The sequence below is a fragment of the Isoptericola jiangsuensis genome, from assembly GCF_048320105.1.
GTDB lineage: Bacteria > Actinomycetota > Actinomycetes > Actinomycetales > Cellulomonadaceae > Isoptericola > Isoptericola jiangsuensis_A.
The window spans coordinates 2895137-2950156 of record NZ_CP182942.1 but is presented as its reverse complement, the minus strand read 5'-3'; the positions used below and the strand labels follow the sequence as shown (position 1 = coordinate 2950156).

Below are 55020 nucleotides of genomic sequence, written 5' to 3'. Positions count from 1 at the left end.
GGCGCGAGGGCGACCCCGTCGCCAACCGGCAGTTCCGCGACGTCGGCACGTTCGACCTCGAGGCCGGCGGTCGCCTCCCGGACGTCCGCGTCGCCTACGAGACGTTCGGCGAGCTCGCGCCCGACGGGTCCAACGCCGTCCTCGTCCTGCACGCCCTCACCGGCGACGCCCACGTGCACGGGTCCGCCGGCCCCGGCCAGTCCACGGCCGGCTGGTGGGAGTCCATGATCGGACCCGGCGCCCCGCTCGACACGGACCGCTACTTCGTCGTCGCGCCCAACGTGCTCGGCGGCTGCCAGGGCACCACCGGGCCGGCGTCGACCGCGCCCGACGGCCGCCCCTGGGGCGGCAGGTTCCCCCGGATCACCACGCGCGACCAGGTCGCCGTCGAGATCGAGCTGGCCCGCCAGCTCGGCATCACCTCGTGGGAGGCGGTGGTCGGGGCGTCCATGGGCGGCATGCGCGTGCTGGAGTGGGCCGTGCTGGGACCGGAGGCCGGCATCGAGGTCCGCTCGATCGCGGCCATCGCCACCTGCGCCCAGTCCTCCGGCGACCAGATCGCCTGGGCCCACCCCCAGCTCGGCGCGATCCGCTCCGACTCGCGGTGGAACGGCGGCGACTACTACGACGCGCCCGACGGCGAGGGCCCGCACGCAGGCCTGGCCATCGCCCGGCAGATCGCCCACACCACCTACCGCACCGCCCTCGAGCTCGACGAACGGTTCGGCAGGCTCCCGCAGGGCGGCGAGGACCCCCTGGTCGACGGGCGCTTCGCCGTGCAGTCCTACCTGGACCACCACGGCGACAAGCTCGCCCGCCGGTTCGACGCCAACTCCTACGTGCGGCTCACCGAGACGATGATGACGCACGACCTCGGACGCGACCGGGGCGGCGTCGAGGCCGCACTGCGCCAGATCACCGCCCGCGCCCTCGTCGTGGCCGTGGACTCCGACCGCCTGTTCCCGCCCGCGCAGTCCGAGCGGCTCGCCGCCGGGCTGCCCGGCGCCGACGGCGTGCGGACGATCCGCTCCGACTTCGGCCACGACGGGTTCCTCGTCGAGCACGAGCAGCTCGGGCCGCTCGTGCGCGAGTTCCTCGCCGAGCCGGTCCAGCGCCCCGCGAGATAGCACGAGGCAGCACCGGCCTGCACCGGCCTGCGACGCACCACGGGCCCGCGGAGCACCACGAGCGAGCGTCGGTGGCGCCGCCTAGCGTGGTGCCCGGCGTCGACGACGGCGCCCGCGACGCTGCGCCTCGGAGGTCACCATGGCCAAGCTCAACCCGTACATCAGCTTCCGGTCCGACGCCCGCCCCGCCCTGGAGTTCTACCGGTCCGTGCTGGGTGGCTCGCTCGACATCACGACGTTCGGCTCCGTGCCCGGCATGACCGACGACCCGGCCGACGCCGAGCTCGTCATGCACGGCCAGCTCGACACCGACGGCGGCCTCACGCTCATGGCCGCCGACACCCCGTCGTCCATGACGTACGTGGCCCCCACCTCCGGCATGACCGTCGCCATCACGGGCGACGGCGACGACCTGGACCACGTGCGCGGCATGATCGCGGGGCTGTCCGACGGCGCGGCGGACGTCCTGCCGTTCGAGCGGGCGCCGTGGGGCGACTACTACGGCCAGCTCACCGACCGCTTCGGCGTCACCTGGATGTTCAACGTCGGCGCGCAGTGACGCCAGGGCTCAACCGGCCGAGGTGACCAGGATCCTCTCGCGTCGCCCTCGAGGGCGCGCAGGTCCTGCTCGGCGCCCGCCGCGCCGACCGCGGAGCGGAACCGGGCCTCGGCGGCGGCCAGGGCCTGCGTGCGCCGGCCCGGGTTCCGGGTACCGGTCGGTGGCGTCGTCTACGTTGGGAGCATGCTCGCCGCCACCGTCGCCCGCTTCAGCCCTGACGCTCCCCTCGACGGCCTGGAGGTGACGGACCGGCCCGAACCGGAGCAGCGGGAGCACTGGACCACCGTCGAGGTGCGGGCGGCCGCGCTGAACCACCACGACCTGTGGTCGCTGCGGGGCGTGGGCCTGAGCGCCGAACAGCTCCCCATGATCCTCGGCACCGACGCCGCGGGCGTCGCCCCGGACGGGACCGAGGTCGTGGTGCACGGGGTGATCGGCGCGGACGGTCACGGCGTCGGACCTCGCGAGCGCCGCTCGCTGCTGTCCGAGCGCTACCCCGGCACCCTGGCGGAGAAGGTGGCCGTCCCCACCGCGAACCTCGTGCCCAAGCCGGCCGGCCTGTCGTTCGCCGAGGCCGCCTGCCTGCCCACCGCCTGGCTCACCGCCTATCGGATGCTGTTCGGCGCCGCCGCCCTGCGACCGGGCGACCTCGTGCTGGTGCAGGGTGTGGGCGGCGGGGTGGCCACCGCGGCGATCGTGCTCGGCGCGGCGGCCGGGCTGGAGGTCACGGCGACGTCGCGTGACGCCGCCAAGCGGGACCGGGCCCTGGAGCTCGGGGCCGTGCACGCCCTCGAACCGGGCGGGCGGCTGCCGGCGGGCCGGGTCGACGCGGTGGTCGAGTCCGTCGGCCAGGCGACGTGGGCGCACTCGGTGCGGTCGGTGCGGCCCGGCGGGACGATCGTGGTGTGCGGGGCGACGAGCGGCGACGCTCCCGCGGCGGAGCTGACCCGGGTGTTCTTCAACGAGATCCGCGTGCAGGGGGTGACGATGGGGTCACGTGACGACCTGGCCGCGCTGCTGCGGTTCTGCGAGCGGACCGGCGTACGACCCGTCGTGGACTCCGAGGTCGCGCTGGACGACGTCGCCACCGGTCTGGGCCGGCTCGCGGCCGGCGAGCAGACGGGCAAGATCGTCGTCGTGCCGTGACGCTCCGGACGACGTCGGCTCAGGCGAACCGGGCGCGGTAGGCCTCCAGCAGCGAGATGCCGTCGGGCTCGATCCGCCACACGTTCCAGCCGTCGTCCGTCTCCATCCCGCACGCCACGGTCGCGGCGCGGTCGGGATGCTGGAAGCGTGACCCGTCGGGGAGCACGATGAACCCCTCCGGGGTGAGCACCGCCTCGAAGTGCTGGCGGCGACGCGGCCGGGACCAGACGAGCCGGGCGGGCGCGGCGAGCATGCTCGCCAGGGCGATCAGGTCGCCGTCCACCTCCTCGACGGGTGCCGCCACGCCCGGGGCGGGCTCGAAGTAGTCGCGCTCGGGGGGCGGGGTGTACGACGGCGCCTCCAGCGGCGGGACGGAGAGGCGCGGCAGGTCGTCGGAGGCGCTGGTCCAGCGGTCCGGCGTCGACGGCTCCCACTCGCGCTCGTCCATGGCGGACAGCGGGACGCGCGAGTCCAGCGGGTCGATCCCCGGGGCCGGCGGGTCCCAGGGCGCGGGCTCGCGCGGTGCCGGTTCACGCGGGAGGTCACGGCGCTCGGCGTCACGGCGTGCGGCACGTCCACCGGCGACGGGGAACGACGACGCCGCGACCCGCGCGAAGTCCTCCCCCAGTCCCGGGGTGTCGGCGCTGGCGGGCGACGTCGTGCGGCGGGCGAGCTCCGCGAGATCGAGGTCCTGGGCGGACGCCGCCGAGGCCGCCGTGAACGCGGCGAGCTCCGGGGAGACCTCCGACGGCTCGGACGCGCGGAACCGGTCCGCCCGGGTGCGACGCCGCGGCGGGTCCGCCTGCTGCCGGCCCGGCGCCTGCGGAGCGTCGTCGCGGGGAGCCTCCCGGTGCCCGCCGGACCGTGACGTCGACGGGGACGTGGGCCCGTCCGGCGGCGGCGGGACGGGGGCGTGCCTGCTCGGCGCGGCGAAGGGCGCGGGGGCCGGGCCGGACGACGTCGGGGCTGCCGGCGGCGGGGGCGGCGGGAGGTCGGGGGCGTGCGGGGCGGAGCCCACCTGCGGGATCGACAGGCTCGGCGTCCCCGCCTGCGCGCGGCGCTCGGCGCGGCTGCGCCGCTGGGGGGCCTGCCCGGGCGCCTCGTCCTCACGACCTCGCCCGGGTCCCGCACCGGGTGCCGCAGGAGCCGAGCCCACGGCGGGTGCCGCCGTCCGACGGGCGCGCTGGCTCGTCGTGGGCTCGTCCGCCGGCTGCTCGGCAGGTTCGGGGGCGTTCGTGGCGGCCGACCGGGCGAACGCCGGGCGCGGCACGATCGGCTGCGCGGACGTGCCCGGGACGTCGGCGCGGGTCGCGCCGCGTGGGGGTGCCGCGGCGGCGGGGCTCCGGTCGGTGAGCGCGATCCCGACCTTGACGCCGTCGGCGAACGTGCCGTCCTCCGCCGCGCCGCCGGACGCCGACGACGCCGAGGCGGGGGCGACGCCGGACAGCTGCGGCGACGTGGCCCCCGACGCCGGGTGGATGACGAGCGGCGAGACGTCGACGAACCGGCGCCCGTCCTGGCTGTGCATCACGCCCATCTTGAGGACCTCGACGGGCATGGTGGGCTGGCGCAGGAAGTCCACGGCGTTGAGGATCTCCTCGCCGGCCTCCTGGCAGATGACGATGAGGCGGGCGCTCGACCGGCCCGGCTGGGAGCGGGTGATGGGCACGGAGTCGTAGAACGCGGCGACGTCGCGCTGGAACGCGTTCGGCCCCCCGTGGTAGCGCGAGGCGATCTCCCCGCGGGTGAGGCGCCCGGCCCATCCGGCGTGGTCGAGGGCCTTGGTCAGCGCCCCGCGGTCGAGCTCGGCGACGAGCTCGACGACGACGGGCGAGCCCGTGGCGTCCAGCGCGAGCAGGTGCGGCTCGTCGGGCCCGACGCCCTGCGCCACGGGGAAGATCTGCTCACCGAGCAGGCCGTCGATGTGGGAGTCGACGACCCGGTGCGCCGTGGTGCCGAGGCTCGGCTCGACCGCCCCGGCCGACCGCCCCGTCTGCACGAGGAGCGGCCTGCTGGCGTCGACCTCGAACAGTGGCATGACGATGACTCCCCGGGTTCCTCACGTCCCGCACGGCCGTGATCGCCATAGCCTACGGCGGCCCCTCCGGTGATCTGCAACACGCCTGGTAGGTGAGGCGGCTCACGTCACAGAACGGTCAGGAAACCTATTCGGACCCAACCGGACATATCCCTCGGATCAGGCGTGACCGACCTCGTCGGCGTCCCGGGCGAGGGCGTCCTCGACGCGCCGGACCTTCGCGTCGAGCTGTCCGGTGCGGCCCGGACGGATGTCCGCCTTGAGGACGAGGGACACCCGGTGCCCGCCCGCGCCGACGGCCTCGGTGGCGCGCTGGACGACGGGCATCACCTCGTCCCACTCCCCCTCGATCTCGGTGAACATCGAGGTGGTCCGGTTCGGCAGGCCCGACTCCCGGACGATGCGGACGGCCTCGGCGACGGAGTCCGTGACGGACTCGCCCGCGCCGAGCGGAGCGACGGAGAACGCGAAGACGGCCATCGCCCCATCCTGCACCCTCCGGCGTCCCGCGGCACCGGCGGCGCTTAGGCTCGTCGGGTGAGCATCTCGGTGACGGTCCTGGCCGGCGGGGTCGGCGGAGCGCGACTCGCGCACGGTCTCGCGCGGGCCCTGCCCGGTGGCGACCTGACGTGCGTGGTGAACGTCGGCGACGACACCGAGCGGCACGGCCTGCACGTCTCCCCCGACCTCGACACCGTCATGTACACGCTCGCCGGGCTCGACGACGAGGAGCGCGGCTGGGGCGTGACGGGCGAGTCGTACGCGGTGCTCGACCAGCTCGCGCGGCTCGGCGAGGACACCTGGTTCACGCTCGGCGACCGCGACCTCGCCACGCACGTCGTGCGCACCGCCCGGTTGCGGCAGGGGCGGCCGCTGAGCGAGGTCACCGCGGGGCTGGCGGCGTCGCTCGGCGTGGACGCCCGGCTGCTGCCCGTCACCGACGACCCGGTGCGCACGCTGGTCGGGACGCCGTCCGGCACGCTCGCGTTCCAGGAGTACTTCGTGCGCCGTCGGCACGCGGACGCGGTGCTCGACCTGCGGTTCGACGGCGTCGAGGCGGCGCGCCCGGCCCCCGGGGTGCTCGACGCCGTGCGGGACGCCGACCTGCTGGTCGTCGCGCCGTCGAACCCGTTCCTGTCCGTCGAGCCGGTGCTGGCCGTGCCCGGCGTGCGCGAGGCGGTCCTGGGCTCCGGTGCGCGCCGCGTCGCGGTGAGCCCGATCGTGGGCGGCCGGGCGGTCAAGGGTCCGGCCGCGCAGATCCTGGAGTCCCTGGGGCACGACGTGTCGGCGCTGGGTGTCGCCCGGCTCTATGCGGACCTGGTGGACGTCATGGTGATCGACGACGCGGACGCCGCGCTGACCGCGTCGATCACGGACCTGGGTCTCGACGTCGTCGTCACCGACACGATCATGGTGGGCGCGGACGGCCGGGAGCGGCTCGCGCGCGACCTCGTCGGGCTCGTCGCTCGGTGAGCCGCCCTGCTGCGGTGACCGCCGTCGTGCCGCTGCGCGACGGCGTGACCGGCAAGTCGCGGCTGGCGGCGGCGCTGGACCCGGCGGCCCGACGGCGGCTCGTCGTCGAGCTGGCCCGCCGCGTGGTGACGGTGCTCACGGCCGCCGACCGGGTGGACCGTGTGGTGGTCGTGACGGCCGACCCGGCGTTCGCCCGGGAGGTGCTGGCTCAGGTGCCGACCCAGGCCACCACCCCCGCGTTCGGCACCGTGGTGATCGCCGAGCCGCCGGGCCGGCCGGGGCTGAACGCCGCGCTGGAGCACGCGCGCGAGCACGTGCGTGCGACGTCCGCCACGCCCGCCGGGCCCGGGCGCCTGCTCGTGGCGCACGCCGACCTGCCGCTGCTCACCGGGGCGGACGTGGGCGCGGTGCTCGCACCCGCCGCCGACGTGGTGGTCGCGACCGACCGGCACGGCGTCGGCACGAACCTGCTCGCGCTGCCGACCGACGCGGCGTTCACCTTCCGGTTCGGCGAGGAGTCCCGGGCCGCCCACACGGCGCAGGCCCGGGACCGCGACCTGTCGTGCGCCGTCGTCGACCGCACGGGCACCGCCCTGGACCTGGACACCCTCAGGGACTGGGACGAGCTGCCGCCGGACGAGGCGGCGCGGCTGCGCGCCGTCGTCGGAGCCGGTCCGGCCTGACGGCCCGACCACGCCGCCGCCTGCCGGCCGGCCGACGACGCGCTCCCGCGCGCCGGCCGAGGAGGACGCCGCCGAGCACGAGTGCCGCCCCGACCGCCTGGCGCACGCCGAACGTCTCGTCGGCGAGCACGGTGCCGAGCAGGACGCCTGTGACGGGGTTGAGCAGGCCGACGAGCCCGACGGTGCCCGCCGGGAGGTGCCGCAGTCCGCTGAACCAGGCGAGGAAGGCCAGGGCGGTCGCGATCACGGCGACGTAGGCGAAGCCGCCGACGGCGACGGGGTCGACGGGTGGCGGCCCGCCCTCGACCATCACCGCGACGGGCAGCAGGAGCAGGCCGCCCGCGGTGAGCTGCCAGGCGGTGACGGCGACCATCGGCTCGGCGGGCGCCCACCGCTTGGTGAGGACGAACCCGACGGACGACATGAGCATGGCGGCGCCGGAGGCGAGCACCCCGGCGACGGGGACGCCGGCCCCGGCGTCGGCCACGAGGACCACGACGCCGACCATGCCGACGACGGCCCCGACTGCGCCCCGCCCCGTGGGGCGCTCGCCGAGCAGCGGCCAGGCGAGCAGGAGCAGCACGAGGGCGGACGCCGCCATGACGGTCGACGCGACCGAGGACGGCAGGAGGGTCGCGGCCACGTACACCAGGACGAAGAACGCCCCGACGTTCAGCGTGCCGAGGACGAGTGACCGCCACCACCAGTCGCCGCGCGGGAGCCGGCGGGCGACGGCCAGGAGCAGGAGCCCGGCGGGCAGGGCGCGCAGCACGGCTCCCCACAGGGGCTGGTCGGGCGGCAGGAGCTGCCGCGTGACGACGTAGGTCGATCCCCAGGCGATCGGGGCGACGGCGGTGAGGGCCACCCACTTCCAGTTCGCTTCCACGGAAGCCATTAATCCCTTCCATGGAAGATATATTCCGGGGATGAGCGAGACCCTCGACCGCGTGGCCCGCATCCAGGACGCCTGGCGGAGGGAACGACCCGACGTCGACGTCGCCCCGCAGGGGATCATCGGCCGCCTGCACCGGCTCGCCGCGCACCTCGACGACGAGCTGGACACGGTCTACGGCCGCCACGGCCTCGGCTTCGGCGAGTTCGACGTCCTGGCCACCCTGCGACGCGCCGGCGCGCCCTACGAACGAGCCCCCGGCGAGATCGCGCAGCACACGATGGTCACCACCGGCGCCGTCACCAAGCGCCTCGACCGGCTCGTGGCCGCGGGGCTCGTCGAGCGACGCCCCGCCGAGGGCGACGGCCGGCGGCGCGTCGTCGCGCTCACGCGCGAGGGTCTGCGCGTCATCGACGCCGCGTTCACCGAGCACATGACCAACGAACGACGGCTCGTCGACCAGCTCGCCCCCGCCGACCAGGCCGCACTCGAACGGATCCTGCGCCGCTGGCTCGCCGCCTACGAGTGAGCCGTCACCACGCCCCGCGGTGCACGACGTCGTCCATCGCCTTGCGCCGACGTCGCGCGGGCGAGCCGGCCGCACCACCGGGGACAGGATGCCCGACGGCGACCACGCCCGTCGGCGCCCACTCGGACGGCACGCCGAACGCCTCCCGGAACGCGCCCACCTGACCGCCCGCGATCCCGAAGAAGCACGCCCCGAGGCCCTCGTCGACGGCGGTCTGCAGCATCAGCAGGGACGCCATCCCGGCGTCGACGTGCCAGTAGGGCACGGGCCAGCGGGCCTCGTCGCGGTCCGTCCACCCCTTGTCGGGCTCGGCGTACCGGCCCACGTACGCGTCCCGCGAGGCCAGCGCGACGACGAGCAGCGGGGCGGTGCGCATGCCGTCCAGCCACGCGGACATGTCGCGCGTCGACGACGCCGGGGTGGCGGCCGTCCAGAACCGGTCCCGGTCCGCGGCGTCCTCGAGCACCAGGAACGACCATCCCTGCGTGAACCCGGCGCTCGGCGCCCGCACCGCGTGGGCGAGCAGCCGGTCCACCACCTCGGGCGCGACCGGGTCCGGGCCGAACCGTCGCACCATCCGCCGCCGTCGGACCACCTCACCGAAATCCATGGGCCCAGCATGCCGAACCCGCCCGCCGCGCGACGACCCGGCGGGCGGCCCGGCGGGCGAGCGCAGCGGGCGAGCGCAGCGGGCGAGCACAGCGACGCTCAGAGGACGAGCTCGGGCTGCAGCCGGGTCACCGACCACGTCCGCTGCCGCCGTGCGGCCAGCGTCGTGGCGCCGAGGGCGACCACCAGCACGCCCGCCAGCACGCCGGCGGCGGCCGCGGCGGTCGTCAGGCTGCCGCCGTACAGGAGCTGACGCAGACCCTCCACGGCGTACGTCATCGGCAGGAACTGGTGCAGCGCCCGCAGCGGCTCGGGGATGGTCTGCCAGGGGAAGGTGCCGCCCGCCGTGACGAGCTGGACCAGCATGAGCACCAGCCCCAGGAACTGCCCCGCCGCGCCCAACCACACGTTCAGCGCCTGCAGCACCGCCACGAACGTGCCGGACACCAGCACCAGGAACGCCGCCGTCGCGAGCCCGTGCTCCGGGGTGATGTCGAGGGCGAACGTCGTCACGCCGAGCATCACCGCCATCTGGACGGCGCCGAGCACGGCCGGGACCAGCCAGCCGCCGAGCGCCGCGGCGAGCCCCGACCGGCCGGCGGCCAGCGCCCGCGAGGACAGCGGGCGCACCAGCAGGAACAGCACGTACGCGCCGATCCACGTGGCCAGCGACAGGAAGAACGGCGCGAGACCGCCCCCGTAGGTGCCGGCCGACGCGAACGCCTCGTCGCGCACCTCGACCGGGTTGCCGAGGGTGTCGGCCGTCGCCGTGCGGGTGTCGTCGTCGACGTCGGGCACCTGCCCGAGGCCTTCGGCCAGACCGTCGCGCAGCTCGGTCGTGCCGTCGGTGAGGTCACCGGCACCGTCGGCGAGCCGGCCCGTCCCGTCCGCGAGGTCGCCGGCACCGGACGCCACCTGGGCGGTGCCGTCCGCGAGCTGCGAGACCCCGTCGAGCAGGGCGGGGGTGGAACCGGCGAGCTCGGCCGTGCCGTCGGCGAGCGCCCCGGCGCCGTCGGCCGCGGAGGCGATGCCGTCCGTGAGGTCGGGCGTGGCGGCGGCGAGCTCCGCCGCGCCGTCGGCCACCTGCTGCGCCCCGTCGGCGAGCGTGTCGAGCTGGTCCGCGGCGTCCTGGACCTGCCCGACGGCGTCGGTCACGGTGTCGCGCTCGTCGTCGAGCGCGGGGGTGACGCGGTCGGTCACGTCGGCGGCCAGCGCGTCCGCCTGGTCCTGGGTGAGGGTGCCGTCGGCGACCAGCGCGTCGAGGCCGTCGGCGAGCGCCGCGTCGACGTCGTCGCGGGCGCCGTCGAGCGCGGGCAGCACCTGCGCGGCGGCGTCGGCGGCCTGGCGCCCGGTGGCGGCCACCTCGGCGTTGCCGTCGGCGACCTGCTGCGCACCGTCGGCGAGCTCGCGGGTGGACGACGGCAGGGACGACGTGGCGTCCTGCAGGTCGCCGAGCCCGTCGTCGAGCTGCTGGGCGCCGTCGTCGAGCCGCGTCGTGGCGTCGGCGAGCGGTGCCGCCCGGGTGTCCAGGACGGCGGCGCCGTCGGCGGCCCGGGTCGCGCCGTCGGCGAGGTCGTGGGCGCCGTCGTCCGCGTCGCGGGCGCCGTCCGCGAGGTCCTGGGACCCGTCGAGGAGCTGTTCGGCGCCGTCCACCGCGTCGGCGAGGTTGGTGTGGATCGACGCGAAGCCGCGCAGGAACTCGTCGGCCGCCTCGGTGCCGACCTCCTGGGCCACGGCGTCGCGCACCTGCCCGACGATCTGGTCGGCGATGGTGCCCGCCAGGTAGTTGTTCGCGTCGTTGGTGAGGAGCGTCAGGGACGCCTGCCGGGGTTCGAGCTCGCCGGAGGAGACCAGGTCGGCGGAGAAGGTGGGGCCGATGACGAGGGCGGCGTCGAACCGGCCGGAGCGCACGCCGGTCTCGGCGTCGCGCTGGGTGGTCTCCACCCAGCCGAAGCCGCCGTCGTCGAGCAGGTCGGCGGCGACGTCCTCGCCGAAGGTCCGCTCGGTGGTCTCCCCCGTCACGGAGTCGGTGGTCGTGGCGCCCTCGTCCAGCACGACGAGCGCCGCGGGGACCTCCTCGAGGTTGCCGTACGGGTCGTGGTTGGCGAACAGGTACAGCCCGGCGTACAGGGTGGGGATGAGGGCCATCGCCAGGATCGCCAGCCGGGGCATGGTGCCCGCTGCCAGCCGGCGCCCTTCGGAGGCGGCGAGGCGCAGGGGCGTGAGCAGCGCGGTCACGAGGTCTCCTCGGGGGCGAAGGCGGCGCGTCGCACGACGCGCGGCGGCTCGTGGCGGGAGTCGCCGACGGCGGGCGCCAGGTCGACGCCGAGGTCTCGTGCGGACGAGCGGGTGCAGCCGACCAGGACGCCGCGTCCGGCGGCGGCGAGGCTGCGGGCGAGGTCCCACCAGGCGACGGGGTCGCCGCCGTGCCGGTCGGGCAGGGTGAGCACGACGAGGCGGACGGCGGGGTCGGCGGTGGCGAGCCCGGCGAGGATGGCGGTGCGCACGGCGCCGGGGAGCTGGTCGACGCGCCGGTCGCGGTCGCCCCCGAGCGCGCGCTCGTCGAGGAAGCGCTGGACGTCGCGGGGGCGGGAGCGCTGCCCGGCGAGGGCGAGCCCTTCGGCGACGACGTCGGCGAGGGTGAGGGCGTCGTCGGGCTCGTTGACGCCGGGGACGTCGACGACGGCGCTGGCCGCGCGCAGGTCGGCGGGCGTGGCGTCGACACCGTCGAGCAGGACGTGCCCGGCGGAGGGTGCGAGCCGTCCGGTGGCGACGAGCGCGAGGGCGGTGTGCCCGTGCCCCGGCTCGGCGGCGGCGAGCACGGCCTCGTGCGTCGACCAGCCGAGGTTCATCGTGGCGAGCAGCGGCTCGCGACGTCCGTCGACCGTCACGCCGTCCAGCACGACCCGCATCGACCCTCCCTTGTTGACCTGAAGTCAACAACGCTACGCCTCCTGTTGACCGGCGGTCAACAACAGCGGTAGAACAGGACCATGACCTCGCGCACACGGCAGGACCCGGACGACCGCCGGCGCCAGCTCCTCGCCGTCGCCCGCGACCAGGCCGAGGCCCACGGGCTCGACACCCTCACCCCCGCGCGCGTCGCCGACGCCGCCGGCGCCTCCAAGGCCCTCGTCTTCCACTACTTCGGCTCCACCGCGAGGCTCCGCCACGCCGTCGCGCTCGACGCCGTCGAGCACCTCGACGCCGCCCTCGAACCCGACGACCGGCCCCTCGCCGGACGCCCCGCCTACGTCATGTCGCGGTTCCTGGACTCCGTGACCGCCCACCGGCACGTCTGGGAGGGCATCTGGCGCGGCACCCTCGCCGACGACCCCGCCACCGACGCCGCCCTCCAGGGGGTCCGACGCCGGCTGCTGGCCCGCATGGTCGCCACCGCCGACACCCTCGGGTTCACCCCGAGCGCCCGGCTCCGGCTGCTCGCCGACGGCTGGGTCGCGCTCGTCGAGAACCTCACCGCCGCGTGGCTCGCCGGGAGCGACGTCGAGCGCGAGGAGCTCGAACGCCTCCTGGTGGCCAGCCTCGTCGTGCTCGTCCCGGAGCTGCCCGAGCCGGCCCGGTCCGCCGTCGTCGACCTCACGCGGAGGATGTCGACCGCCCCCTGACCCCCGGCCCGTCAGAGACGCTCGGCCAGGACCTCCGCGAGCGCCCGGCCCTCGACACCCTCGAGCTGGACGGCCTGGGTGCGGCAGGAGAACCCGTCCGCGATGAACTCGTCACCCTCCCCGCAGGCGCGCAACGCCGGCAGCAGGGCGTTCTCCGCGACCGCCACCGAGGTCTCGTAGTGGCCCTTCTGCATCCCGAAGTTGCCCGCCAGCCCGCAGCACCCGGCCAGCTCGGTGACCGTGGCGCCCGCCTCGGCGAGCAGGGCACGATCGGCCGCGAAGCCCATGACGGAGTGCTGGTGGCAGTGCGGCTGCACGACGGCGGTCACGTCGCTGAGGTCGGGCACCTGCCAGCCCGCCTCGGGGCCCGGCGCGGTGGCGGGGTCGGTGAGCAGCTCGGCCAGGGTCTTCGTGGCACCGGCCACGGCGGCGGCACGCGGGTCGTCCGGGAACAGGTCGAGCAGGTCGGACCGCAGCACCGCCGTGCAGGACGGCTCCAGGCCGAGGATGGGGATGCCGTTGACGGCGTACGGCCCCAGCACGCCCAGCAGGTCCGTGAGGCGACGGCGCGCACCGTCGAGCTGACCCGTGGAGATCCACGTCAGCCCGCAGCACGCCTGACGGTCGGGGACGACGACCTCGTAGCCCGCCGCGTCGAGGACCTTGATCGCGGCCTGCGGCACCGACGGCGCGAGGGAGTCGCTGAACGAGTCCGTCCACAGCACGACCTTCGGGCGACCCGTCCCGGCCGGCACGCCCGGCTGCTGGCGGTGCGTCATCCCCGGCACGCCCTGGGTCGCGTACCCCAGCTTCCACCAGCGACGGAACGGCATCTCGGCGAACTGCGGCATCTGGCGGCGGGTGTCCATGCCGCCGCCCCACAGCACGGCGCGCCGGACCCAGTCCACGGACAGCAGCCGGTTGAGGGTGCGCGGCGCGAACCCGGCGAGCCGCGCCCACCGGGGCAGCCAGCCGAGTGCGTAGTGGTCCATCGGGCGCAGCCTGCCCTGGTAGGTGCGGTGCAGGGCCTCGGACTTGTACTGCGCCATGTCGACACCGGCCGGGCAGTCGGACGAGCACGCCTTGCAGCTCAGGCACAGGTCCAGCGACTCGCGCACCTCGGGCGCGGTCAGCCCGCCCACGAGCGTGCCGTTCACCGCCTCCTGCAGCACGCGCGCCCGGCCCCGGGTGACGTCCTTCTCGTCCTTGGTGGCCTGGTACGACGGGCACATGAAGCCGCCGGCGGCGTGGTTGTCCGCCCGGCACTTGCCCACGCCGACGCAGCGGTGCACCGCCGTGGTGAGGTCGTGGTGGTCGTGGGAGAAGCTGAAGCCGGCGTACCCGGCCTTCTTCGCGACGCCCCTCAGGGTGCCGGAACCCAGCAGCCCGCGCTCCCCGACCGGAGCCCTGGACGACAGGGCGGCCGCTGCCGGACGCCGCAGGTCCGCGTCCACCGCGGCGGGGCGCACCACCACGCCGGGGTTGAGCACGTCCTGCGGGTCGAACAGGGCCTTGACCTGCTCCATCAGCGCGATCGCCTCGGGCGAGTACATGACGGGCAGCAGCTCGGAGCGGGCGCGGCCGTCACCGTGCTCCCCGGACAGCGAGCCGCCGTACTTCGCGACCAGCACGGCCGCCTCGGTCATGAAGGTGCGCAGCACCGAGCCCGACGCCTCCAGCGGGATGTCGATGCGCAGGTGCACGCACCCGTCGCCGAAGTGCCCGTAAGGCAGACCGTCGACGCCGTAGCGCGCCATCAGGTCGTCCAGGTCGCGCAGGTAGGCGCCCAGCTTCTCGGGCGGCACCGCGGAGTCCTCCCAGCCCGGCCAGGCCTGCTCGCCCGACGGCGTGCGCCCGGCCAGCCCGGCGCCGTCGGCCCGGATCTGCCACATCTTCGTGGCCTCGGGTCCTGCGGGGTAGATGGCCGCACCGAGGGCCGACGCCGCCTCGACGATCATCTCGGCGACCTCGCGCGCCTCGCCCGGCGAGGTGCCGCCGACCTCGATCATCAGCCAGCCCGCCCCCTCGGGCAGGGCGGGCACCGAGTCGGCACCCTTGGCGCGCCGCACGACGTCGACGAGCCGGGCGTCCAGCCCTTCGATGGCCAGCACGTCGTGCTTGAGCAGCACCGGCACGTCGTCCGCGGCGGACGGCATGTCGGGGTAGCCCAGCACCACGAGCGTCGGCGCCTTCGGCACCGGCACGAGCTCGAGCGTCGCGGACAGCACCGTGACGAGGGTGCCCTCGGTGCCGACGAGCATCTTGGCCAGGTCCGAACCGTTCTCCGGCAGCAGGTGCTCCAGGGAGTACCCGGACACCTGCCGTCCGAACCGCCCGAACTCCGTGCGGATCAGCGCGAGGTTGGCGCGCACGAGCTCGGCGAGACCGGGCACCGCCGCGAACGTCGCGTCGCCCCGACCGGCGGTGAAGCGGCGACCATGGCCGTCCACCACGTCCAGCGCCACGACGTTGTCCGCCGTGCGCCCGTAGGCCACCGCGTGCGGGCCGCACGCGTTGTTGCCGACCATGCCGCCGAGCGTGGCGCGGTTCTGGGTGGACGGGTCCGGCCCGAACCGGAGCCCGTGCGGCGCGGCCTCGCGCTGCAGGGACGACATCACCACGCCCGGGTCGACGACGGCGGTGCGTGCCTGCGCGTCGAGCTCGTGGACGGTGTGCAGGTGCTGCGAGAGGTCCAGCACCACCCCGGGGCCCACCGAGTTGCCCGCCACCGAGGTCCCGGCGCCGCGCGCCGTGACCGGCACCTTGAGCTCGCGCAGCACGTCGAGGGCGGCGACGACGTCGTCCGTCGTGGTGGGGAACGCGACGACGTCGGGCACCACGCGGTAGTTCGAGGCGTCGGTGGAGTACTCGGCCCGACGGCGGGTGGTGGTGTCGACCGTGCCCGCCATCACCGTGCGCAGCGCCTGGGCGACCGCCTCGCGCGCCTCGGCGGCGGCATGGCGCGCCTCCTGCTCCGCCTCGCGCTGGGCGGCGACCGCCGCGGCCTGCGCGTCCTGCGGGCCGGGGGCGTCCGGGGCCGCGGCGGGCGTCGAGGTGGCGGGGGTCGAGGTGGAGGTCGGCTGGGCAGGCACGGGCCGATTCTGCCACTGCCCGCCCGACCGCCGTGGGAGGGTCCGCCCCGCGCCCGGCGAGCGTCTCCGGGCGTCCGGCATCGAGCGATGATCACGGACGTCCGGAGACGCTCGCGCACGCGTCGTCGTGCGCACCGCGAGGTGCGCCGATAGCGTCGGGGCATGCGCGTCGTCGTCGTAGGAGCCACCGGGAACGTCGGGACCTCGATCCTGCGGGCGCTCGTCGCGGAACCTGCCGTGACCTCGATCGTGGGGGTCGCCCGCCGGGTGCCGCGCGCCGACGGCTCCAGCACCGTGACCCCGCCGTTCGACGCGGCGGAGTGGGTGCGGGTGGACCTCGCCGACACGGAGTCCCGCGACGCCCGGCTCGACGACGCCCTGGCCGGCGCGGACGCCGTCGTCCACCTCGTCTGGGCGATCCAGCCGGCGCGCGAGCCGGACGTGCTGCACGCGCTCAACGTCGGCGGAGCACGCGCCGTGACCGACGCCGTCGTGCGCAACCACGTGCCGCACCTGATCTTCATGTCGGCGTCGGGCGTCTACTCCCCCGGCCCGGCCGACGGTCACGCGATCGACGAGTCCTGGCCCACCGACGGCGTGCCGGGTTCCCCCTACGCCCAGGACAAGGCCGAGGTCGAGGCGATGCTCGACGCCGTGGAGGCTCAGCAGGGGTGGCTCACCGTCACCCGCCTGCGGCCGGCGATCATGCTGCAGCGCGAGGCCGGCGCCGAGATCGGCCGCTACTTCCTGGGGCCGCTCGGCAAGATCGGCCTCAAGGTCGCCGCCGGACCCGCGGGGCACGCCGTCGGCGGTCTGGTGCGCGGCTGGCAGGGCGAGGCCGAGCCGGAGCAGCAGCCGCTCTTCCCGCTGGTGCCGTTCCCCGAGGGGGTGCGCCTGCAGGTGCTGCACCCGGACGACACGGCCGCGGCCGTGCGGACCGTCGTCGTCGGACGCCACGGCGGAGCCTTCAACCTGGCGCCCGACGGCGCGCTCTCCGGTCAGGACCTGGCCGACCTGCTCGCGGACGGGCGGCGCGTCCCGGTGCCGCTGTCGCTGGCCCGGTGCGGGCTGAGGATCGGTTCCGCGGTGCGCGCCGTCCCGATCGACCCCGGCTGGCTGGAGATGGCCGCCGCGGACGTCGTCATGGACTCCTCCCGGGCGCGCACCGTGCTGCGCTGGGAACCGTCACGCAGTCAGGGCGAGGTCCTGCGCGAGGTCCTCGGCGGCGTCCTGGACGGCGCCACCGGCGACACCCCGGCCCTGGCGAAGAAGGCGAAGTAGCTCCCCCGGGACCCTTCTGTCAGTACACGATTCCGTGTACTGTCGGCCCATGGAGACGGTGACCCTCACCCACAACGCCGCGCTCGCTCGGCTCGGGCACGCCCTGTCGGACGCGACGCGCACACGGATCATGCTGACGCTGCGCGAGGCCCCCGCCCACCCCGCGGACCTCGCCGACGCGCTCGGCGTGTCCCGGCAGGTGATGTCCAACCAGCTCGCCTGCCTGCGCGGCTGCGGACTCGTCGAGGCCGTCCCGGACGGACGGCGCACCTGGTACCGGCTGGCGGACGCCCACCTCGCCCCCGCCCTCGACGAGCTGCTGCGCCTGGTCGTGGCCGTCGACCCGACGTGCTGCTCGCCCGAGGGGTGCACCTGCTCATGACCGCGATCTCCCTCGCCCCCCGCCCCCCGACGCCTGCCCGGCGCGCGGTCCTCGAACGCCGCGTGCGATGGATCGTGGCCGCCACGATCGCCTACAACGTGATCGAGGCCGTCGTCGCGATCACCGCCGGACGCATCGCCTCCTCCGCAGCACTGGTGGGGTTCGGGCTCGACTCCGTCGTCGAGGTGCTGTCCGCCGCCGCGGTCGCCTGGCAGTTCGCCGCCCCGGACCCCCACCGGCGGGAACGGGTGACCCTGCGCGTCATCGCGGGCTCGTTCTTCGCGCTCGCCGCGTTCGTCTCCGTCGACGCCGTCCGCACCCTGCTCGGCGCCGCCGAGCCCGACCACTCCACCGTCGGCATCGTCCTCGCCGCCGTCAGCCTCGCGGTCATGCCGTTCCTGTCCTGGTTCGAACGCCGGACCGGGCGGGAGCTGGGATCCGCGTCCGCCGTCGCCGACTCCCGGCAGACCCTGCTGTGCACCTACCTGTCCGCGGTGCTGCTCGTCGGGCTCGTCCTGAGCTCCACGCTCGGATGGTGGTGGGCCGACCCGCTCGCCGCGCTCGCCATCGCCGGCTTCGCGGTCAAGGAGGGCGTGGAGGCCTGGCGCGGGGACGCCTGCTGCACGCCGGTCGGGGCGCTCCTCACCACCGACACCGACACCGACACCGACACCGGGACCGCCACCGGCGGCGCCTGCACCGACGACGCGTGCGCCGACGAGGGGTGCGCCGACGAGGGGCGCGAGGGCGATCGCAAGGACGAGCGCGAAGGCGAGCGCAGGGGCGACGGACGCGAGGACGACTGCTGCGGGCCACATTGATCTATGTAAATATAGACACATGTCGATACAGAAGATCCAGGAAGTCGTCGTCGTGGGTTCTGGGCCTGCCGGGTACACGGCGGCGATCTATGCGGCGCGGGCGGGTCTGTCGCCCGTGGTGATCGCGGGGTCGGTGACCGCGGGCGGGGCGTTGATGAACACCACCGAGGTGGAGAACTTCCCCGGGTTCCCCACCGGGGTGCAGGGCCCGGACCTCATGGACTCCCTGCGTGAGCAGGCCGAGAAGTTCGGTGCGCGCGTGCTGTGGGACGACGCGGAGTCGCTGGACCTGCGCGGTGAGGTCAAGACGATCGTCACCGGTGGTGGGGAGACGTTCCGGGCGCGGGCCGTGGTCCTGGCGACCGGGTCGGCCTACCGCGAGCTCGGCATCGACGACGAGAAGCGCCTGTCCGGGCGCGGGGTGTCCTGGTGCGCCACGTGCGACGGGTTCTTCTTCCGCGACCAGCACGTGGTCGTGGTCGGCGGGGGCGACTCCGCGATGGAGGAGGCGACCTTCCTGACCCGGTTCGCCTCGAAGGTGACCGTGGTGCACCGCCGCGACGCCCTGCGCGCCTCCAAGATCATGGCCGACCGCGCCCACCACGACCCCAAGATCTCCTTCGCGTGGAACAGCGAGATCATCGGCATCGACGGCCAGGACAAGGTCACCGGCGTGCGCCTGCGCGACACCACCACGGCCACCGAGTCCACCCTGGACGCCACCGGCCTGTTCGTCGCGATCGGTCACGACCCCCGCAGCGAGCTCCTCGCCGGGCAGATCGACCTCGACGACGACGGCTACGTCCTGGTCCAGGGCCGCACCACCCGCACCAACCTCGACGGCGTCTTCGCCTGCGGCGACCTCGTCGACCACACCTACCGCCAGGCCATCACCGCCGCCGGATCCGGCTGCGCCGCCGCACTCGACGCCCAGTCCTACCTCACCGGGCTGGCCGACGCCGCGGGCGAGGAGGCCCTGGCCGGCACCCCCACGACCCCCGACCCCGAGGGTCTGCCCGCGGCGCTCGAGCAGGTCCCCTGACCCTGCGGACGGCCTCGGGGACGCCGTGCGCACCGCCGTCGTGCGCACCGCCGCCGTGCGCACCGCCGTCGAGCGCACCGCCGTCGAGCGCACCGCCGTCGAGCTGAGCACCGCCCGACGCACGTGGCGGCCCGCCCCGGGAACGGGACGGGCCGCCACGGCAGGCTCGGCGCCGCAGGGGCGCCGGCGTCCGAGGGCGCTCAGCCCTCCCAGGTGACGTCGAGGGTGATCTCACCGACGCCGGTCAGCGCCTTGGAGATCGGGCAGCCGGCCTTCGCGGCGTCCGCGGCGGCCTTGAACGCCGCCTCGTCGACTCCGGAGGCGAAGCCGCGCACGGTCAGCGCGATCGTCGTGATCTCGGGCGCGCCGTCGGCGTCCGCGCCGAGCGTCACCTCGGCGGAGACCTCGACCTGCTCCGGCGTGCCGCCGGCCTGGCCGAGCTCGTTGGAGAACGCCATCGCGAAGCACGACGAGTGCGCCGCCGCCACGAGCTCCTCGGGGCTGGTCACCCCCTGGGCGTCGTCGGCGGCCCGGCGCGGGAAGGACACGTCGAACGTGCCGGCGCCGGAGCTGGTGAGCTCGAGCTGGCCGGAGCCCTCCTGCAGGGTGCCGTTCCAGGCGGTGCGTGCGGTACGAGTGGGCATGACGAACTCCTTCGCGGGTACGGCAGGGACTCTCCGACCGTACCCCGCGACGGCCGCACGGCACGGTCAGGGCCCCGTCATGTCGAGCGCGTCCTGCGCGACGGCGACCACCGTCCACACGTTGCCCTCGGCGTCACCGAGCTCGTACGCCGGCAGCAGCAGCGTGGCCTGTCCCTCGCGGTACTCCTGCGCCAGCCCCAGCCGGGCGTCGGTGATCGTCACGTCCGAGACGTCCCAGGGCAGGTCCGCCCCGGCCGACGGCGGCGCGGGAGCCTCGTCCGGTTCCGTGCGCTCGTCGCCGGGCGCCATGAGCCGGGCCTCCGCCGCCGGACCGTACGTGACCGGCCACGCGTTCTGCCCGAACCGCACGTCGGCGAGACGCTCGACCGCCTCGGCAGGGCTGATCACGGGATACGTGCCGAGCTCGACCGTGGTCGCGAGGAACCCGTCCAGCCAGGCGACGCCGTCCTCGGAGACCGTGGCGCTCCACGCCGCCCCCGTGCGGCGCCCGTCGACGACCTCCGACGCGCTCACCCAGCGCGACCCCTCGCCCTCCTCGGCGGGCTCGAACTCGAACCGGCCCGGGTCCACCCCGAGGCTCTCCATCGTGGCGCTCAGGGCCTCGACGGCGGCACGCCCGGACACCTGCCCCTCCGGCGGGGCGCACGCGGGTGCCGGCTCGACGGCGTCCGAGGCCGCCCCGGTCGCACCGCCCTCCGTGGTCGTCGCCGTGGCGGCCTCCTCGCACCGCCACGGGTCGGCCCCGGGGTCGTTGTAGCTGAAGGACGCGGAGGGGTCGACGGACAGCCAGAGGCTCGGACCGTCACCGTCCTGCGGACCGACGGCCCAGGAGCCGTGCTCCCACCGCGGCTCGCCGTCGACGCCGAGCGCGGCGGCCACCTCGGACGCGTTCGCCTCGGTCGCCGCCGACGTCGCGTCGTAGGCGTACGCGGTGGCCTCCGCGCCGCTCGTGGCCAGGCCCTGCTGGTCGAACGTCGCCCGGCCGTCGAACCAGCCCGGGTAGGCCATGCCGGTCGCCGCCCGGCTCTCGGTCACCGCACCGCCCGCCGCGTCGGTGGTGGCCGGCGGACCGTCGGCCGCGGCACCACGGCCGCCGCCCTCGGCCCCGCCCTGCCCGCCGCCGAGCGTGATCGGCGGCAACGCGTCCTGCCCTGACCACTCGCCTCCCGCCGTCGCGGACCCCACGGCGTACCCGCCGCCGCCGACGACCACGGCGCCGGCCACGACGGCCGCCACCAGCAGCGGTACCCGACGGCGGCGGCGCACCGCCAGGTCGTCCGCCGTCGTGCCCGGTGCCGCCCCCTGCACGGCACCGGCGCCAGGCTCTCCGGCACCGTCCGCCGTGCCGGGAGCGTCGATCATCGCGTCCACCTTCGCCCGCAGCACACCCTCGCGCGTCTCGGTCCCGTCCGCGGGGTCGGCGCCCGTCAGCCGGTCGAAGGCCTCGTCCCGTGCGTCCATCTCGCCGTCCTCCTCAGGCCTCGTCGTCGGCGGCTCGTGCCGCCCGGTGTGCTGCCGGGGCGCCCTCCGGCGCCCGGTCCACGTCGTCGGGCACCCGCCCCGCCTGCGCCCACGCCGTCCGCAGACGCGCCCTCGCGCGGGACAGCGCGGCGTCGGCGCCACCACGGGTGACGCCGAGGACCGCGGCGAGGTCGTCACCACCCAGGCCGTCCCAGGCGACCAGCAGGAGGATCCGCCGGTCCCGGACGGACAACCGTGCGAGCACCGCACGCACCCGGTCGTCGCCGAGGGCGAGATCGGCGGGGTCCACGTCATCGGGCTCGTCGGGCACCACGGCCACCGGCAGCGCACGGACCTTGCGCCGGTGGTTCGCGAGCACGAACCCCGCGGTGCGGTACAGCCACGGCAGCTCACCGCCCACCGGCACGTCGTCACGACGGCGCCAGGCGGTGGCCAGCACCTCGGCCGCGAGGTCCTCGGCGTCGTCCCGCGACGACGCGAGACGACGCACGAAGTAGCGGTGCACGGCCGCGGCGTGCGCGGTGAACAGCGCGTCGAACCAGGCGCCGTCGTGCGGCGGTGCCTCCGTCGTCGTGGTCAACGGTCCTCCTGCGGTCGCGGTCGACGTCGATCGCGGGCGCGGGTGCGCCCTCACCCCTCCTGTGTCGCGGGTGCGTCCACCCTTGCACCACCTGCACACGACGACGGCCCACCTCAGCAACGGTTTCACCCGCCCCCGTGTCCCGGAGCACCACGTCCGCGACGTACTGTGCCGACATGCCCCTCGCGCCGCAGGACGCCTCGGCCCCTACCGGCACCGCGGACGCGAGCCCTGCCGCGACCAGGAGGCGCCGGACCGTGCGCTGGATCCTGCTGGGCGTCGTCGCGGTCGCCGTCGTGGTCGCCGTGTGCGCCGGCCTGCTGGTCAGGGACGCCTTCGCGGCGCGCGACGCCCTCGAGCGCGCCGCCGCCGAGATCCCCGCCGTGCAGGAGTCGCTCCGCGAGAGCCTGGACGACCCCGCCCAGGACTCTCCGCTGCTGGCGGACGACCCGGCGCTCGCCTCACTCCAGAAGAGCACCGCGGAGGCCCGTGCCGCGACCGACGGGCCGCTGTGGTGGCTCGCCGCACGCCTGCCCGTCGTCGGCCAGTCCGTCGGCGCGGCGACCACCATGTCGCGGGTCATCGACGAGGTCGCCGACGTCGTGGTGCCGGCTCTGGCCATGACGGCGGACGCCGCACGCCTGACCACACGTGCCGACGACGGCACCATCGACCTCGCGGCGATCGCGGAGGTCGCACCGGAGGTCTCCGCCGCCCGGGACGTCCTCGCCGGCTCACGGACCTCGCTGTCGCAGATCGACCCGACGGCCATCCAGCCGGTGTTCGTCGAACCCGTCATCACGCTGGACGCGCAGCTCGCCTCCCTGGACGGCCTGCTCGCCAGCGCCGAGCGCGCCACGTCCCTGCTGCCCCCGATGCTCGGGGCCGACGCACCCCGGCGCTACCTCCTGCTCGGGCTGACCAACGCCGAGCTGCGCACCGGTGGCGGCATCACGGGTTCGCTCATGGAGCTCGAGGTCGACGGCGGTCGCGTCGGGGTGGGCACGCAGGCGTCCAGCGGGGACGTCGGGCCGTTCGCCCCCGGCACGATCGCCCTGGACCCCCAGGACGAGGCGGCGTACACGGACCGGCTGGGACGGTTCGTCCAGGACGTCACCCTCACGCCCGACTTCCCGACGACGGCAGGGGTCGCGGTCCAGATGTGGCAGGAGTCCCACGGTGTCGAGGTCGACGGCGTGCTCGCCACGGACCCGGTGGCGCTGTCCTACCTGCTCGCTGCGACCGGGCCGGTGACGGTCGACCTGCCGCCACGTCTCGCCGCGCTGGTCGGCACCGACGAGCTGGAGGTGCAGGCGGAGACGGTCGTGGACCTGCTGCTGCGACGCGCGTACGACGTGCTGGACGCGCAGCAGTCGGACCGGTTCTTCGCGCTCGTGGCAGCCACGGTGTTCGAGGCGTTGTCGACGTCGGACGTCACGCCGGCCGACCTGCTGCCGGCGTTGGAGCGGGCGGCGGCGGAGCACCGCCTCGGCGTGTGGTCGGCGACCCCGGCGGAGCAGGACCTCCTGGACAGCACGCTGCTCGCGGGGACCTTCGGCGACGACCGGGCCGCGGACGCGGTCGGGGTGTTCCTCGACGACGCCGTGGTGGGCAAGCTGAGCGCCTACCTCGACACCGCGGTCGAGCTGCAGGGCTCGGTGTGCACCGGTGAGGGCAGGACGGACACCGTGGCGCTGAGCCTGACGAACACGCTCGACGACGCGGCGGCGGCCGATCTGCCCACGTACGTCGCGGGACCGGTGGACGCCCCCGACCGCGGCCGGATGACCTACGTGGTCAGCGCGTACGGGCCGCGCGACGGGGCGACCCCGCGCCTGTCCCAGGACGGCGCGGCGACGGGCGGCGACACGACCGGCGTGCACGGGCGTCAGCGCGTGGCGGTCACGGTGGTCCTGGATCCCGGTGAGTCGACGGTGCTGCAGGTCGAGGTGCCCGCGTCGGCGGCTGCCGCCCGCGGCACCGGGTCCGCCCGCCCGGCCACCGTCGAGGTGTGGTCGACGCCCACGTCCACCTCCGCGGGGCTGCACGTCCTCGACGTCCCGTTCTGCGGGTGAAAGCACTCCATCCCGCGCTTTTCACCCGCACGATCCTGACACGGCGGGCCTCTGTCTCACTAGCGTTGGTTGACGGACGGCGCCACGACGTGAGGGGAATGTCATGAACCGAGGAACCCGTGCGCAAGCACGCGTGCTGGCCGTGCTCGGCCTGGGTGCCGCACTGGCCCTCGGGGGCGTGACGACGGCCTCGGCCGACCTCGTCGAGCCGAGCCCGAGCCCCAGCACCAGCGCCGACTCCGACGAGGTGGGCTACGAGCCCGAGCCGGCCCTGACGGTCGACGTCCTGGAGCCGATCTGCGACGGCGACGTCCCGTACCTGCAGTACGCGGTCTCCGCGGAGGGCCTCGACGAGCCCGCCGACGACGTGACGATCACCTGGGTCAACCCGTCCGGCGCGAACGTGGTCCAGTCCGGCCTGCCCCTGTCGGGCCGGGTGCTGTGGCCGGGCGCCGAGGTCGACGGCGCGGGCAACGCGGTGGACTGGCCGGGCTGGCGTCTCGAGGGCGGCGAGTGGGTCCCCGGCGACGAGTGGGACTGGGTGCGCCCGAGCGTCGCCCTGGAGTTCGAGGTCAACCCGACGGCCACGGCGTCCGTCGGCTACCCGGAGTCGTCGCCCGCCTGTGCCACGCCTCCCGGCTCCCCCGAGCCGACGATCGACGTCGACGTCCTGACCCCGACGTGCATCGCCGGCGTGTCCTACCTCGAGTACGCGGTCTCGGTGACGGGCACGCCGAACGACACCGTGACCCTCACCTGGGACAACCCGGGCGGTGACGACGTCGTGCAGGCCGACCTGCCCCTGACGGGCCGGGTCCTGTGGCCCGGGGCCTACCCGGAGCGGTTCGTCGACCTGTCGGCGGACGACGGCTGGGAGCTCGTCAACAACATGTGGCAGAACACCCGTGACTTCGGGTGGGCGGTGGGCACCGTGAACGTGACGTTCGCCGTCAACCCCGAGGTCACCGTGCCCGTCACGTACCCGGCAGAGACCGAGAACTGCCTGGACGAACCGCCCGTGGTCCCGGTGGGCTCCGACGGGGGCAACCCGCCGACCTCCGCCACCCCGCCGTCGACCCTGCCGGTCACGGGACCGCAGGTCGCCGGGCTCGCCGCTCTCGCCGCGGGGCTGCTCGTCGCGGGCTTCGTGGCCGTGCGGGTCTCGCGCCGCCGCCGCACCGACCAGCACTCCTGACCGGACGACGACGCCCCGGTGACGCTTCGCGCGTCACCGGGGCGTCGTCGTTCCCTCAGGACTCCGGCGGGCCGCCAGGTCTCCCGGCGGCCTCTCAGGTCTCCAGCAGCAGGGTGATCGGTCCGTCGTTCACCAGCTCGACGGCCATGTCGGCGCCGAACACACCGGTGGACACCTCCAGGCCCCGGGCACGCAGGTCGGCGACCACCGCGTCCACCAGCGGCTCGGCGACGGGACCGGGCGCGGCCGCCTGCCAGGTCGGACGGCGTCCCTTGCGGGCGTCGCCGTAGAGCGTGAACTGGCTGACCACCAGCACGGGCGCGCCCTCGTCGACCGCGGAGCGCTCGCCGCGCAGGATGCGCAGGTCGGCGATCTTGCGCGCGATGGTCGCGGCGTCGTCGGGGCCGTCGTCGTGCGTCACCCCGACGAGCGCGACGAGACCGGGCCCGTCGAACGACCCGACGACCTCGCCGTCGACCGTGACGCTCGCCCGCGTCGCCCGCTGCACCACCGCTCTCATCGTTCCTCCTCGTCACCGGGCCACGAGCCCGGACCGAACACGGCCTGCACGCCACCGACCGGGCGTCCACCACCCAGCACGGGCACCTCGGCGAGCCGGTCCAGCGCGCCCGCGTCGACACCCGGCACCTGCAGCGCCCCCGCCAGGCGGACCGCCTCGGCGAGGACGGCGGGCCGCGGCCGGGAGGCGCCGTCGAGCACCTTGAACGCCAGGGCCGCACCGCCCGGCAGCGCGGCGGCGTAGACGCCGTCCGCCCCGTCCTTCGCGATCGCCCCGGGCACGGCGCGCATGACCTGCGTGGCGTCGCGGTGCTCGCCCGCCACCAGCTCGGGGTGCGACGTCATCGCGGCGACGACGCGCGCCTCGGGCGATCCCGCCGGCGCCGTGACCAGGTGCGCGAACGCCCGCGCGAGCCCCGTCAGGGTGGTGGAGAACAGGGGTGCGCCGCAGCCGTCCACGGTGGCGTGCCGGGCGGCGTGCGGTCCGGCGACGTCGGCGACGACGGCCCGCACCGCCTCCTGCAGCGGATGGGTGGGATCGAGGTAGCCGTCCGTGGGCCAGCCCGCGGCCAGGCAGGTGGTGAGCATCGCGGCGTGCTTGCCCGAGCAGTTCTGCGTCATGCTCGCCGGGCCGTGCCCGGCCCGCTGCCACGCCAGCACCGCGGCCGGGTCGAGCGGCAGGTCCGGGGTGTTGGCGAGCGCCGAGGTGCCGAGCCCGGCGGCGGCGAGGATCTCGCGCACGACGGCGAGGTGCTCGTCGGTGCCGTCGTGGCTGGCGGTGGCCAGCGCCAGGTGCGCGGGCGGCAGGTCGAGGCCCGCCCGCAGCATGGCGAGCGCCTGCAGCGGCTTGAGGGACGACCGGGGCCAGATCACGGCCTCCGGGTCGCCGACGGCGACGACGACGTCACCGGCGGCGTCGAGGACGACCAGGTGGCCCAGGTGCACGGACTCGACGAGGCCGCCCCGGACCACCTGCGCCAGGGGCTCGGCGCCGACGGCGACCGTGGGCTCGGCCGGAAGGCCCACGGGCCCGCTCACCAGCCGCTCGGACGCTGCGGGCGCCCGCGGCCGTTGCTGTAGGGCTGCAGGCGCGGGCGCACGTCCACGAGGTAGACGATCGCGGCGACCACGGCGATGAGGTTGAGGAAGCCTCGTGAGGTGAGCATCATCGGCGGCAGGCCGAGGAACCCGAGGGCCAGGGCGACGCCGAGGATCAGCAGCCAGATGGGCTTGGTGAGCTTGCCCTCGGCCTTGTAGCCCTGGGCCGGCCGGCGCGCGGCGTCGAAGAACGCGTACGCCTGCACGACGAAGACGACGACCGCGAGGGCGATGAGGACGTAGAGCTGAAGGTTCCCGAGCACGCGCCCAGGCTACGGCAGGACGCGCAGCCCGTGGGAGCGCGCGGCCGTCGCGACCCGCTCGTCCCAGGCCGCCACGATGCCCGCGCCCCGCGCCACCGCGAGGGCGCTCGCGACGTGGACGGCGTCGGCGCCCCGCAGCGGGTGGGGGCCGGCCGTCAGCTCCGCGGCGTCGGCGGCGAGCCGGTCGGTCACCTCGACCCGGTGCAGCGCCGGCCAGAGGGTGTCCCACTGCTCGACGGCGCGCCGGTGCGTCGTGGTGTCCAGGACGCCGGCGCGCCGTCCGGCGGCCAGGGTGGCGCGCAGCTCGACGTCGGCCAGGCGGGAGGTGATGACGACGTAGGCCCGGTTCCACAGCGCGGACGCCAGGTCGGAGCCGGACTCGGGGACGCACAGCTTCACCAGGGCGCTGGCGTCGAAGTGGACGAGAGCCACGACCGTTCCCCGTTCAGCGACGGATCCGGCGCACGAGCCCGGACAGGCCCGACGCCGGCCGTGCCGCACCGTTGCCGGCGGCGGGCTGCGCCGCCGGGAGCAGGTGCTCCGGCCGGGAGACCTGGGCCGGGGTGACGAGACCGTCGCGGACGAGGTCGGTGACCAGGTCCGCGCTCTCGACGCCGGTCAGCCGGGCGACCGGGATCCCCCGGTCCGTGACGACGACCTCCTCGCCCGCGCGTGCCCTCTCGATCCACGACTTCAGCTCGGCACGCAGGGTGCTGACGGGGACGTCCATGAGCGACGACGCTACCGCAGACGTCCCGCTCCGAACAGAGGGCCGCACCGACGTCCGGCGAGCGCCGTCAGGGCCCCCGTGGCAGGCTGCCGACCAGGCGATCCACCATCGGCCCGACGTCCCTGCGGGGGACGACCAGGGAGGACGATCTCGTGTCGGCGCAGACCACCGAACCCGGAGCACTGCCCCAGCGGAAGGTCTGGGCCATCTTCGGCGGCCTCATGCTCGGCATGCTGCTGGCGGCCCTCGACCAGACGATCGTCGCCACGGCTCTGCCGACCATCGTCAGCGACCTGGGCGGCGCCGACCACCTCTCCTGGGTGGTGACGTCCTACATGCTGGCGTCGACCGCCACCACGGTGCTGTGGGGCAAGCTCGGCGACCTCATGGGCCGCAAGATGCTGTTCCTCATCTGCATCGGGATCTTCCTCGCCGGGTCGATGCTCTGCGGCACGTCCTCCACGATGGGGCAGCTCATCGCGTGGCGGGCCGTGCAGGGCGTCGGCGGTGGCGGGCTGATGGTGCTCAGCCAGGCCATCGTCGGCGACGTCGTCTCCCCGCGGGAGCGGGGCAAGTACCAGGGCGTCTTCGGCGCGGTGTTCGGCGTCTCGTCGGTGGCGGGCCCGCTGCTCGGCGGCTGGTTCGTGGACAACCTGTCCTGGCAGTGGGTGTTCTACATCAACCTGCCGATCGGCGTCGTGGCGTTCCTGGTCGTGGCGTCCGTGCTGCCGACCATCACCTCGGACAGGCGTCCCAGCATCGACTACGCGGGGATCGGGCTGCTCGCCCTGATCTCCACGGCGATCGTGCTGGTCACCTCGCTGGGAGGCACGACGTGGGGCTGGAGCTCGGTCGAGGTGTACACGATGATCGCCCTCGCCGTCGTCGGCGTCGTGGCGTTCGTCGTCGTCGAGCGGCACGCCGCCGAGCCCGTCCTTCCCCTGCACCTGTTCCGCAACCGCGTCTTCTCCGTGGCCGCCGTCGTCGGGTTCGTGGTCGGCTTCGCGATGTTCGGGGCGATCACCTACCTGCCGCTCTACCTGCAGACCGTCAAGGGCTCCACCCCGACGCAGTCGGGCCTGGAGATGACGCCCATGATGGTCGGCATGCTGATCACGTCGATCGGCTCCGGGCAGCTCATCAGCCGCACCGGCCGGTACAAGGTCTTCCCCATCCTCGGCACGGCGGTCACCACGACCGGGCTGTACCTGCTGTCCCTCATGGGGCGTGACACCAGCACCGTGCAGGCCGGTCTGAGCATGTTCGTGCTCGGCATGGGCCTCGGCATGGTCACCCAGGTGCTGGTGATCGCCGTGCAGAACGCCGTCGCCTACAAGGACCTGGGCACGGCGACGTCGGGCACGACGTACTTCCGCACCATCGGTTCGTCGGTCGGCGTCGCCGTCTTCGGCACGGTCTTCGCCAACGGGCTCGCGACGAACCTGTCGACCGGCGTGCCGGCCGACGCGCAGGGCGCGTGCGGGCCCCAGGCGCTGGAGGTGTCGGTGTCCGGCCTCGCGCAGTGCCCGCCCGACGTGCAGGACTGGTTCCTCGACGGCTACGCCGCGACGCTGCAGACGGTGTTCCTGTGGGCGGTGCCGGTCGGCGTCCTGGCGTTCGCGCTGTCGTGGCTGCTGCCGCAGGTAGAGCTGCGCACGGCCACCCGGGACGCGGAGCCCACGTCCGCCGCCGGCCAGGCCGCGGGCGACGCGTTCGCGCTGCCGTCGAGCCGCACGTCGTTGGAGGAGCTGCGCCTCATCCTCTGGCGGCGGGTGGGCGCGGCCGACCCGATGGCGGTCTACCGCATCACGGCGGCGGACGCCGACCTGGAGCCGGGCGAGGCCTGGATGGTCACCCGCGTCGCCCTCAAGGGATCGCGGCAGGTGCCGGTCATGGCGGAGCACTCCGGGGTCTCGCCCGACCGGGTCCGGGAGGTGGCCACCGGTCTCGCGGCCCGCGGCCTGGTGGAGGTCGCCGGCGACACCGTGCGCGCCACGGACCAGACGGGCGCGGCGGCGGAGATCCTGCGCGAGGCCGAGCGTCGGCGCATCCAGGTGGTCCTGCGGGAGTGGCCCGGTGACGAGCCGGAGATCGCGGACCTGGCCGCCGAGGTCGAGCAGTACCTGCTGGCGGACGCCGCCCGGGACTGACGGCTACAGCTCGGGCAGCGCCTCGCGGGCGGGGAGCGGTTCGACGCCGGAGGTCTCCAGCAGGTCGACCAGCGGGGAGCGCAGCAGGACCGCGAGGGAACCGACGCGCAGGTCCCCGTGCCCGAGCACGTGCGGGTCGGCCTGGGCGGCGACGTCGAGCAGCCGTGCCTGCGACTCGGTCCCGGCGCCGCCGCGGGCCAGGTCGTCGGCCAGCAGCCGGACCCCTTCGCCGAAGCTCTCGACGAGCGCGGCGAGGGCGTCGACGTCGGGCCAGGTGCCGTCCGCTGCGACGACGGTCGGGGCGCGGCGGGCGAGCAGACGCACGCTGCGCATCGCCCGGTCGACGAGCACGGCCTGGTCGGCGAGGCGCAGGATGTCGACGTGCTGGCCCCGGTTGACGCTGACGCGCGACACCTCGGCGGACTTGCGGGCGCTCTGGCCCCAGTCGGCGAGCACCGGCTCCGACGCCCGGCCGCGCACGAGCGCGGCGGCGAGCTCGTCGACGTCCTGGTCGCGCAGGCCGTGAGCCACGGACTCGAGCGTGTCGGCGAGCTCCGTCGTCGCCTCCGCGGCGAGCGCGCGCAACCGCCGTCGGGGGTCGTCCGGGGTCAGGAGGGTCACGGCGAGCGCCACGAGGCCGCCGACGAGGGCGTCGGTCCACCGCCCGATCGCCCCCTCGGCCGCGACCGCGGCGGGCAGCCCGACGACGACGATGGCCTGGACCCCCGCCTGGGTGACGAGCAGCGGTCCGCGGTCGATGAAGCGGCCGAGCAGGGCGGACACCAGCAGGACGACGGTGAGCTGCCACCAGCCGGACCCGATGAGGTGGACGACGACGTCGCCCATCCACACGCCGACGGCCACCCCGATCGCGACCTCGGCGACGCGACGGAGCTCCCGGTCGAAGGAGAACCCGAGGCACACCCAGGCCGCGACGGCGGCGAAGAACGGCTGGTCGTGGCCGAGCCCGTAGTGGGCGACGGCGTAGGCGGCGCCGGCGGCGGCCGACGCCTGGACGATCGGCCAGAACCCCGTCCGTACCCGGGACATGCCCTGGCGGAGGCGGATCCGGCGGGTCAGCGACCGGACGGCGGCACCGGCGAGGCGCCGGGGACCGTGGCCTGCTGCGCCGGGGTCGTCGGCAGGGGGTGTCCCAGGACGGCTCACCCGACGATCACAGCAGGCTCGGGGCTCCGTCGCTACCGCGGGGGGTCAGGCCGCGCATGGTGTCGCCGCGTCCTTCGGGCCGGTCGCTCGAGACGCCCTCGCCGGGCACGACCACCTCCTGGGCGGCGGCGACGGCGAGCTCCTGGGCGTCCGCTCCCTGGCCGATGGTGCCGACGACGGCGAGCTCGGCGTCCTCGGGCACGTTGCGCTTGACGACGGCGAGCGCCACGGGACCGAGCTCGTGGTGGCGGGCCACGGTGGTGACGGTGCCGACGACCTTGCCGTCGGGGCCGCCGAGGCGGACCTCGGAGCCGGCCTCGGGGACGACGTGCTGGGACCCGTCGAGGTGCAGCATGACGAGCCGGCGCGGGGGCCGGCCGAGGTTGTGCACGCGCGCGACGGTCTCCTGGCCGCGGTAGCAGCCCTTGTGGAGGTGGACGGCGGTGCGCAGCCAGTCGAGCTCGTGGGGCACGGTGCGCTCGTCGACCTCGCGGGCGAGCCGGGGACGCCAGGCCTCGACGCGCAGCGCCTCGGTGGCCCACGTGCCGGCGAGCCGCCAGCCGGCGGCCTCCCGCTCGGCGACGGCGTCGGTGAGGCGGGCACGGTCGACGAGGACGAGGCGCCAGTCGCGGTCCGCCCCGGGGTGCTCGGCGGGCGGCGGGCCGTAGCGGGTGCCGCCGGGTGCGACCGTCGGCCAGGTGTCGACCCAGGTGACGGGTTCGTCGGGGGTGCCCTCGGCGGCGACGGGTTCACCGATCGCGGCGTAGCCGGCGGTCACGTCCTCGATCTCGACGCGCATCATGAACCGCATCTTGGTGAGCCAGGCGACGAGGTCGTCGACGTGGTCGGGCTCCGTGACCAGCCAGGTCGAGGTGCCGTCGTCGACGACGCCGAGCGCGTGCTCGACGCGCCCCTGCGGGGACAGCACGAACAGCTCGGTGGAGGTGCGCGGCGGCAGTGCCGCGACGTCCTGGGAGGTGATCGAGTGCAGCCAGGTGAGGCGGTCGGGCCCGGTCAGCCGCACCACGGCGAGGTGGGACTGGTCGACGACGGCGCCGCCGCGCACCAGGGCCCGCTGCTCGGCGACGGGGTCGCCGTAGTGCCAGGCGATGCCGGCGTCGGCACCGGTGGCGGCCACGGCGCCGGTGCGGTCCAGCAGGGGGCTGCGGTACGTCATCGGCGGTCCAGCTCCCCGGAGGCGTAGGAGCCCATGGGGTGGCCGAACGCGGCGAGCTCCTCGACCCAGAGCAGGCGGCCCTCCACGTTGCCGTAGAGGCGCTTGGCGGCGGTGACCTCGACGGCGGTGGAGGTGCGGGCCACGAAGTCGGTGGCGAGGTCCACGCGGCCGTCGCCGGCGACGCCGAGGAACAGGGACATCCGTCCGGAGGCGTCCGCGACGAGCACCTCGAGGGGGTGCTGCTGCTCGCCGAGGCCCTCGGGTCGTTCCGAGGCCACGCGCCAGTAGCCGGTCTCGGTGGACCAGACGGCGTCGTCGACGCGCAGCGTGGAGGTGAAGCTCAGGTAGGGGCCGCCGTCGTGGTCGAACACGAGGTCCTGGGTGAAGGAGGTCTCGGCGATGCCCTCGTACTTGATCACGCCGGTCCCCGACCACTGCCCGACGAGCCAGGCGAGCGGGTACACCTCGGGCGCGAGGCCGTCGGGGAAGGCGAAGGTCATCAGCGCTGGCCCTGGAACAGCTTGTAGACGACGTAGCCGGCGAACCACGTGATCGTCAGGACGGCGGCGACCAGCAGACCGGTGAAGAAGAGCTCGAGAGCATGGATCGACATGGTCCGATGGTACCCATCGTGCCGCCGCTAGGGTCGGACCTATGACCGAGACCACACCCGCCCGCTCGCTCGTCGTCAAGTCCACGTCCGGCACCGACCGCCCGGAGGCGGCGAACCAGGCGCTGACCGTGGCTGCGGCCGCCGTCGCGGCGGGCGTCGAGGTGTCGCTGTGGCTCACGGGCGAGGCCGCGTGGTTCGGCGTCCCGGACCGTGCGGACGAGCTCGTGCTGGAGCACGCGGCGCCCGCCGCGGACCTGGTGGAGGCCGTGCTGGCCGCCGGCACGGTGACGGTGTGCTCGCAGTGCGCGGCGCGGCGCGGGATCGGGCCCGACGACGTGCTGGCGGGCGTGCGGATCGCCGGCGCGGCGCTGTTCGTCGAGGAGAGCCTCCGCCCGGGGGCGCAGGCGCTCGTCTACTGACGCTGCGCGCCGGACGCACCGGACACGTCTGACACGCCGGACACGCCGGGCCGACGCGCCGCTGTGGGCAAGACCACACAAGTGCCCGGAGCGCGGTGAGCACGCTGCCCGTTGCCCGGGGCGACCCGACGCCGGCACCCCGCGGGCGCCGCAGCGGGCGGCGGGTGGGAACATATCGTTTTGCATGGAAGTTCCTCGTGCCGTAGCGGCGCGGTCAGACCGCGCCCCCGGCCGTTCCCGCTGCTCCCGCCCCTGCCCGGAGCCTCCTGGAGGATCAGATGACCGACGCCCCGACCCGCACCTGGAACGATCTCGTGATCCCCGCGCCCGGCAGCTACGAGCTCGACCAGTCGCACAAGCGGATCGGCTTCCTGGCCATGCACATGATGGTCAGCCCCGTGCGCGGCGAGTTCGGCACCGGGTCCGCCACCGTCCACGTCGCCGAGGACCCGCTGGACTCCTGGGTGACGGCGACCATCGCGACGGACTCGATCACCACGCACCACGAGGACCGCGACACCCACCTGCGCAGCGCGGACTTCCTCGACGTCGAGAACCACCCGACGATCGAGTTCCGCTCCACCGGCATCGACTGGCAGCCCCGGCCGGACCCGATCTTCTCCTGGGCCGCGCTCAAGGGCCGCAACCCCGGCCGTGCGGACACCGTCGGCCACGCCCCCGCCACCAGCACCAGGTTCGTGCTGCACGGCAACCTCACGATCCGCGGGATCACCCGGCCCATCGCCCTGGACGCCGAGTTCGGCGGAGCCGGCGCCGACCCCTTCGGTCAGGACATCTTCGGGTTCAGCGCCACCGCGGAGTTCGAGCGCGAGGCCTTCGGGCTGCTCTGGAACGTCGCCCTGGAGGCAGGCGGCGTGCTGGTGGCGAAGAAGGTACGGATCGAGCTCGCCGGCGAGGCCATCCGGACCGCGGCCGCCTGACCGGGCTCAGGCGCTGACCGTGCGCAGGCACTGACCGTGCTCAGAGCACCAGGCGGCCGACGACGAACACGAGCATCCCGGTGACCGTGACCGGCAGCGCCACCGCGGCGACGGCCGCGAGCCGCCCGGCGAGAGCAGGCTGACGATCGAGCAGGAAGCGCAGCGCCCCGGCGACCACCCCCGCCACGGCGCCGACGAGCAGCCCGACGACCGGTTCGACGCCGGGCAGGGCCGTCGCGGTGCCGGCACCCGCCGCGGCACCCAGCGCGGCCGCCAGCAGCGAGCCCGCCCACCCGCCGGCCACGGGGAGCGCGGAGACGGCCGACGCGACCGCCAGGGCGACCGCGCTCGTGACCACGAGGTCCGCCCCGCCGTCGGTGCGCACCGCCGCGACCCAGCCCGTCGACGCCACCGCGGCCACGATGCCGGCGGTCGTCCCGCTCACCGACTCCACCAGGCGGGGCCGTCCACCACGGCGCAGCATCTGAGCGACGAACGCCAGCACGAGGGACAGCGCGATCACCACGGGCAGGTTGCGCAGCACCGGCTCGTCCGGCGTGGCCCAGGCGACGGCCACCCCGCCGAACCCCGCCACCAGCAGGACCACCGCCGTCGCGCCCGCGGCGGGCAGCCGCAGCAGCCGCGCCCACCCCACCGCGAGCAGCACCGTGAGCAGGCACGCCGCCCCGGCGACCCACAGCGGTCCGAGGTAGGCCGCCACCGCCAGGAGGGCGGCGAGCACGGCGGTCGTCACGGCGCGGGAGGTCACGGTCACGCGGTCGAGTCTCCCATGATGGTCCGTTGTGACCATCCCGGCAGGGCACGGTACCTTTGCCACCACCGGCAACGGGAGGAGTGCACGTGGCCGAGCTGTTGATCCTGACCCCCGCGACAGGCGGATCGGTCGAGGTGCTGCCCGCGCTCGGGCTGCTCACGCACAAGGTGCGTGTCCTTCCCATGGAACCGTCCGCACTGGTGGACGCCCCCGACTCGGACGTGGTGCTCCTCGACGCGCGACGCGACCTGGTCGCCGCGCGCACCACGTGCCGCCTGCTGCACGCCACCGGGCTGACGGTGCCGCTGGTCCTGGTGCTCACCGAGGGCGGCCTGACGGTCGTCAACCACGAGTGGGGCGCCGACGACCTGCTGCTCGAGACCGCCTCCCCCGCCGAGGTCGAGGCCCGGCTGCGCCTCGTCGTCGAACGCTCCGCGCACGGACCCGCCGAGGACTCCCCGCAGGAGATCTCCGCGGGCGAGCTCGCCATCGACGCCGGCGGGTACACGGCCCGGCTGCGAGGGCGTCCCATCGACCTCACCTACAAGGAGTTCGAGCTCCTCAAGTACCTGGTGCAGCACCCCGGCCGGGTCTTCACCCGCGCCCAGCTCCTCCAGGAGGTCTGGGGCTACGACTACTACGGCGGCACGCGCACCGTCGACGTGCACGTGCGGCGCCTGCGGGCGAAGCTCGGGCCGGAGCACGAGCAGCTCATCGGCACGGTCCGCAACGTCGGCTACCGCTTCGACCCGCCGAAGGAGCCCCGCGGAGAGGACCCCTCCGGGTCCGGGACGGGCTCCAAGGGCTCCGCCCAGATGTCCTCCGGGAGCTGAACGGGTAGGTTGCGGCCGTGACCGCCATGTCCGACGCCACCGACTACAGCAGTGCCCTGGTCGACGGTCCGTGGCGCCACGAGTTCGTCCCCGCCAACGGATCCCGGTTCCACGTCGCGACCGCCGGGCCGGTCCGCACCAACGGCGACCGCCGCCCCCTGGTGCTGTTCCTGCACGACTTCCCCCAGTTCTGGTGGGCCTGGCGCCACCAGCTCGCCGCCCTCGCCGAGGCGGGCGTCCGGGTGGCCGCCATGGACCTGCGCGGCGTCGCGGCCAGCGACAAGCCCCCCTCGGGCTACGACGTCCTGACCCGCACCCGTGACGTGGCCGGCGTCGTCCGATCCCTCGGGCACGAGCAGGCCGTCGTGGTGGGGTCCGGCACGGGCGGGCTGCTCGCCTGGGCCATGGGGGCGCTGCAGCCCGCGGTCACCGCGGGCGTCGCCGCCCTGGGCGCACCGCACCCGCTGCGGCTGCACGTCCCCGGGCGCCGGCTCACGACCCCCGCCGGACGCCGACTCCTCGCGTACTCCCAGCTCCCGTCGATCCCCGAACGTCGCCTCTCCCGCGGCGACGGCGTCGACGTCGTCCTGGCGGCGGGTGCCGCACGCCCCCTGCCCACGGACGTCGTCGAGCGCTACCGCGACGTGCTGCGCATCCCGTTCGCCGCGCACGCCTCCGTCGAGGCGGTCCGCTGGCTGGCCCGGGCCTCGCTGCGGCCCGACGGGCGCCGCTACCTCGCGGCGCTCCGGAACCCGGTCGAGGTGCCCGTCCTGCAGGTGCACGGCACCATGGACGGCCTGCTGCGGCTGGAGGGCGTGGAGGTCGACGGCGCCGCCCTGGCGCGCCGCTTCCGCTTCGAGGTGGTCGAGGACGCCGGGCACCTCCTGGCCGAGGAGGCTCCCGAGCAGGTCACCGAGCTCCTCGCCGACTGGCTGGGCCGCTCCCTCGACATCGGCTGAGCGCCGTCCGCGAGCCGGACACCCTCCCGGTGGGCGTCAGCCGCGCGGACCGGGCCGCAGCAGCTTCGCGGCGGCGACCGGATCCTGCTCGCCCGTCCCGCTCGACGGGCACCAGCGCGCCACCGGGCACACGCCGCAGGCCGGTCGTCGTGCGTGACAGACCCGCCGACCGTGCCACACCAGGTGATGGCTGAGCATCGTCCAGTCCTTCGCGTCGTACAGCGCCCCGACGGCGTGCTCGACCTTCACCGGGTCCTCCTCGGTCGTGAGGCCCAGCCGCCGGGACAACCGGCCGAAGTGGGTGTCCACCGTGATCCCCGGGACCCCGAACGCGTTGCCCAGCACCACGTTCGCCGTCTTGCGCCCGACGCCGGGCAGGGTCACCAGGTCCTCCAGACGGGCCGGCACCTCGCCGTCGAACCTCTCCAGGAGCGCCTGCGCCAGACCGATCGTCGCGCGGGTCTTCGCGCGGAAGAAGCCCAGCGGACGCAGGACCTCCTCCATCTCGCCGGGGTCGGCGCCGGCGAGCGCGGCGGCGTCCGGCCAGCGCGCGAACAGCGTCGGCGTCGTGGCGTTCACCCGCACGTCGGTGGTCTGCGCGGACAGCACCGTCGCCACGAGCAGCTCCAGCGGCGTGGAGAAGTCCAGCTCCGCGCGGGCGTCCGGGTACGTCTCGGCCAGCACCCGGTCGATCCGCCGTGCGCGACGCTTCAGCGCGAGGGGCGACTCCCCCGTCGGGGTAGGCTGCGAGGGCTTCTGGGAGGACACCTCTGCAGCGTATCCGCGGCCGACGACGTCGGCCCGAGGCGGGTCGCGGGGAACCGCGAGCGGTGGTCGTTCGTTCATCCGTACGCCGACCGAGACCCCATGTCCGGGCACAGTTCCGTGCTGTGAGGCAGACTGAGACCCAGAACACATGTCGACATGACGGACCCTGACCTGGTCGGGCGGGTCCATGAAGAGAACGTGAGGAATGCTGTGGACGACACCGTCGTGCTCGCCGCCCCCCTCTTCGCGGACATGGACACCGAAGAGTCCAAGGCGCTCTTCGAGTCCATGGTTGCCGTGGAGCTGAGCCGCGGGGACGTGCTGTTCCGTGAGGGAGAGCCGGGAGACCGCCTCTACGTGATCGCGCAGGGGAAGATCAAGCTCGGACGCCGCTCCAGCGACGGCCGGGAGAACCTCCTGTCGATCCTCGGACCGGGCGAGATGTTCGGCGAGCTGTCGCTGTTCGACCCGGGCCCGCGGACCGCGACCGCCTCGTCCGTCTCGGACGCCGTCGTCTACGAGCTGCGCCACCAGGCGCTCGTGCAGTGGATCAACGCGCACCCGCGGGTGGCCCTGACGCTGCTCGGCGCGCTGGCCCGCCGGCTGCGCCGCACCAACGAGACCCTCGCCGACCTCGTCTTCTCCGACGTTCCCGGCCGTGTCGCCAAGGCGCTGCTCGACCTGTCGACCCGGTTCGGCGAGACCAACGACGAGGGTGTGCGGGTCGCGCACGACCTCACCCAGGAGGAGCTCGCCCAGCTCGTCGGCGCGTCGCGGGAGACGGTGAACAAGGCGCTGGCCGACTTCGCGACCCGTGGCTGGGTGCGCCGTGAGGGCCGGGCCGTCGTGCTGCTGGACCTCGACCGCCTGGAGCGCCGCGCCCGCTGAGCGCCCTGCTCCGCCTCGGACGGCGGGGCGAGATGCTGCCGTGCGCGCGCGGTCGCTGACGGGCGCCTCGCGCCCGGCGCCCGACGACCGCTCGGCAGCACCTCGCCCCGCCGTTCCTGGTGCTGCTTGCCTGGGCTGCTCAGGCGGGGAGCTCGGCCGGCAGCTCTGCGAGGATCTCGACCTCGACGGGGGCGTCGAGCGGCAGGACCGCGACGCCGACGGCGGACCGGGCGTGGGTGCCCGCGTCGCCGAAGATCTCCCCGAGCACCGTGCTCGCCCCGTTGAGGACGCTCGGCTGGCCGGTGAAGGACGGATCGCTGGCGACGAAGCCGGTCACCTTGACGATGCGGACGCCGTCGAGCGTCCCCGCGACGCTGCGCACCGCGGCCAGGGCGTTGAGCGCGCAGGTGCGCGCCAGGCCGGCCGCGACCTCCGCGTCGACGAGCCCGTCCCCCTCGCCCACCTTGCCGGTGACCGGCAGGGCGCCGTCGACGAACGGGAGCTGACCGGCGGTGTGCACGTACCGGCCCGACCGCACGGCCGGCTGGTACGCCGCGACCGGTGCGGCGACGTCGGGCAGGGTGATGCCGAGCTCCACGAGCCGGGCGTCGATGCTCACGGCGCTCATGCCCGTCACTCGCCGGCGGGCCGCTTGAGGTAGGCCACGAGGCCCGTGCCGTCCGGGCCGGGGACGACCTGCACGAGCTCCCAGCCGTCGGCGCCCCACTGGTCCAGGATCGCCTTCGTGTTGTGGATGAGCAGGGGGATCGTCGCGTATTCCCACGTGGTGGTAGCCATGGCGCGATCGTAGCCCGACGACGCCGCACGCGACGTCCACCATCGGCCGGTGACCACCAATCCACAGGACCTGCACACGTGGTCCGCATGGTTCCGGTCGACCGGCGGGGCCCACCAACTACCCTGTAGACCATGGCGACCCCTGACTCCCGCCGCATCACGCGCACCGTTCCTGCCACGCAGATGGTGGCGCTGCTGCTCGCCTTCGTCCTGGCCGCGACGGCAGGTGGCGTGCTCGCCGCCGGCTTCGTCATCCCGGCGGTCGCCGGCGCCAACGCCGCCGCCGACTCCACCGTCGCGATCTACGACGAGGTGCCGGACGAGCTCGAGCCGCGCCCGCTGTCTCAGCAGTCGCGGATCTACGCGAGCAACGGGCGCCTGCTCGCCACGTTCTACTACCAGAACCGCATCGTGAAGCCGCTCGACGAGATCTCCGACTACATGGAGCAGGCCGTCATCGCGATCGAGGACGAGCGCTTCTACGAGCACAACGGGATCGACGCCCGCGGCATCACCCGTGCCGCGCTCAACAACCTCAGCGGCGAGGACACCCAGGGCGCCTCGACCCTCACGCAGCAGTACGTGAAGAACATGCTCATCGAGTCGGCCCTGCAGGACGACGACCCGTTCGCGGTCATCGACGCCCACGAGGACTCGCTCAACCGCAAGCTGCGCGAGGCGAAGATGGCGGTCGCCATCGAGAAGAAGATGTCGAAGGACGAGATCCTCCAGGGCTACCTCAACGTGGCGCAGTTCGGCTCCGCCAGCATCTACGGCGTCGAGGCCGCGGCCCGCTACTACTTCGGCACCTCGGCCGCGGAGCTCACCCCGGTGCAGGCGGCCACGATCGCCGGTGTCACGAAGGCGCCCAGCACCTTCGACCCGACCCGCAACCCCGAGGAGGCGGAGAAGCGCCGCAACCTCGTGCTGACGAACATGTGGAACCAGGGCTACCTCTCCACCGAGGAGCGCGACGAGGCCCAGGCCACCCCGCTGGAGGACACCCTGGACGTCACCCCCGTCTCGGCCGGGTGCCAGTCGGCGAACCAGGCGGCGTTCTTCTGCGACTACGTCATCAAGGAGGTGCTGCTGGACCCTGCCTACGGTGAGACCCGGGGCGACCGGCAGAACCTGCTCTACCGCGGTGGTCTGGACATCCACACCACTCTCGACTGGTCGATGCAGAAGGACGCCTACAAGGCGATCGTCGACGCCGTGCCGGAGGACGACGAGAGCAACCTGGAGGCGTCGATCGTGTCCGTCGAGCCGGGCACCGGTGAGATCAAGGCGATGGCGCAGAACGTCCCCTACTCCGGCACCAAGGCTGCCGACGACGCCAGCCGCGCCACGACCGTCAACTACAACGCGGACTACATCCACGGCGCGTCAGGAGGGTTCCAGCCCGGCTCGAACTTCAAGCCGGTCGTCCTGGCCGAGTGGCTGCGCAGCGGGCACACCCTCAACGAGCAGGTGAGCGCGAACCACAACTCGTACGTCGTGGGGAACTTCAACACGCCGTGCGTGGGGAGCCTCGGCACCGAGACCTGGGAGCCCCGGAACGCCGAGGGCAACGAGGGCGGCATGATGAGCGTCCTCGAGGCGACCTACCTGTCGGTGAACACCGCGTACGCGTCCATGGGGTCCAAGATCAACCTCTGCGACCTGCGCACCACGGCCTTCGACATGGGCTTCCGCCCGACCAGCCAGTCGGGAGTGGGGCCGCTGAACACCGGCTCGGTCTCGAAGAACAACATCGACATCCAGGCTCCGATGGTCCTCGGCACGCAGGAGACCTCGCCCCTGAACCTCGCCGCCATGTACGCGACCATCGCCTCGGGCGGCACCTACTGCACGCCCGTGGCGATCACCGCGGTGACCGGTCCCGCCGGTGACGAGTACGACGTCCCCGCCTCGGACTGTGACAAGAACGCGCTGCCCAGCAACATCGCGAACACGATGATCTACGCCATGGAGAACGTCTTCACGCGCGGTACGGCCTACCAGCTCGGCGGGCTCGACGACGGCCGGCCGGTCGCCGGCAAGACGGGCACCTCGCAGGTCGCCGCGCAGACCTGGTTCTCCGGGTTCGTCCCGCAGCTCGCGACGACGACCTGGGTCGGATCGGTCGAGAACCCCAACGAGAACCACATCAACGGCTTCTACCTCAAGGGCTCGTACATCGACCCCCTGTACGGATCCACCGTCGCGGCACCCGCGTGGAAGACCTTCATGGACCAGGCCGTGGACGGCATGCCCGTGAAGGACTTCGGCGCCCCGGACCCCTCGCTCATCGGGTCCGCGCCGGTCACGTCGCAGCCGTCGGGCGACAGCGGCGGCGGGGACGACGCCGACAGCGACGACAGCGACAGCGACAGCGACAGCGACAGCGACGACGACGGTCCCGGCAACGGGAACGGTGGCGGCAACGGCAACGGCCGTGGCGACGACGGGGACGACGACTGAGCGCGCTGAAGGTCCTGGGGGGACTGACCGCGGTCGGTGCCGCCGGCCTCGCCTACGCCCACCTGGAGACCAAGCTCTTCACGCTCCGGCGCGTCAGCGTCCCGGTCCTCGCGGCCGGTGAGCGCGACGTGCGGGTGCTGCACGTCTCCGACCTGCACCTGACGCCGGGCCAGCACCGCAAGATCGAGTGGGTGCGCTCGCTCGCCGCGCTGGAACCGGACCTGGTGATCGACACGGGGGACAACTTCGCGCACCCCGACTCGCTGGATCCGCTGCTGCACGCCCTCGAACCCCTGCTGGAGCGGCCCGGCGCCTTCGTCATGGGGTCGAACGACTACTACTCCCCCACGTTCAAGAACCCGGCGAGGTACCTGCTGCCCGACGCCCGCGGTCCGGTGCGTCGTACCCCTGACCTCCCGGCGGACGAGCTCGCGAAGGCGCTGAGCGCTGCCGGGTGGGCCGACCTGAGCAACCGGCGCGACGTCGTCGAGGTCCACGGCCGTCCCGTCGCCCTGGCCGGGGTGGACGACCCGCACATCGACCGCGACGAGTTCCCCGCCCCGACGGGCGAGCCGGCCGAGCCGCTGCTGCGCCTCGGGGTGACGCACGCGCCGTACGTCCGCGTCCTGGACCGGATGCACGCCGACGGCTGCGACGCGATCATCGCCGGGCACACGCACGGTGGGCAGCTCTGCCTGCCGTTCTACGGCACGCTCGTGACGAACTGCGACATCGACCGGCGTCGTGCCCGTGGGCTGCACGGCTGGCCCGGCGCGCGACCCGACGCGGACGGCGGCGAGGACTCGACGTGGCTGCACGTCTCGGCCGGTGCGGGCACCTCGCCGTACGCCCCGGTACGGTTCGCGTGCCGGCCGGAGGCGACCTTGATCACGTTCACCGCCCGCGGCGCGAGCTGAGTTTTCGTTCCCGGCCGATCGTCGGCTATTCTGAGCAGGCTTCCGCACGCAGGGCAGGTTCCTGGGGTGCGGGTGCAAACCCTCGGGGTGTGGCGCAGCTTGGTAGCGCGCGTCGTTCGGGACGACGAGGTCGCAGGTTCAAATCCTGTCACCCCGACCACCAGAAGGCCCTCCGGCCCGCAGCAGTGCGGGCCGGAGGGCCTTCTGCCGTTCCCGCGTCACCGGGAGGCCCCGGGATCGGCGAGGATGGGGCGATGAGCACCCCGTATCGCGTGATGACCGTCTGCACCGGCAACATCTGCCGGTCCCCCATGGCCGAGATCGTCCTGCGTGACAGGTTCGAGGCCGCGGGCCTCGGTGACCAGGTCGTCGTCGACTCCACCGGGGTCAGCGACGAGGAGCACGGCAACCCGGTGGACGACCGCGCCGTCCGTGTCCTCGCGGACCACGGCTACCCCACCGGTGAGGGGCACCGTGCGCGTCAGGTGACGCCGTCCGAGCTGGCGGCCCGCGACCTGGTGCTGGCCATGACGTCGCAGCACGCCCGGCGCCTGCGCGCGATGGCGGGCCCGGGTGCCGCGGTGGTCCGGCTCTACCGTTCGTTCGACCCGGCGGCGCCGCAGGCCGGGCCGCTCGACGAGCACCTGCTCGACGTGGACGACCCCTGGTACGGCGACGAGGCCGGGTTCAGCACGACGATGGCGGAGATCGAGGCGGCGGCCGACGGCGTGGTCGAGCACGTGCGTGCGGAGCTCGCCGCGCGCACCTGAGGGACGACGTCGACCCCTGCCGGGCCGGAGAGCGCTTGCGGACGGCGACGACGACGACGCCCGCGGCGGCGTAGAGTGCGGCCAGACGCCCGGAGGTTGTGCATGCCCGTCACCAGCGCCGATGTCGCGCGAGCATCCGGGGTGTCGAGGACGACCGTCAGCTACGTCCTCAACGACACCCCGGGAGTCAGTGTCTCCGAGACGACCCGTGAACGGGTCAGGGCCGCTGCCGCGCAGCTCGGCTACGCGCCCTCGGCGGCGGCCCGCGCGCTGCGCCGCGGCCAGAGCGACCTCGTGGTGTGCGTGCTTCCGGACTGGCCCACCGGGCCCGTGGTCGACACCGTGCTGGACCTGCTCACGGACGCGCTGGCCGACCGGGGCCTGTTCCTGCTGGTCCACCACCACCGACCGTCCCGCCCCCTGAAGGACCTGTGGCGGGCAGTGACGCCGCGCGTCGTCGTCGGCCTCACCCACTTCCCCGCCGAGGACCTGCGCGCGCTGCGCCAGACGGGCATCGAGGTGGTCGGGGCGGGCGACGCGGACGACGGCGCCCACCCCGGGATCGACGCCGACAGCCAGCGCCGCCTCGGCGCGCTGCAGGTCGACCACCTGGTCGGTCGGGGGCGCCGCCGGATCGCGATCGCCACCACCCCGGACGCGCGGCTGCGCGAGTTCGCCGAGCTGCGCACGGTCGGGATCCGGGCGGAGTGCGCCCGCCGCGGCCTCGCCGCACCGGACTGCGTCACGCTGGACCTGCACCTGCCCGCCGTGGAGACGGTGCGCGGCTGGGCGGCGGCCGGCGTGGACGCCGTCGCCTGCTACAACGACGAGGTCGCCCTGTCCGTGCTGGCGGGCGCACGGGCGGCCGGCGTCACCGTCCCGGTGGACCTGGCGGTCATCGGGCTCGACGACGCCCCGTCCGCGGCGCTGTCCGAGCCGCCGCTGACCAGCATCAGCCAGCCGGCGGCGGCCCAGGCCCGGCACCTGGCGGCGTGCGTGGAGGCGGTGCTGGACGGCGCGCCCCAGCCGCCGTCACCGACGGAGCCGAGCCGCGTCGTCCAGCGCGCGTCCACCTGAGCCGCCCGGCCCCCGCTACGGCGCGGGATACCGGGTGACGTACTCCGGTGCCCCCGACGTCGACGGCGGCACCGCGTCGCCGACCCCGTTGACCACGTGCTCGATCGTCCCGGCGGACAGGTTCACCGTCATGACGTGGTGCAGGTTCACCCCGGGGACGTCCGGCACCTCGAACCCGTTCTCGGTGACGATGTCGGGGTTGTTCTGGTTGAACACGTACACCCCGCCGCCGTGCAGCGTGTGCTCGGTGACGTCGTCGGCCACCTTGTAGCCGGCCCAGCCGAGCGTGCCGTCGGGGCGGGTCCAGTCGTCCTGGGTGGGCGGGTCGTACGGGAGCTCGTTCTGGTAGAGCACGGTGGTGCCGCGCTCACCGTTCCACACGGTGTTGAACTCCTGGAAGTGCTCGACGAACAGCCCGGTCGCGGTGACGTCGTCACCGTTGATGCGCACGCCGGTGCGTCCCACGTTGGTGTTCCAGCGCACCGTGTCGCCGTTGACGCCGTTCTCGCCGCCGGTCGGGAAGCCCTCGACGCCGTGGTCGCCGCGCCACACCCAGGTGTGGTCGATGAGCACGTGGTCGCTGTTGACCTCCAGGGCGGTGTCCACGGAGCCCACGTGCGGACCGCCGACGCGGAAGTACACGTCCGACAGGGTCACGGGGTTCGCCGGGTCCGCGGCGAGCCCGTGGCGTCCCTTGAACGCGTCGATGAGGTCGCCGAGGCCGCCGAAGCGCCCGTCGAGGCGGTCGCGGGCCCCGCTGCCGACCTGCAGCAGGACGGGCGACTCCTTCTCCCCGGCGTCGATGGTCACGCCGGCGACGACGACGCCGGGCACGTCCGCCACGCGCAGCGGCACGGCGCCCTTGCGGGCGGTGAGGGTGGCGTGCCCGATGCCGAGGACGACGGTGTTCGGCCGGGTGACCAGCAGGCTGCGGTCGATGTCGTAGACGCCGGGGGTGAGCAGCAGGTGCTTGCCGCTCAGCAGGGCGGCGTTGATCCGTCCCTCGGAGTCCCCGGGCTCGGCGATGTAGAAGTTCTCGATGCCGATCGAGCGACCGGCGGTGGGGCCGTCGGCCCAGCTCACGCCGCTGGAGTCGGTCTGCGCGGCGGGCACGCGGACCTTCCAGCGGTCCTTGCCGTCGACGTAGAGGTACGGCTTCTCCCGGCTGACGGGGGTGGTGTCGAGCGTGGTGTAGGGCGGGTCGGGGAACGCGGAGTCGTCCGGGGCGCCGACGACGCCGGAGAACACCTGGTTCCAGACCGCGTTGGACCAGCCGCCGCCGAGCTCGGAGTTGCGGGTCAGCCACTGCTGCTGGGACCCGTTGGTGACGGCGGAGTCGAACCGGGAGTCGGCGATGTAACCACCGGAGGCGTACTGCGGCCCGGCGGTGCAGTAGTCCATGAGGGAGACGGGGCCGGTGACGTCGAGGCGGCGCATCGACACGGCCTGCGACACGGCCCAGAAGTTCGCGGTGGCGCGGCAGCCGTCCTGGCCGCCGGAGTCGACCGTGAGGTGCAGGTTGGAGATGGTGCGCCAGAAGTTCACCAGGGCGATGCAGTTGGGGGCCGCGTCGTCGCCGAGGCAGCGGTTGTACACCTCGAGGGCGCCGCGGACGTCGACGTCCCCGGGGTTCTCGCCGAGTCCGGAGACCTCGGTGTAGTAGCCGATCCGCGCCTGCAGGGGGTCCTCGGCCGAGCCGTACGACCCGGGCTTGAGCAGGACGGCGTAGCGGTCGGTGGACATCTCGGCGTCGGTCTGGCGCTCGGCCAGGTCGTCGAGGGTCTGCTGGATCTCGTCCTGCGGCGTCGCGGGGTCGACCACGACGACGTGGGGACCGAGGTCGGGGTTGCGCGGGTCGATCTTGGAGCCGTGCGATGCCGCCTGGGCGGTGCCGGCGGTGGCGATGACCATGGTGAGTGCTGCTCCGAGGGCGAGTGCGCGGCGTGGGCCGTGCACGGTCGGGTTCGACATGCGAGTTCCTCTCCGTTGATGGTGACTCGTGTCACGTGGAGCGTAGGGCCGCGACGAGGACCACCGCAAGAGGTACCCCACCTGCACCGTCGCCGCACCGCAGCACCCGGTTCAGGGCGCGGGACGCCGCCCGTCCTCGTACCATCACCGAAGGACCGGCGACGAGGAGGCCCTCGAATGTCCGACAGCAGCGCACCGCTCTCCGAGCGGACCATGGGCACCGCCCGCAGACTCTGGGGACTCGTCTACGTCCGCGCGGCCGCCTACCTCGTGGTCGGGGTGATGCTCTTCGTCAACCCCGACGGCGGACTCCAGGCCCTGAAGTGGCTCGTCGCCATCGCCATCGCGGCGCAGGGCATCCTGCTCACCCTGGAGGGCCAGGCCGCCCGCACCGCCAAGGACGACGGGCAGTCGTGGCGCCTCGTCGCCGGCATCGTCAGCATCGTGGCCGCCGCACTCATCGTGTTCTGGCCCTCGATGACCGGGCCTGCCGTCATGCTCCTCGTCGGCGTCTGGGCCTGCGTCGCCGGCGTCCTCGGCGTCGTCGCCGGGCTGCGCGGGCGCGTCACCCGCAACCTCGCCTGGGACTGGCAGCTGGTCAACGCCGTGCTGTGGATCGTCCTCGGCATCGCGTTCCTCACCCGGCCCACCGACGACATCGTCACCATCGCCCTGCTGCTCGGCCTCTACCTCGTCATGGCCGGCGCCGTGCTCGCCGTCGGCGGGCTCTCCACGACCACCCGCCAGAAGGACCTCGACCGGCGCGGAACCGCCCGGGGCGACGACACCGCCCGACCGGCCGCGCAGGACGCCACGGCCCTCGCGTCCGACGACGAACCTCCGCCGCCGGCCTGACCGGCGGTCCCGTCGGTCCGTGACGGGCTCGCGGGCCGTCCGCCGTGGCTCGCCAACCCCGGCGACGGGTTCGGCGCCTGCGCCCGCACCCCGACACCTCTCCCCCGCGACGCACGAACGAAGGAGGACCGATGGAACCGATCGTCGTCGTCGGAGGCGGTCTCGCCGCCGCGCGAACCACCGAGACCCTGCGCGCAGAAGGCTACGAGGGAGACCTCGTGGTCGTGGCCGGCGAACCGCAGGCCCCCTACGAACGCCCTCCCCTGTCGAAGGACTACCTGCGCGGCGAGGCCGGGCGCGACGCCCTGTTCCCGCTCGACGCCGACTGGTACGCCGACCACGGCGTCGACCTGCGCACCTCCACGACGGCGACCGCGCTCGACGTCGGCGCCCGCTCCGTGACGACGGCGCCCGGCGGGTCCCTGCGGTACTCGCGCCTGGTGCTCGCCACCGGATCGCGGGTGCGGCGCCTCGACGTGCCGGGCGCCGGATCGCCCGGCGTGCACCACCTGCGGCTCGTGTCGGACGCCGACGGCCTCGCCGACGCGCTCGGCCAGGACGGTCCCGTGGTCGTCGTGGGCGACGGCTGGATCGGGATGGAGGTCGCGGCGTCGGCCCGCCAGCTCGGCCGCGACGTCACCGTCGTGGGTCGTGGGCCGCACCCGCTCGGGATGCTGGGCGAGGAGGCTGCGTCGATCTTCGCGGGCGTCCACGCCGACCACGGCGTCCGGCTGCTGCACGGCCGCACCGTCACCGAGGTCCTCGGGTCCGGCCGTGCCACCGGGGTGCGGCTCGACGACGGCACCGAGCTGGAGGCCGCCACCGTCGTCGTCGGCATCGGGGTGACGCCCGAGGTCGGGCTGGCGAGCGGGGCCGGGATCGAGGTGCTGCCCGGCGACGCCGGCGGAGGCGTCGTCGTCGACGGCACGCTGCGCACCTCCGCACCCGACGTGTGGGCCGCCGGGGACATCGCCGCCGTGCCGTCCCGACGCTACGACCGGTTGCTGCGGTTCGAGCACTGGGCCACGGCAGACGAGACCGGCAAGCACGTCGCCCGCTCCGTGCTGGGCTCGGGCGAGGCGTACGACGTGCTGCCGTACTTCTTCTCCGACCAGTTCGACCTCGGCATGGAGGCCAAGGGGATCACCGAGGGTGAGGTCGTCGTGAGCGGCTCCGCCGCGGACCGCGAGTGCGTGCTGTTCTGGGTCGACGGCGGGCGCGTCCAGGGCGCGATGGGCATCGACGTGTGGGACCGCATGGACGACGCCGAGGAGCTGATCCGGCGTCCCGGGACCGTCGAGCGCTCCGAGCTGGAGCGGTTCGTCTCCTGACACCGGCCGCCGGGTGCCGAGGCGGTCGGCACAGGTCCTGCACGGCGTCGTCACCTGCGGCGACGGCCCGGGTGCCAGGATTCCCGACGTGAGCCGCCGCACCCCGTCGCCCTGACCGCCGTCGTCGTCGTGTACGACGCGGGCCTGGTGCCCCGCACCGCGACGGCCGAGCTCGTGGCCGCCGTCGCCGCCCGCCCCGACGTGTCGACCGTCCGGTTCACGTGGAACCAGACCGCACCGAGCGTGCTGGACGTGCTGGACGGCGCCGAGGTGCGGGTCAGCCCCTGGGTCCAGGCCGCGGACGGCTGGTCGGTCCCGTAGCCCCGCTCGCCCGTCGAGCGAGCTCGGCGCGGAGCAGGTCACCCGAAGGTGAAGGTGTACACCGAGACGCCGTCGGGCACGTCCAGCTCGATCGTGCCCGACGAAGGGCCGTCCCCGCGCAGCACGTCGTACAGCGTCGGGTTCCCCTCGACCTCGATCTCCTGCTCCTCACGGAGGGAGCCGTCGTCGTCCAGCACCCGGACCGTCACCGTGCCCTCGCCACCGAGCACCGAGTACACGTCCGTGGCCCGGTAGGCCAGCCGCAGCCGGGCGTCGTCCGACGCCGACGTCGCACCCTGGAAGTCGACGTCCCACGCGCCCGCCAGCGAGAACGTGTCCACCGGCTGGTCGTCCGCGGGCTCGTACCGCTGCTCGCCGCTGTCGTACGGCGTCGGCCCCGCGTAGTTGAACACCCGGTTCAGGGACAGGTACGTCTCCGGGGTCCGGTCGTCGCCCGGGGTGGTGTCCTGCGTGTCGGTCGGATCCGGCAGGTCGACGTCCGGGTCGGCGGCCTGCAGCAGGTCCCGGATGTGCTGCTCGGTGGTGGCGTAGTCGCCCTCGCCGAACTTCAGGTACCGCACCGTGCCGTCGGCGTCGATCAGGTACTCCGCGGGCCAGTACCGGTTCCGGTACCCCGTCCACGTGGAGTACGAGTTGTCCTGCGCGATCGGGTGGTCCACCCCGAGGTCCTCGGCCCCCGCGACCACGTTGCGCGTCTCCCGCTCGAACGCGAACTCCGGGGTGTGCACGCCGATCACCTCGAGCCCGGCGTCCTGGTACCTGTCGTACCAGGCGTTCACGTGCGGCAGGGCGCGCTGGCAGTTGATGCACGAGTAGGTCCAGAAGTCGATGAGCACCACCTTGCCGCGCAGGTCCGCCAGGTCCACCGCGGTGTCGTCCGGGGTGTTCAGCCACTGCGTGATGCCGGTCAGGGGCGGTGCGGTGCCGCAGTCGGCGAGCTCGGTCGCGCCGCTCGTGCAGTTCGACAGCTCTCGGTTCGCGTCGGTGACGATCCCGCCCAGCTCGAGCGCCTCCTGGACGGACTCGTCCGCGTCGAGACGCTCCTGCAGCGACCCGGTGTAGTCCGGAAGGGCCCGCTGGAGCTGCGCCGGCAGGTTGAGCGCCAGCGCACCGGCCAGGGCGATCATGACGACGCCCCCGGCGATGCGGATCCCCCGCTGGTGGCGTTGGAAACCCCGGACCCGCTCGGCGACCCGGCGGCCGGCCAGGGCGAACACCAGCAGCGGGATCGCCGCGCCGACGGCGAAGCTCACCGTGAGCGCGACCGTGCCCGGCCCGATGTCCCCCGTCGCGCCCGCCACGGTGATCGCGGCCAGCACCGGTCCGGCGCACGGCACGTACAGCACCCCGAGACCGAGGCCCAGCAGGAACGCCCCGCGGTCCTGGCGGGCGGCACCGCGGCGCGAGCCGAGCGCGGCGATGCGCTGGAACGGTCGCTCCAGGACCTCCTCGAACCGCGGCACGATCATGCCGACCCCGATCGCGACCAGCAGCACGATCCCCGCCCAGCGCAGCAGGTCCTGCGGCAGTCCGAGCGCCCCGAGGATCAACGCACCGAGGAGCGTGAAGACGCTGAAGCTCACCACCAGCCCGGCGATCACCAGGTACGGGCGCCACGAGCGCGCCCGACGACGGCGGGCCGCCAGATCGGTCGACGTCTCCGACGGCGCAGCCTCGGGCGAGGTGACGGCGGCCGACGGCGCGCCGCCGTCGGACGAACCGCCGTCGGACGAGATCGGCAGCGTGACCGCACCGCCACGCCGGCCCGACGTCCCGCTGACCACGCGGCCGGCGCCGGTGACCCGCACGGCCGGTGCACCGGCGAAGATCGCGGGATCGACGCCGGACGAACGTCCCGCCGCACCGGCGTCGGCGTCGGCGTCGGCAGCATCGGCACCGGACGCCCGGTCGGCGAGGTCACGCTCCCGCGCACCCTCGACGCCACCGGCGAAGAAGATGACCGGCAGCATCGGCAGGATGCAGGGCGATATCCCGGTGATCAGGCCACCGAGAAGTCCGATGAGGATGAGGGTCTCCATGGCAGGAGTTCGGAGCCGACGCCCCGACGGATGGCCCCCGCTACCCCCGCACCGTCGTCGTCACGTCGGTCAGCGCCGGCCGTCGCGGCGTGGAACCAAACCCGAACCGCACCGGCGGGTCGACGTCGGCGAGAGCCCCGAGCCCCACGTCGTCCCAGGTCGCACGCACCCCGACGACGGCGTGGACGTCCGTCGCGCCGTACGTCTCCCGGCGTCCGCCACCAGCGCCGCCGCGCGTCCGGACGCCGTCGAGAACCACCCGTGCGACCGGGTCGGAGAGCAGCGTGAACGCGGGAGCGGTGGCGACCCGTGCCGGCACGAGACGCAGCGCCCCACCGAGCCAGGTGCGGCGTCCGACGACGGCCCGCAGCCGCAGCGGACCCCCCTCGACCAGGAGAGCTCGGCCGGGGCGAACCGCCGGTGCGCCACGCTCGTCGTCGTGCCAGCGCGCCCGCACCCCCGCGACGACGACGTCGTCGAAGTCGTAGGTCGACGCCACGAACCCGGCGACCGCCTCAGGGGCCACGAGCGTGCGCCGACCGGTCACGTCCTGCACCATCGCGTCCGCGAACGCGCCGAACGGCGACCTGTCCCACCACCCGACCACGACGCGGGTGCCCGACGCCGTCCCCACCCCGAGGATCCGCCCCTCGAACCGCCGCTCCTGCACCATCCGAGAAGTCTGCCGCCAGACGGCTCCACCCGCGTGCCCACGCGCGTGCCCGAAGTCCGCGAAAAAAACTTCGGCGATCCACCCATCCACCCCACCGACCGCTCCGAACCCCCGGTGAAGCGCCCCGGAGACCGTCGGGGCGACGAGGCAAGGAGAGAACGATGAAGGCATCCACTCGCACCCGCACCGCCGCCGCCGGCTTCGCCACCCTGGCTCTGCTGGCGCTGGGCGCCTGCTCGTCGGACGACAGCGGAGACATGTCGGGTTCCGAGGAGTCCATGACCGAGACGCCCATGGAAGAGGACATGGACGAGGACATGTCGGACGACATGTCCGAGGAGCCCATGGACGACGAGTCCATGGACTCCGACATGTCGATGGACCCCGCGGCGCACCTCGTCGGCCCCGGCTGTGAGGACTACGCCTCCCAGGTGCCCGACGGCGCCGGCTCCATCGAGGGCATGTCCACCGAGCCCGTCGCGGTGGCCGCCTCGAGCAACCCCCTGCTCACCACGCTCGTGTCCGCCGTCAGCGGCGAGCTCAACCCCGACGTGAACCTCGTCGACACGCTCAACGGTGGCGAGTACACCGTGTTCGCCCCGGTGGACGAGGCCTTCGAGGCCGTCGACGCCGACACCCTGGACACCCTGTCCACCGACGCCGACCTGCTCACCTCCGTGCTGACGTACCACGTGGTCGAGGGCCAGACGCTCCCCGAGGACCTGCCCGGTGAGCACGCCACCGTCCAGGGCGACACCGTCGAGGTCACCGGCTCCGGTGACGAGCTCATGGTCAACGGCGCCAACGTCGTCTGCGGCGGCGTCATGACGCAGAACGCGACCGTCTACCTCATCGACTCGGTGCTCATGCCGCCGATGTGATCCCGGGCCGGGTGCGCCGAGCGCGCTCGACCTCCCTCGTCCGAACGGCCCGTCTCTCCCCGAGGAGGCGGGCCGTTCGTCTGTGCGCCTGCACTCGCAGGCTCGCTCCGGCTCAGCCCACAGAACTGGTGGTCGGGCCACGCCTGCACTCGCAGGCTCGCTCCGGCTCAGCCCACAGAACTGGTGGTCGGGCCACGCCTGCACTCGCAGGCTCGCTCCGGCTCAGCCCTCGGCGAGCACGACGATCGGGTCGGACGTCGGCTGCTCGGACCCGCCCTCGGGCTCCATCGTCACAGCCACGCCGACGCCGGGCATGCCGTGCACCAGGTGCTCGACCTCCCCGTCGTGGGTCGTCAGGACACCGGCGGGTACGACGTCGCCCTCGGCGCCCACCACCCAGAGCTGGTAGTCCTGCCCCTCGCCCGGACCGGGCAGGTCGCTGGCGCTGAACAGGTAGTCGTCGCCCGCGACGAGGACCGAGGCGGCACCGCCGCCGGAGACCTCACCGGTCATGAGCTTGGCCGACGGGTCCGCCATCATCTTCGCGACGGCGTCGACCCGCTCCTGCAGACGCGCCTGCTCCTGCGTCGCCTGGATCGCGACGGTCGTGGGCACCGCGACCGCCACGACGGCGGCGGCCGCGACCGCCACCAGACCCCAGCGGCGACGGCGACGCGGACGATCGATGGGCGTGACGCCGTCGGGCGTCTCCCAGACCTCGTCGGGGGTGGCCGACGCCAGGTCGTCCACGGCCGGGACACGGCGGTCGGTGGTCGGAGCCTGCGCCGCACCGTGTGCACCGCCGGCGATGCGCCCCATCACGGCGTCACGCACCTGCGGCGGCGGATCGGCCTCGACGGTGAACGCCGCGACCACGTCGCGGTACTCGTCGAGTGCCTGGCGGGCGGCCGGGTCGACGGCGAGCAGGCGCTCCACCGCACGACGATCCAGGTCGTCGACGGCGTCGAGCGCGTACGCGGGCAGCAGGTCCCAGGCGTCGCGGGTGTCGTCAGTCACGGTTCACCCCCAGACAGTCGCGCAGGCGGCCGAGGCCGTCCCGGATGCGGGACTTCACGGTCGGCAGGGCTGCGCCGAGCCGGTCGGCGACCTCGCGGTACGTGCGTCCGCCGTAGTAGGCGTCGACGACGGCCTCGCGCTGGGTCGCCGTGAGCGACTCCAGGCAGCGGCGGACGGCGGCGCCCTCCAGCCGGCGCTCGACGTCCTCCGCGACGACGTCACGGCCGGTCGCCGCGAGCGTGCTGTCCAGGTCCCGCTGGTCGCGGTCGCGGCGGGACTGCTCGGCACGGACCCGGTCGACGGCGCGACGGCGGGCGAGGGTCGCGACCCAGGTGCGCGCCGAGGCGCGGGCAGGGTCGAACCGTGCTGCTGTCTGCCACACCTCGACCATCACCTCCTGCGTCACCTCGGCGGCGTGGTCCGGGTCCCGCAGGACACCGAGTGCGGTGCCGTGAGCGACCGGGGCCAGCGCGTCGTAGACGGGCCCGAACGCCTGGGGGTCGCCGACAGCGCACGCGACGAGCGCGTCGTCGATCGGCGTCGTCCCCGGTGCTGGCACTCGAACAGTGTGCCGCACGATGGACTCCGGGTCGATCTGCGTCCTTCCACCACCGTCCCGGACCGTCCGGGACACCTGTGGTTCGGTGCCGATCGGCTTCCGGATGGGTCCACCGGCGTGTCGCCCCGCTCACACCGCCCGCCGTCGTCGGCCCGCACCCACGCACCCACGCACGAGCGTCTCCACACGTCTCCTTCCACCGGTCCCATGAACGACGCTCAGAGACGCTCGCGCGCAGCGGCAGCGGGAAGACGGCGGTGGAGCCTGTGGATAACCTGCCCGGGGACCTCGGGGTCCTGCTTCGCTCGACCCGTGCCACGCCACCGACGACGGCGGGCCGCCGTCCTCGGGCTGGTCGACGGCACGACCCTGCTGGTCCAGGTCGACGGTCAGGACGTCCACTCCACACCCCGTGCCGTCTACCGGGACCGTGCGCGGCAGAACCGCCTCGACACCTCGGGCCGGGACGGTTCTGCACGTGCCGTGATGCGCGAGCGTCTCTGCGCGTCTTCTTCCGGACGCCCCATGAGGGACGCGCAGAGACGCTCGCGGACGAGGTGACCGGCTCAGGACTCGCGGCGCGTGCGGACGGCGGCGGCCAGGACCTCCAGCAGCTCCGCCGTCGTGCCCCAGTCCATGCACTTGTCCGTCACGGACTGCCCGTACACGAGCCCGTCCAGCGGACCCGGCTTCTGCGCGCCGGCCTCGATGAAGCTCTCCAGCATGAGAC

56 protein-coding genes and 1 tRNA gene (2 of these 57 only partly in view) are annotated in these 55020 nt (G+C 74.3%); 29 read left to right on the top strand and 28 right to left on the bottom strand.

Going from position 1 to position 55020, the window contains the following annotated elements; translation table 11 throughout:
- The 3 genes from metX to ACNHYB_RS13555 all read left to right on the top strand — a co-directional run.
- Positions 1-1127, top strand: the 3' portion of a protein-coding gene (metX, locus tag ACNHYB_RS13565; protein WP_418275870.1) for a homoserine O-acetyltransferase MetX. 103 nt of this gene lie to the left of the window's left edge; 1127 of the gene's 1230 nt are visible here — the last part of the coding sequence; the start codon falls outside the window, past its left edge; its stop codon occupies positions 1125-1127.
- Between the two features lie 139 nt (positions 1128-1266).
- Positions 1267-1686 (top strand): VOC family protein, encoded by a 420-nt coding sequence (locus ACNHYB_RS13560; RefSeq protein WP_418275868.1) that lies wholly within the window; start codon positions 1267-1269, stop codon positions 1684-1686.
- 183 nt (positions 1687-1869) lie between these two features.
- On the top strand, positions 1870-2832 hold the full coding sequence (locus ACNHYB_RS13555) for a zinc-binding dehydrogenase (RefSeq protein WP_418275866.1): 963 nt from the start codon (positions 1870-1872) through the stop codon (positions 2830-2832).
- Between the two features lie 19 nt (positions 2833-2851).
- Here ACNHYB_RS13555 and ACNHYB_RS13550 read toward each other — a convergent pair whose 3' ends face one another.
- Both ACNHYB_RS13550 and ACNHYB_RS13545 read right to left on the bottom strand, forming a co-directional pair.
- Complete coding sequence (locus ACNHYB_RS13550; RefSeq protein ID WP_418275865.1) at positions 2852-4870, bottom strand: hypothetical protein; 2019 nt, start codon at positions 4868-4870, stop codon at positions 2852-2854.
- 159 nt (positions 4871-5029) lie between these two features.
- Positions 5030-5350: an MTH1187 family thiamine-binding protein gene (locus ACNHYB_RS13545; RefSeq protein WP_418275864.1), complete on the bottom strand. Its 321-nt coding sequence runs from the start codon at positions 5348-5350 to the stop codon at positions 5030-5032.
- A 57-nt stretch (positions 5351-5407) separates the two neighbouring features.
- Here ACNHYB_RS13545 and cofD point away from each other — a divergent pair, with 57 nt between their 5' ends.
- Together cofD and cofC are read left to right on the top strand one after the other, a co-directional pair.
- Positions 5408-6343 (top strand): 2-phospho-L-lactate transferase, encoded by a 936-nt coding sequence (cofD, locus tag ACNHYB_RS13540; protein ID WP_418275863.1) that lies wholly within the window; start codon positions 5408-5410, stop codon positions 6341-6343.
- Positions 6340-7026 (top strand): 2-phospho-L-lactate guanylyltransferase, encoded by a 687-nt coding sequence (cofC, locus tag ACNHYB_RS13535; protein ID WP_418275862.1) that lies wholly within the window; start codon positions 6340-6342, stop codon positions 7024-7026. Before cofD ends, cofC begins: the two co-directional genes overlap by 4 nt.
- On the opposite strand, the gene ACNHYB_RS13530 is transcribed toward cofC, so the two are convergent.
- Positions 6953-7921 carry an EamA family transporter gene (locus tag ACNHYB_RS13530; RefSeq protein ID WP_418275861.1) on the bottom strand — a complete coding sequence of 323 codons (969 nt, stop codon included), beginning with the start codon at positions 7919-7921 and terminating at the stop codon, positions 6953-6955. The two genes, cofC and ACNHYB_RS13530, sit on opposite strands and share 74 nt — an antisense overlap.
- 31 nt (positions 7922-7952) lie before the next feature.
- Here ACNHYB_RS13530 and ACNHYB_RS13525 point away from each other — a divergent pair, with 31 nt between their 5' ends.
- Complete coding sequence (locus ACNHYB_RS13525; RefSeq protein ID WP_418275860.1) at positions 7953-8447, top strand: MarR family winged helix-turn-helix transcriptional regulator; 495 nt, start codon at positions 7953-7955, stop codon at positions 8445-8447.
- Between the two features lie 4 nt (positions 8448-8451).
- Here the strand turns inward: ACNHYB_RS13525 and ACNHYB_RS13520 are convergent, their stop codons facing one another.
- The 3 genes from ACNHYB_RS13520 to ACNHYB_RS13510 all read right to left on the bottom strand — a co-directional run bounded on the left by ACNHYB_RS13520 (position 8452) and on the right by ACNHYB_RS13510 (position 11968).
- A complete protein-coding gene (locus tag ACNHYB_RS13520) occupies positions 8452-9057 on the bottom strand; it encodes a nitroreductase family protein (protein WP_418275859.1) in 606 nt (201 codons plus the stop codon).
- Positions 9058-9155: 98 nt separating this feature from the next.
- A complete protein-coding gene (locus tag ACNHYB_RS13515; RefSeq protein WP_418275858.1) occupies positions 9156-11294 on the bottom strand; it encodes a YhgE/Pip family protein in 2139 nt (712 codons plus the stop codon).
- Positions 11291-11968, bottom strand: a complete 678-nt coding sequence (locus tag ACNHYB_RS13510; protein WP_418275856.1) for a hypothetical protein — start codon at positions 11966-11968, stop codon at positions 11291-11293. The genes ACNHYB_RS13515 and ACNHYB_RS13510 overlap by 4 nt, the downstream gene beginning before the upstream one ends.
- Positions 11969-12049: 81 nt before the next feature.
- Here ACNHYB_RS13510 and ACNHYB_RS13505 point away from each other — a divergent pair, with 81 nt between their 5' ends.
- Entirely contained in the window at positions 12050-12682 is a 633-nt protein-coding gene (locus ACNHYB_RS13505; protein WP_418275855.1) for a TetR/AcrR family transcriptional regulator, read from the top strand.
- 11 nt (positions 12683-12693) lie between these two features.
- On the opposite strand, the gene ACNHYB_RS13500 is transcribed toward ACNHYB_RS13505, so the two are convergent.
- On the bottom strand, positions 12694-15591 hold the full coding sequence (locus ACNHYB_RS13500) for an FAD-binding and (Fe-S)-binding domain-containing protein (protein ID WP_418278058.1): 2898 nt from the start codon (positions 15589-15591) through the stop codon (positions 12694-12696).
- Between the two features lie 345 nt (positions 15592-15936).
- Between ACNHYB_RS13500 and ACNHYB_RS13495 the strand changes: the two genes are divergently transcribed.
- From ACNHYB_RS13495 to ACNHYB_RS13475, 5 genes are read left to right on the top strand one after another with little or no spacing between them, the layout of a single operon-like run.
- Complete coding sequence (locus ACNHYB_RS13495) at positions 15937-17055, top strand: NAD-dependent epimerase/dehydratase family protein (RefSeq protein WP_418275854.1); 1119 nt, start codon at positions 15937-15939, stop codon at positions 17053-17055.
- A 49-nt stretch (positions 17056-17104) separates the two neighbouring features.
- Entirely contained in the window at positions 17105-17437 is a 333-nt protein-coding gene (locus ACNHYB_RS13490) for an ArsR/SmtB family transcription factor (RefSeq protein ID WP_418275853.1), read from the top strand.
- Positions 17434-18258, top strand: a complete 825-nt coding sequence (locus ACNHYB_RS13485) for a cation diffusion facilitator family transporter (protein WP_418278057.1) — start codon at positions 17434-17436, stop codon at positions 18256-18258. Before ACNHYB_RS13490 ends, ACNHYB_RS13485 begins: the two co-directional genes overlap by 4 nt.
- 19 nt (positions 18259-18277) lie before the next feature.
- Positions 18278-19300, top strand: a complete 1023-nt coding sequence (trxB, locus tag ACNHYB_RS13480) for a thioredoxin-disulfide reductase (protein WP_418275852.1) — start codon at positions 18278-18280, stop codon at positions 19298-19300.
- 25 nt (positions 19301-19325) lie between these two features.
- Positions 19326-19517 carry a hypothetical protein gene (locus ACNHYB_RS13475; RefSeq protein WP_418275851.1) on the top strand — a complete coding sequence of 64 codons (192 nt, stop codon included), beginning with the start codon at positions 19326-19328 and terminating at the stop codon, positions 19515-19517.
- Here the strand turns inward: ACNHYB_RS13475 and ACNHYB_RS13470 are convergent.
- The 3 genes from ACNHYB_RS13470 to ACNHYB_RS13460 all read right to left on the bottom strand — a co-directional run bounded on the left by ACNHYB_RS13470 (position 19501) and on the right by ACNHYB_RS13460 (position 22027).
- Complete coding sequence (locus ACNHYB_RS13470) at positions 19501-19944, bottom strand: OsmC family peroxiredoxin (RefSeq protein ID WP_418275850.1); 444 nt, start codon at positions 19942-19944, stop codon at positions 19501-19503. The two genes, ACNHYB_RS13475 and ACNHYB_RS13470, sit on opposite strands and share 17 nt — an antisense overlap.
- Positions 19945-20010: 66 nt before the next feature.
- Entirely contained in the window at positions 20011-21426 is a 1416-nt protein-coding gene (locus ACNHYB_RS13465) for a hypothetical protein (protein ID WP_418275849.1), read from the bottom strand.
- Positions 21427-21439: 13 nt separating this feature from the next.
- Positions 21440-22027 (bottom strand): RNA polymerase sigma factor, encoded by a 588-nt coding sequence (locus ACNHYB_RS13460; protein WP_418275848.1) that lies wholly within the window; start codon positions 22025-22027, stop codon positions 21440-21442.
- Between the two features lie 176 nt (positions 22028-22203).
- On the opposite strand from ACNHYB_RS13460, the gene ACNHYB_RS13455 reads away from it, so the two are divergent.
- Positions 22204-24102 carry a DUF4012 domain-containing protein gene (locus ACNHYB_RS13455; RefSeq protein WP_418275847.1) on the top strand — a complete coding sequence of 633 codons (1899 nt, stop codon included), beginning with the start codon at positions 22204-22206 and terminating at the stop codon, positions 24100-24102.
- Positions 24103-24205: 103 nt separating this feature from the next.
- Entirely contained in the window at positions 24206-25297 is a 1092-nt protein-coding gene (locus tag ACNHYB_RS13450) for a hypothetical protein (RefSeq protein ID WP_418275846.1), read from the top strand.
- 94 nt (positions 25298-25391) lie between these two features.
- Here ACNHYB_RS13450 and dtd read toward each other — a convergent pair whose 3' ends face one another.
- Genes dtd through ACNHYB_RS13425 form a run of 5 tightly spaced genes read right to left on the bottom strand, consistent with a single transcriptional unit; the run spans position 25392 to position 27907 of the window.
- Positions 25392-25817 (bottom strand): D-aminoacyl-tRNA deacylase, encoded by a 426-nt coding sequence (gene dtd / locus ACNHYB_RS13445; protein WP_418275845.1) that lies wholly within the window; start codon positions 25815-25817, stop codon positions 25392-25394.
- Positions 25814-26857, bottom strand: coding sequence for an asparaginase (locus ACNHYB_RS13440; RefSeq protein WP_418278056.1), 1044 nt, complete (start codon positions 26855-26857; stop codon positions 25814-25816). The genes dtd and ACNHYB_RS13440 overlap by 4 nt, the downstream gene beginning before the upstream one ends.
- Positions 26851-27177, bottom strand: a complete 327-nt coding sequence (locus tag ACNHYB_RS13435; protein ID WP_418275844.1) for a DUF2516 family protein — start codon at positions 27175-27177, stop codon at positions 26851-26853. The genes ACNHYB_RS13440 and ACNHYB_RS13435 overlap by 7 nt, the downstream gene beginning before the upstream one ends.
- Positions 27178-27186: 9 nt before the next feature.
- The gene (locus ACNHYB_RS13430) at positions 27187-27609 is read right to left on the bottom strand and encodes a type II toxin-antitoxin system VapC family toxin (RefSeq protein WP_418275843.1); all 423 of its coding nucleotides are present in this window, start codon (positions 27607-27609) and stop codon (positions 27187-27189) included.
- Between the two features lie 13 nt (positions 27610-27622).
- On the bottom strand, positions 27623-27907 hold the full coding sequence (locus ACNHYB_RS13425) for a type II toxin-antitoxin system Phd/YefM family antitoxin (protein ID WP_418275842.1): 285 nt from the start codon (positions 27905-27907) through the stop codon (positions 27623-27625).
- A gap of 152 nt (positions 27908-28059) precedes the next feature.
- On the opposite strand from ACNHYB_RS13425, the gene ACNHYB_RS13420 reads away from it, so the two are divergent.
- Positions 28060-30057 carry an MDR family MFS transporter gene (locus tag ACNHYB_RS13420; protein ID WP_418275840.1) on the top strand — a complete coding sequence of 666 codons (1998 nt, stop codon included), beginning with the start codon at positions 28060-28062 and terminating at the stop codon, positions 30055-30057.
- Positions 30058-30060: 3 nt separating this feature from the next.
- On the opposite strand, the gene ACNHYB_RS13415 is transcribed toward ACNHYB_RS13420, so the two are convergent.
- From ACNHYB_RS13415 to ACNHYB_RS13405, 3 genes are read right to left on the bottom strand one after another with little or no spacing between them, the layout of a single operon-like run.
- Positions 30061-31224 (bottom strand): FUSC family protein, encoded by a 1164-nt coding sequence (locus ACNHYB_RS13415; RefSeq protein ID WP_418275839.1) that lies wholly within the window; start codon positions 31222-31224, stop codon positions 30061-30063.
- A gap of 7 nt (positions 31225-31231) precedes the next feature.
- A complete protein-coding gene (locus tag ACNHYB_RS13410; RefSeq protein WP_418275838.1) occupies positions 31232-32401 on the bottom strand; it encodes a YgfZ/GcvT domain-containing protein in 1170 nt (389 codons plus the stop codon).
- A complete protein-coding gene (locus ACNHYB_RS13405; protein ID WP_418275837.1) occupies positions 32398-32901 on the bottom strand; it encodes an FABP family protein in 504 nt (167 codons plus the stop codon). Before ACNHYB_RS13405 ends, ACNHYB_RS13410 begins: the two co-directional genes overlap by 4 nt.
- Positions 32902-33055: 154 nt before the next feature.
- Between ACNHYB_RS13405 and ACNHYB_RS13400 the strand changes: the two genes are divergently transcribed.
- Together ACNHYB_RS13400 and ACNHYB_RS13395 are read left to right on the top strand one after the other, a co-directional pair.
- Positions 33056-33433 (top strand): DsrE family protein, encoded by a 378-nt coding sequence (locus ACNHYB_RS13400; RefSeq protein ID WP_418275836.1) that lies wholly within the window; start codon positions 33056-33058, stop codon positions 33431-33433.
- A gap of 278 nt (positions 33434-33711) precedes the next feature.
- Positions 33712-34374, top strand: a complete 663-nt coding sequence (locus ACNHYB_RS13395) for a YceI family protein (RefSeq protein WP_418275835.1) — start codon at positions 33712-33714, stop codon at positions 34372-34374.
- A gap of 40 nt (positions 34375-34414) precedes the next feature.
- Here the strand turns inward: ACNHYB_RS13395 and ACNHYB_RS13390 are convergent, their stop codons facing one another.
- Complete coding sequence (locus ACNHYB_RS13390; protein ID WP_418275834.1) at positions 34415-35149, bottom strand: hypothetical protein; 735 nt, start codon at positions 35147-35149, stop codon at positions 34415-34417.
- Between the two features lie 86 nt (positions 35150-35235).
- On the opposite strand from ACNHYB_RS13390, the gene ACNHYB_RS13385 reads away from it, so the two are divergent.
- Together ACNHYB_RS13385 and ACNHYB_RS13380 are read left to right on the top strand one after the other, a co-directional pair.
- Complete coding sequence (locus ACNHYB_RS13385) at positions 35236-35982, top strand: winged helix-turn-helix transcriptional regulator (RefSeq protein ID WP_418275833.1); 747 nt, start codon at positions 35236-35238, stop codon at positions 35980-35982.
- A gap of 26 nt (positions 35983-36008) precedes the next feature.
- The gene (locus tag ACNHYB_RS13380; RefSeq protein ID WP_418278055.1) at positions 36009-36941 is read left to right on the top strand and encodes an alpha/beta fold hydrolase; all 933 of its coding nucleotides are present in this window, start codon (positions 36009-36011) and stop codon (positions 36939-36941) included.
- Between the two features lie 36 nt (positions 36942-36977).
- Here ACNHYB_RS13380 and nth read toward each other — a convergent pair whose 3' ends face one another.
- Positions 36978-37709, bottom strand: coding sequence for an endonuclease III (nth, locus tag ACNHYB_RS13375; RefSeq protein WP_418275832.1), 732 nt, complete (start codon positions 37707-37709; stop codon positions 36978-36980).
- 210 nt (positions 37710-37919) lie between these two features.
- Here nth and ACNHYB_RS13370 point away from each other — a divergent pair, with 210 nt between their 5' ends.
- A complete protein-coding gene (locus ACNHYB_RS13370; RefSeq protein WP_418278054.1) occupies positions 37920-38597 on the top strand; it encodes a Crp/Fnr family transcriptional regulator in 678 nt (225 codons plus the stop codon).
- Between the two features lie 139 nt (positions 38598-38736).
- Here the strand turns inward: ACNHYB_RS13370 and ACNHYB_RS13365 are convergent, their stop codons facing one another.
- Positions 38737-39225 carry a RidA family protein gene (locus tag ACNHYB_RS13365; protein ID WP_418275831.1) on the bottom strand — a complete coding sequence of 163 codons (489 nt, stop codon included), beginning with the start codon at positions 39223-39225 and terminating at the stop codon, positions 38737-38739.
- 5 nt (positions 39226-39230) lie between these two features.
- Complete coding sequence (locus ACNHYB_RS13360; protein ID WP_418275830.1) at positions 39231-39395, bottom strand: hypothetical protein; 165 nt, start codon at positions 39393-39395, stop codon at positions 39231-39233.
- Positions 39396-39527: 132 nt separating this feature from the next.
- On the opposite strand from ACNHYB_RS13360, the gene ACNHYB_RS13355 reads away from it, so the two are divergent.
- The 5 genes from ACNHYB_RS13355 to ACNHYB_RS13335 all read left to right on the top strand — a co-directional run bounded on the left by ACNHYB_RS13355 (position 39528) and on the right by ACNHYB_RS13335 (position 44622).
- Complete coding sequence (locus ACNHYB_RS13355; RefSeq protein ID WP_418275829.1) at positions 39528-41858, top strand: transglycosylase domain-containing protein; 2331 nt, start codon at positions 39528-39530, stop codon at positions 41856-41858.
- Entirely contained in the window at positions 41855-42775 is a 921-nt protein-coding gene (locus tag ACNHYB_RS13350) for a metallophosphoesterase (RefSeq protein ID WP_418278053.1), read from the top strand. Before ACNHYB_RS13355 ends, ACNHYB_RS13350 begins: the two co-directional genes overlap by 4 nt.
- An 83-nt stretch (positions 42776-42858) precedes the next feature.
- Positions 42859-42935, top strand: a tRNA-Pro gene (locus tag ACNHYB_RS13345).
- 94 nt (positions 42936-43029) lie between these two features.
- On the top strand, positions 43030-43545 hold the full coding sequence (locus ACNHYB_RS13340) for a low molecular weight protein-tyrosine-phosphatase (RefSeq protein WP_418275828.1): 516 nt from the start codon (positions 43030-43032) through the stop codon (positions 43543-43545).
- Positions 43546-43647: 102 nt separating this feature from the next.
- Positions 43648-44622: a LacI family DNA-binding transcriptional regulator gene (locus ACNHYB_RS13335; RefSeq protein WP_418275827.1), complete on the top strand. Its 975-nt coding sequence runs from the start codon at positions 43648-43650 to the stop codon at positions 44620-44622.
- 15 nt (positions 44623-44637) lie between these two features.
- Here ACNHYB_RS13335 and ACNHYB_RS13330 read toward each other — a convergent pair whose 3' ends face one another.
- Entirely contained in the window at positions 44638-46593 is a 1956-nt protein-coding gene (locus ACNHYB_RS13330) for an adenylyl cyclase (protein WP_418275826.1), read from the bottom strand.
- A 177-nt stretch (positions 46594-46770) separates the two neighbouring features.
- Between ACNHYB_RS13330 and ACNHYB_RS13325 the strand changes: the two genes are divergently transcribed.
- From ACNHYB_RS13325 to ACNHYB_RS13315, 3 genes are all read left to right on the top strand, one after another.
- Complete coding sequence (locus tag ACNHYB_RS13325; protein ID WP_418275825.1) at positions 46771-47448, top strand: HdeD family acid-resistance protein; 678 nt, start codon at positions 46771-46773, stop codon at positions 47446-47448.
- A gap of 131 nt (positions 47449-47579) precedes the next feature.
- Positions 47580-48779 carry an NAD(P)/FAD-dependent oxidoreductase gene (locus ACNHYB_RS13320; protein ID WP_418275824.1) on the top strand — a complete coding sequence of 400 codons (1200 nt, stop codon included), beginning with the start codon at positions 47580-47582 and terminating at the stop codon, positions 48777-48779.
- A gap of 147 nt (positions 48780-48926) precedes the next feature.
- Positions 48927-49100, top strand: coding sequence for a hypothetical protein (locus tag ACNHYB_RS13315; protein ID WP_418275823.1), 174 nt, complete (start codon positions 48927-48929; stop codon positions 49098-49100).
- Between the two features lie 38 nt (positions 49101-49138).
- On the opposite strand, the gene ACNHYB_RS13310 is transcribed toward ACNHYB_RS13315, so the two are convergent.
- On the bottom strand, positions 49139-51160 hold the full coding sequence (locus ACNHYB_RS13310; RefSeq protein WP_418275822.1) for a cytochrome c biogenesis protein DipZ: 2022 nt from the start codon (positions 51158-51160) through the stop codon (positions 49139-49141).
- Between the two features lie 40 nt (positions 51161-51200).
- A complete protein-coding gene (locus ACNHYB_RS13305) occupies positions 51201-51833 on the bottom strand; it encodes a hypothetical protein (RefSeq protein ID WP_418275821.1) in 633 nt (210 codons plus the stop codon).
- Positions 51834-51994: 161 nt separating this feature from the next.
- Here ACNHYB_RS13305 and ACNHYB_RS13300 point away from each other — a divergent pair, with 161 nt between their 5' ends.
- Positions 51995-52714, top strand: a complete 720-nt coding sequence (locus ACNHYB_RS13300) for a fasciclin domain-containing protein (protein ID WP_418275819.1) — start codon at positions 51995-51997, stop codon at positions 52712-52714.
- Between the two features lie 222 nt (positions 52715-52936).
- On the opposite strand, the gene ACNHYB_RS13295 is transcribed toward ACNHYB_RS13300, so the two are convergent.
- The 3 genes from ACNHYB_RS13295 to ACNHYB_RS13285 form a co-directional block, all read right to left on the bottom strand.
- The gene (locus ACNHYB_RS13295; protein ID WP_418275818.1) at positions 52937-53731 is read right to left on the bottom strand and encodes an anti-sigma factor domain-containing protein; all 795 of its coding nucleotides are present in this window, start codon (positions 53729-53731) and stop codon (positions 52937-52939) included.
- A complete protein-coding gene (locus ACNHYB_RS13290; RefSeq protein WP_418275817.1) occupies positions 53724-54290 on the bottom strand; it encodes a sigma-70 family RNA polymerase sigma factor in 567 nt (188 codons plus the stop codon). The genes ACNHYB_RS13295 and ACNHYB_RS13290 overlap by 8 nt, the downstream gene beginning before the upstream one ends.
- 566 nt (positions 54291-54856) lie before the next feature.
- Positions 54857-55020, bottom strand: partial view of a 3-deoxy-7-phosphoheptulonate synthase gene (locus ACNHYB_RS13285; RefSeq protein ID WP_418275816.1) — the final stretch only. 958 nt of this gene lie beyond the right edge of the window; the window shows 164 of its 1122 coding nt (coding positions 959-1122); its start codon lies beyond the right edge, outside the window; it ends in the stop codon at positions 54857-54859.

Excerpts from the sequence above, each read along its gene's own strand:
- ACNHYB_RS13555 (WP_418275866.1), top strand. The coding sequence starts at position 1,870 with ATGCTCGCCGCCACCGTCGCCCGCTTCAGCCCTGACGCTCCCCTCGAC.
- ACNHYB_RS13330 (WP_418275826.1), bottom strand. The coding sequence starts at position 46,593 with ATGTCGAACCCGACCGTGCACGGCCCACGCCGCGCACTCGCCCTCGGA.
- ACNHYB_RS13485 (WP_418278057.1), top strand. The coding sequence starts at position 17,434 with ATGACCGCGATCTCCCTCGCCCCCCGCCCCCCGACGCCTGCCCGGCGC.
- ACNHYB_RS13335 (WP_418275827.1), top strand. The coding sequence starts at position 43,648 with ATGCCCGTCACCAGCGCCGATGTCGCGCGAGCATCCGGGGTGTCGAGG.
- ACNHYB_RS13550 (WP_418275865.1), bottom strand. The coding sequence starts at position 4,870 with ATGCCACTGTTCGAGGTCGACGCCAGCAGGCCGCTCCTCGTGCAGACG.
- ACNHYB_RS13490 (WP_418275853.1), top strand. The coding sequence starts at position 17,105 with ATGGAGACGGTGACCCTCACCCACAACGCCGCGCTCGCTCGGCTCGGG.
- ACNHYB_RS13465 (WP_418275849.1), bottom strand. The coding sequence starts at position 21,426 with ATGGACGCACGGGACGAGGCCTTCGACCGGCTGACGGGCGCCGACCCC.
- ACNHYB_RS13520 (WP_418275859.1), bottom strand. The coding sequence starts at position 9,057 with ATGGATTTCGGTGAGGTGGTCCGACGGCGGCGGATGGTGCGACGGTTC.
- ACNHYB_RS13380 (WP_418278055.1), top strand. The coding sequence starts at position 36,009 with ATGTCCGACGCCACCGACTACAGCAGTGCCCTGGTCGACGGTCCGTGG.
- ACNHYB_RS13360 (WP_418275830.1), bottom strand. The coding sequence starts at position 39,395 with ATGGCTACCACCACGTGGGAATACGCGACGATCCCCCTGCTCATCCAC.
- ACNHYB_RS13425 (WP_418275842.1), bottom strand. The coding sequence starts at position 27,907 with ATGGACGTCCCCGTCAGCACCCTGCGTGCCGAGCTGAAGTCGTGGATC.
- ACNHYB_RS13510 (WP_418275856.1), bottom strand. The coding sequence starts at position 11,968 with ATGCGGGTCGTGCTGGACGGCGTGACGGTCGACGGACGTCGCGAGCCG.
- ACNHYB_RS13525 (WP_418275860.1), top strand. The coding sequence starts at position 7,953 with ATGAGCGAGACCCTCGACCGCGTGGCCCGCATCCAGGACGCCTGGCGG.
- ACNHYB_RS13305 (WP_418275821.1), bottom strand. The coding sequence starts at position 51,833 with ATGGTGCAGGAGCGGCGGTTCGAGGGGCGGATCCTCGGGGTGGGGACG.
- ACNHYB_RS13505 (WP_418275855.1), top strand. The coding sequence starts at position 12,050 with ATGACCTCGCGCACACGGCAGGACCCGGACGACCGCCGGCGCCAGCTC.
- ACNHYB_RS13530 (WP_418275861.1), bottom strand. The coding sequence starts at position 7,921 with ATGGCTTCCGTGGAAGCGAACTGGAAGTGGGTGGCCCTCACCGCCGTC.
- ACNHYB_RS13300 (WP_418275819.1), top strand. The coding sequence starts at position 51,995 with ATGAAGGCATCCACTCGCACCCGCACCGCCGCCGCCGGCTTCGCCACC.
- ACNHYB_RS13320 (WP_418275824.1), top strand. The coding sequence starts at position 47,580 with ATGGAACCGATCGTCGTCGTCGGAGGCGGTCTCGCCGCCGCGCGAACC.
- ACNHYB_RS13395 (WP_418275835.1), top strand. The coding sequence starts at position 33,712 with ATGACCGACGCCCCGACCCGCACCTGGAACGATCTCGTGATCCCCGCG.
- ACNHYB_RS13325 (WP_418275825.1), top strand. The coding sequence starts at position 46,771 with ATGTCCGACAGCAGCGCACCGCTCTCCGAGCGGACCATGGGCACCGCC.
- dtd (WP_418275845.1), bottom strand. The coding sequence starts at position 25,817 with ATGAGAGCGGTGGTGCAGCGGGCGACGCGGGCGAGCGTCACGGTCGAC.
- ACNHYB_RS13365 (WP_418275831.1), bottom strand. The coding sequence starts at position 39,225 with ATGAGCGCCGTGAGCATCGACGCCCGGCTCGTGGAGCTCGGCATCACC.
- ACNHYB_RS13495 (WP_418275854.1), top strand. The coding sequence starts at position 15,937 with ATGCGCGTCGTCGTCGTAGGAGCCACCGGGAACGTCGGGACCTCGATC.
- ACNHYB_RS13500 (WP_418278058.1), bottom strand. The coding sequence starts at position 15,591 with ATGGCGGGCACGGTCGACACCACCACCCGCCGTCGGGCCGAGTACTCC.
- ACNHYB_RS13410 (WP_418275838.1), bottom strand. The coding sequence starts at position 32,401 with ATGACGTACCGCAGCCCCCTGCTGGACCGCACCGGCGCCGTGGCCGCC.
- ACNHYB_RS13310 (WP_418275822.1), bottom strand. The coding sequence starts at position 51,160 with ATGGAGACCCTCATCCTCATCGGACTTCTCGGTGGCCTGATCACCGGG.
- ACNHYB_RS13355 (WP_418275829.1), top strand. The coding sequence starts at position 39,528 with ATGGCGACCCCTGACTCCCGCCGCATCACGCGCACCGTTCCTGCCACG.
- ACNHYB_RS13470 (WP_418275850.1), bottom strand. The coding sequence starts at position 19,944 with ATGCCCACTCGTACCGCACGCACCGCCTGGAACGGCACCCTGCAGGAG.
- ACNHYB_RS13400 (WP_418275836.1), top strand. The coding sequence starts at position 33,056 with ATGACCGAGACCACACCCGCCCGCTCGCTCGTCGTCAAGTCCACGTCC.
- ACNHYB_RS13340 (WP_418275828.1), top strand. The coding sequence starts at position 43,030 with ATGAGCACCCCGTATCGCGTGATGACCGTCTGCACCGGCAACATCTGC.
- ACNHYB_RS13405 (WP_418275837.1), bottom strand. The coding sequence starts at position 32,901 with ATGACCTTCGCCTTCCCCGACGGCCTCGCGCCCGAGGTGTACCCGCTC.
- ACNHYB_RS13455 (WP_418275847.1), top strand. The coding sequence starts at position 22,204 with ATGCCCCTCGCGCCGCAGGACGCCTCGGCCCCTACCGGCACCGCGGAC.
- trxB (WP_418275852.1), top strand. The coding sequence starts at position 18,278 with ATGTCGATACAGAAGATCCAGGAAGTCGTCGTCGTGGGTTCTGGGCCT.
- ACNHYB_RS13560 (WP_418275868.1), top strand. The coding sequence starts at position 1,267 with ATGGCCAAGCTCAACCCGTACATCAGCTTCCGGTCCGACGCCCGCCCC.
- ACNHYB_RS13450 (WP_418275846.1), top strand. The coding sequence starts at position 24,206 with ATGAACCGAGGAACCCGTGCGCAAGCACGCGTGCTGGCCGTGCTCGGC.
- ACNHYB_RS13545 (WP_418275864.1), bottom strand. The coding sequence starts at position 5,350 with ATGGCCGTCTTCGCGTTCTCCGTCGCTCCGCTCGGCGCGGGCGAGTCC.